The 49,129-nt window shown below is 32.9% G+C and carries 37 protein-coding genes and 1 pseudogene (1 of these 38 running past the window's edge); 15 read left to right on the top strand and 23 right to left on the bottom strand.

Annotated elements, in window-relative coordinates:
• Nucleotides 1-442: 442 nt before the first annotated feature.
• Entirely contained in the window at nucleotides 443-1,108 is a 666-nt protein-coding gene (locus tag H599_RS0112515; RefSeq protein WP_026714447.1) for a DUF4294 domain-containing protein, read from the bottom strand.
• A gap of 83 nt (nucleotides 1,109-1,191) precedes the next feature.
• On the opposite strand from H599_RS0112515, the gene H599_RS0112510 reads away from it, so the two are divergent.
• Nucleotides 1,192-2,280 carry a M42 family metallopeptidase gene (locus H599_RS0112510; RefSeq protein ID WP_026714446.1) on the top strand — a complete coding sequence of 363 codons (1,089 nt, stop codon included), beginning with the start codon at nucleotides 1,192-1,194 and terminating at the stop codon, nucleotides 2,278-2,280.
• An 83-nt stretch (nucleotides 2,281-2,363) separates the two neighbouring features.
• Here the strand turns inward: H599_RS0112510 and H599_RS0112505 are convergent, their stop codons facing one another.
• The 7 genes from H599_RS0112505 to H599_RS0112475 form a co-directional block, all read right to left on the bottom strand.
• Entirely contained in the window at nucleotides 2,364-3,317 is a 954-nt protein-coding gene (locus tag H599_RS0112505; protein ID WP_026714445.1) for a phosphoribosylaminoimidazolesuccinocarboxamide synthase, read from the bottom strand.
• An 82-nt stretch (nucleotides 3,318-3,399) separates the two neighbouring features.
• Nucleotides 3,400-3,843, bottom strand: a complete 444-nt coding sequence (locus H599_RS19695) for an HAD hydrolase family protein (protein ID WP_262493891.1) — start codon at nucleotides 3,841-3,843, stop codon at nucleotides 3,400-3,402.
• Nucleotides 3,844-3,961: 118 nt separating this feature from the next.
• On the bottom strand, nucleotides 3,962-4,408 hold the full coding sequence (locus H599_RS0112495) for a hypothetical protein (RefSeq protein ID WP_026714444.1): 447 nt from the start codon (nucleotides 4,406-4,408) through the stop codon (nucleotides 3,962-3,964).
• Nucleotides 4,409-4,480: 72 nt separating this feature from the next.
• On the bottom strand, nucleotides 4,481-6,874 hold the full coding sequence (locus H599_RS20365) for a S8 family serine peptidase (protein WP_051590737.1): 2,394 nt from the start codon (nucleotides 6,872-6,874) through the stop codon (nucleotides 4,481-4,483).
• A gap of 314 nt (nucleotides 6,875-7,188) precedes the next feature.
• On the bottom strand, nucleotides 7,189-8,019 hold the full coding sequence (locus H599_RS0112485) for a Cof-type HAD-IIB family hydrolase (RefSeq protein WP_026714443.1): 831 nt from the start codon (nucleotides 8,017-8,019) through the stop codon (nucleotides 7,189-7,191).
• Between the two features lie 117 nt (nucleotides 8,020-8,136).
• A complete protein-coding gene (locus H599_RS0112480; RefSeq protein ID WP_026714442.1) occupies nucleotides 8,137-8,952 on the bottom strand; it encodes an SDR family NAD(P)-dependent oxidoreductase in 816 nt (271 codons plus the stop codon).
• Nucleotides 8,953-9,032: 80 nt separating this feature from the next.
• The gene (locus H599_RS0112475; RefSeq protein ID WP_026714441.1) at nucleotides 9,033-9,983 is read right to left on the bottom strand and encodes a PhoH family protein; all 951 of its coding nucleotides are present in this window, start codon (nucleotides 9,981-9,983) and stop codon (nucleotides 9,033-9,035) included.
• A 196-nt stretch (nucleotides 9,984-10,179) separates the two neighbouring features.
• On the opposite strand from H599_RS0112475, the gene H599_RS0112465 reads away from it, so the two are divergent.
• From H599_RS0112465 to dnaN, 4 genes are all read left to right on the top strand, one after another.
• Nucleotides 10,180-11,010 (top strand): SAM hydrolase/SAM-dependent halogenase family protein, encoded by an 831-nt coding sequence (locus tag H599_RS0112465; RefSeq protein ID WP_026714439.1) that lies wholly within the window; start codon nucleotides 10,180-10,182, stop codon nucleotides 11,008-11,010.
• A 43-nt stretch (nucleotides 11,011-11,053) separates the two neighbouring features.
• Nucleotides 11,054-11,779 (top strand): gliding motility-associated ABC transporter permease subunit GldF, encoded by a 726-nt coding sequence (gldF, locus tag H599_RS0112460; RefSeq protein WP_026714438.1) that lies wholly within the window; start codon nucleotides 11,054-11,056, stop codon nucleotides 11,777-11,779.
• Entirely contained in the window at nucleotides 11,779-13,464 is a 1,686-nt protein-coding gene (gldG, locus tag H599_RS0112455; RefSeq protein ID WP_026714437.1) for a gliding motility-associated ABC transporter substrate-binding protein GldG, read from the top strand. Before gldF ends, gldG begins: the two co-directional genes overlap by 1 nt.
• Before the next feature lie 187 nt (nucleotides 13,465-13,651).
• Complete coding sequence (gene dnaN / locus H599_RS0112450; RefSeq protein WP_026714436.1) at nucleotides 13,652-14,770, top strand: DNA polymerase III subunit beta; 1,119 nt, start codon at nucleotides 13,652-13,654, stop codon at nucleotides 14,768-14,770.
• Nucleotides 14,771-15,144: 374 nt separating this feature from the next.
• Here the strand turns inward: dnaN and H599_RS0112445 are convergent, their stop codons facing one another.
• Nucleotides 15,145-16,917, bottom strand: a complete 1,773-nt coding sequence (locus H599_RS0112445) for a MutS-related protein (protein WP_026714435.1) — start codon at nucleotides 16,915-16,917, stop codon at nucleotides 15,145-15,147.
• A gap of 107 nt (nucleotides 16,918-17,024) precedes the next feature.
• Nucleotides 17,025-17,858, bottom strand: a complete 834-nt coding sequence (locus H599_RS0112440) for a universal stress protein (protein WP_026714434.1) — start codon at nucleotides 17,856-17,858, stop codon at nucleotides 17,025-17,027.
• A 146-nt stretch (nucleotides 17,859-18,004) separates the two neighbouring features.
• Between H599_RS0112440 and mnmE the strand changes: the two genes are divergently transcribed.
• The 3 genes from mnmE (at nucleotide 18,005) to H599_RS19685 (ending at nucleotide 20,746) form a co-directional block, all read left to right on the top strand.
• On the top strand, nucleotides 18,005-19,417 hold the full coding sequence (gene mnmE, locus H599_RS0112435; RefSeq protein ID WP_026714433.1) for a tRNA uridine-5-carboxymethylaminomethyl(34) synthesis GTPase MnmE: 1,413 nt from the start codon (nucleotides 18,005-18,007) through the stop codon (nucleotides 19,415-19,417).
• Nucleotides 19,418-19,778: 361 nt separating this feature from the next.
• Nucleotides 19,779-20,543 (top strand): DpnI domain-containing protein, encoded by a 765-nt coding sequence (locus tag H599_RS0112430; RefSeq protein ID WP_026714432.1) that lies wholly within the window; start codon nucleotides 19,779-19,781, stop codon nucleotides 20,541-20,543.
• 2 nt (nucleotides 20,544-20,545) lie between these two features.
• The gene (locus H599_RS19685; RefSeq protein ID WP_035141567.1) at nucleotides 20,546-20,746 is read left to right on the top strand and encodes a hypothetical protein; all 201 of its coding nucleotides are present in this window, start codon (nucleotides 20,546-20,548) and stop codon (nucleotides 20,744-20,746) included.
• Nucleotides 20,747-20,748: 2 nt separating this feature from the next.
• Here the strand turns inward: H599_RS19685 and H599_RS0112420 are convergent, their stop codons facing one another.
• The gene (locus H599_RS0112420) at nucleotides 20,749-21,228 is read right to left on the bottom strand and encodes a DNA N-6-adenine-methyltransferase (RefSeq protein ID WP_026714431.1); all 480 of its coding nucleotides are present in this window, start codon (nucleotides 21,226-21,228) and stop codon (nucleotides 20,749-20,751) included.
• Between the two features lie 83 nt (nucleotides 21,229-21,311).
• Here H599_RS0112420 and H599_RS21225 point away from each other — a divergent pair.
• Nucleotides 21,312-21,917: pseudogene (locus H599_RS21225) on the top strand (DNA-methyltransferase); the annotation flags it as partial.
• Between the two features lie 506 nt (nucleotides 21,918-22,423).
• The gene (locus H599_RS0112410) at nucleotides 22,424-23,329 is read left to right on the top strand and encodes a DUF5655 domain-containing protein (protein WP_026714430.1); all 906 of its coding nucleotides are present in this window, start codon (nucleotides 22,424-22,426) and stop codon (nucleotides 23,327-23,329) included.
• Between the two features lie 73 nt (nucleotides 23,330-23,402).
• Here the strand turns inward: H599_RS0112410 and H599_RS20790 are convergent, their stop codons facing one another.
• Nucleotides 23,403-23,555, bottom strand: coding sequence for a hypothetical protein (locus tag H599_RS20790; RefSeq protein WP_155960781.1), 153 nt, complete (start codon nucleotides 23,553-23,555; stop codon nucleotides 23,403-23,405).
• A gap of 184 nt (nucleotides 23,556-23,739) precedes the next feature.
• Here H599_RS20790 and H599_RS0112400 point away from each other — a divergent pair, with 184 nt between their 5' ends.
• The 3 genes from H599_RS0112400 to H599_RS0112390 are packed head-to-tail and all read left to right on the top strand — an operon-like array spanning nucleotide 23,740 to nucleotide 25,114.
• A complete protein-coding gene (locus tag H599_RS0112400; protein WP_026714429.1) occupies nucleotides 23,740-24,264 on the top strand; it encodes a hypothetical protein in 525 nt (174 codons plus the stop codon).
• The gene (locus H599_RS20360; protein ID WP_051590736.1) at nucleotides 24,264-24,656 is read left to right on the top strand and encodes a helix-turn-helix domain-containing protein; all 393 of its coding nucleotides are present in this window, start codon (nucleotides 24,264-24,266) and stop codon (nucleotides 24,654-24,656) included. Before H599_RS0112400 ends, H599_RS20360 begins: the two co-directional genes overlap by 1 nt.
• Nucleotides 24,657-24,664: 8 nt before the next feature.
• A complete protein-coding gene (locus H599_RS0112390) occupies nucleotides 24,665-25,114 on the top strand; it encodes a hypothetical protein (RefSeq protein WP_026714428.1) in 450 nt (149 codons plus the stop codon).
• Between the two features lie 348 nt (nucleotides 25,115-25,462).
• On the opposite strand, the gene H599_RS0112385 is transcribed toward H599_RS0112390, so the two are convergent.
• Nucleotides 25,463-25,777: a HipA N-terminal domain-containing protein gene (locus H599_RS0112385; RefSeq protein WP_026714427.1), complete on the bottom strand. Its 315-nt coding sequence runs from the start codon at nucleotides 25,775-25,777 to the stop codon at nucleotides 25,463-25,465.
• Nucleotides 25,778-25,830: 53 nt separating this feature from the next.
• Here H599_RS0112385 and H599_RS0112380 point away from each other — a divergent pair, with 53 nt between their 5' ends.
• Together H599_RS0112380 and H599_RS0112375 are read left to right on the top strand one after the other, a co-directional pair.
• The gene (locus H599_RS0112380) at nucleotides 25,831-26,319 is read left to right on the top strand and encodes a helix-turn-helix transcriptional regulator (RefSeq protein WP_026714426.1); all 489 of its coding nucleotides are present in this window, start codon (nucleotides 25,831-25,833) and stop codon (nucleotides 26,317-26,319) included.
• Nucleotides 26,320-26,749: 430 nt separating this feature from the next.
• Nucleotides 26,750-31,153 carry a hybrid sensor histidine kinase/response regulator transcription factor gene (locus tag H599_RS0112375; protein WP_035141564.1) on the top strand — a complete coding sequence of 1,468 codons (4,404 nt, stop codon included), beginning with the start codon at nucleotides 26,750-26,752 and terminating at the stop codon, nucleotides 31,151-31,153.
• 128 nt (nucleotides 31,154-31,281) lie between these two features.
• Here the strand turns inward: H599_RS0112375 and H599_RS0112370 are convergent, their stop codons facing one another.
• The 10 genes from H599_RS0112370 to H599_RS0112315 all read right to left on the bottom strand — a co-directional run.
• Nucleotides 31,282-32,910: a glycoside hydrolase family 43 protein gene (locus H599_RS0112370; RefSeq protein ID WP_026714424.1), complete on the bottom strand. Its 1,629-nt coding sequence runs from the start codon at nucleotides 32,908-32,910 to the stop codon at nucleotides 31,282-31,284.
• 121 nt (nucleotides 32,911-33,031) lie between these two features.
• The gene (locus H599_RS0112365) at nucleotides 33,032-35,500 is read right to left on the bottom strand and encodes a glycoside hydrolase family 95 protein (protein ID WP_026714423.1); all 2,469 of its coding nucleotides are present in this window, start codon (nucleotides 35,498-35,500) and stop codon (nucleotides 33,032-33,034) included.
• Between the two features lie 52 nt (nucleotides 35,501-35,552).
• A complete protein-coding gene (locus tag H599_RS19670; RefSeq protein WP_081810561.1) occupies nucleotides 35,553-36,554 on the bottom strand; it encodes a pectinesterase family protein in 1,002 nt (333 codons plus the stop codon).
• A gap of 242 nt (nucleotides 36,555-36,796) precedes the next feature.
• On the bottom strand, nucleotides 36,797-38,356 hold the full coding sequence (pelA, locus tag H599_RS20590) for a pectate lyase (RefSeq protein WP_155960780.1): 1,560 nt from the start codon (nucleotides 38,354-38,356) through the stop codon (nucleotides 36,797-36,799).
• Nucleotides 38,357-38,487: 131 nt separating this feature from the next.
• Nucleotides 38,488-40,113: a DUF4957 domain-containing protein gene (locus H599_RS0112345; RefSeq protein ID WP_026714422.1), complete on the bottom strand. Its 1,626-nt coding sequence runs from the start codon at nucleotides 40,111-40,113 to the stop codon at nucleotides 38,488-38,490.
• 24 nt (nucleotides 40,114-40,137) lie between these two features.
• On the bottom strand, nucleotides 40,138-41,943 hold the full coding sequence (locus tag H599_RS0112340; protein ID WP_026714421.1) for a RagB/SusD family nutrient uptake outer membrane protein: 1,806 nt from the start codon (nucleotides 41,941-41,943) through the stop codon (nucleotides 40,138-40,140).
• Between the two features lie 39 nt (nucleotides 41,944-41,982).
• Nucleotides 41,983-45,369, bottom strand: a complete 3,387-nt coding sequence (locus H599_RS0112335) for a SusC/RagA family TonB-linked outer membrane protein (RefSeq protein ID WP_081810559.1) — start codon at nucleotides 45,367-45,369, stop codon at nucleotides 41,983-41,985.
• 457 nt (nucleotides 45,370-45,826) lie between these two features.
• A complete protein-coding gene (locus tag H599_RS0112325) occupies nucleotides 45,827-46,756 on the bottom strand; it encodes an alpha/beta hydrolase (protein WP_035141561.1) in 930 nt (309 codons plus the stop codon).
• A 38-nt stretch (nucleotides 46,757-46,794) separates the two neighbouring features.
• On the bottom strand, nucleotides 46,795-47,766 hold the full coding sequence (locus H599_RS0112320) for a pectinesterase family protein (RefSeq protein ID WP_026714418.1): 972 nt from the start codon (nucleotides 47,764-47,766) through the stop codon (nucleotides 46,795-46,797).
• Nucleotides 47,767-48,071: 305 nt separating this feature from the next.
• A protein-coding gene (locus H599_RS0112315) for an exo-beta-1,4-galactosidase (RefSeq protein WP_035141559.1) crosses the window boundary here: on the bottom strand, nucleotides 48,072-49,129 show its 3' portion. It continues 1,843 nt past the right edge of the window; the window shows 1,058 of its 2,901 coding nt (coding positions 1,844-2,901); its start codon lies off the right edge, out of view; its stop codon occupies nucleotides 48,072-48,074.

The raw sequence follows: 49,129 nt of genomic DNA, 5'->3' as shown, positions 1-49,129 counted from the left end.
TTTCGATTGTTTTTCGAAGCTAAACCCCTTTTCTCTTAACCAGTATTCCAAATAACTTTGCGCGTTTTGCGGGGTGCAAATGTAAAACATTTTTTATCCAACTTCCAAACTTTATTTTTAAAAATTTCTTCTTAAATCTTAATTCGTTTCTCAGTATGTTTCTCTGAACGTTTTCGCTGTTGCGGGTGCAAAAATAGCACCTTTATTCAATTACACAACACCTTTTGCAAACTATTTTTAAACTTATTTTTTAATACCCTGATAACAAAGCTTTTCTATTTTAAACCTTTTTTGGTTTGTAGGAATTTGGAAGGGTTTGAGTCGATTAAGCTCAATGGACGCAAAGAAGTCACGAAGCAAACTAAGGCTATTCACTATATAGCTACTAATAAAAAAGCCTATACATATATAGTATAAACTTAAATTTTATTTACAATACTCTTTAAGGTAATTTTTGCTCCCAGTATTCATTGAGCTTTTCGAGATTTACCGGTTTAGCTGCAGGTTGATTTTGAAGTCTTCCGGTATCAAAAGCTTCCTGAAGTATATTTTCAATCAAATAATCTTCATTATTTTCAAATGGAAGGTATTGCGACTTTAAATTAATATCAAACATACTTGCTGCAGTATTTGACCAAAACGCCTTCCAGCCACTCTTTAAAGTTTTTATCAATTCATAAGTAGTAGTACCTGTCTGCCTATCTATTAACCTGACCAAAATACGCCCCTGGCTTCTGGACAGTTTTTTTAATCTGGCTTCAAATTCATTAGTCAAATAATCTTCGACTATTTTAAAATACTTTTTCTTTTCTCTTTCCGAAGAAAGCCGAGCCATTCCTTTATTTAAATTAGTAAGGCGATCGGCAGCCAATTTTGCATAAGGATAAGTTCGGTAAACACGATTTTGCAAAATAAGATATTGCTTTCTTCCTTCTTCATCCAGTTTGTTCTTTGAAATTATAATTTCAGGCAATTTGATAGTATCATTTAAAATACTGTCTTTCTCGGTTAAAATATACCCCATCGCATTAGGATTATTGGGCACAATCTGGCTAAAACCGGAAAAAGAGATTATTAAAAAAAATGCTATTAAATATACTGACTTCATATTAGGATTATTATTTGATGTAAAATTATACATTAAATATACAACTGTAATACCAAATTTATATTTTAGCAAAAAAATATTTTATGAGTACAAAATCGATATTAAACAATGATTCAATGGCTTTTTTAGAAAGCTACCTTAATAATGCTTCTCCAACCGGTTACGAAAGTAGTGGTCAAAAAATATGGATGGAGTATCTAAAACCTTATGTTGACACTTTTATTACTGATACTTACGGAACAGCTGTTGGAGTTATCAATCCGGACGCTACATATAAAGTAGTTATTGAAGGACATGCTGACGAGATTTCCTGGTATGTGAACTATATTACTGAAGACGGTTTGATTTATGTAATCCGTAACGGAGGTTCAGACCACCAAATTGCACCATCCAAACGCGTAAACATACATACTAAAAACGGAATTGTAAAAGGTGTTTTTGGGTGGCCGGCAATTCACACCCGAAACAGAGACAAAGAAGAAAACCCAAAAATCAGTAATATCTTTATTGATTTAGGCTGCGAAACCAAAGAGCAGGTTGAAAAATTAGGAGTTCATATAGGCTGCGTAATTACTTATCCTGATGAATTTGTAGTTTTAAACGAAAACAAATTTGTTTGTCGCGCTATCGATAACCGTATGGGTGGATTTATGATTGCCGAAGTTGCTCGTTTGTTACACGAAAACAAAGTAAAATTACCTTTTGGATTATACATTACCAATGCGGTTCAGGAAGAAGTTGGTTTGCGTGGTGCTGAAATGATTACTCAAACCATTAAACCAAATGTTGCTATCATAACTGATGTTTGTCACGACTCCACTACTCCAATGATTGATAAAAAAATTGAAGGAGAAACTAAAATTGGTAAAGGACCTGTTATTACTTATGCTCCGGCTGTACAGAATAATTTGAGAGATTTAATTGTTTCTACCGCTGAAGAAAAAGAAATTCCATTCCAACGTCTAGCTTCATCGCGTGTAACAGGAACTGACACAGATGCTTTTGCTTACAGTAACGGCGGTGTGGCATCTGCTTTAATTTCTCTTCCATTACGCTATATGCATACTACTGTTGAAATGGTACACAAAGAAGATGTGGAAAACGTTATTCGTTTGATTTATGAAACTATTCTTAAAATAGAAAATAACGAAACGTTTTCTTATTTTAAATAAAAAAAGACACTAATCCAATGAAAAAAATCCGCAATTCTTAATTAAATTGCGGATTTTAATTTTAAAATTATCTATCTAAATTATTACAGACTTGCTAAATAAGCCAAAACATTTTTTTCGATTCTTTCGTTGATGTTCGAAATATCAGCTTTTACAAATTTTTCGCCAATGATATTTTCGTATAATTCAATGTATCTGTCTGAAACCGTTTCGATGTAAGCATCTGTCATATCCGGAATTTGCTGTCCTTCTTTACCTTGGAAACCGTTTTCAATTAACCAGCGACGTACAAATTCTTTAGACAATTGCTTTTGTTCTTCTCCTTTTGCCTGTCTTTCTGCATAACCTTCAGCATAAAAATAGCGGGAAGAATCCGGAGTGTGAATTTCATCAATTAAAACAATAACTCCGTCTTTTGTTTTTCCAAATTCATATTTGGTATCTACTAAAATCAGTCCGCGACTTGCAGCAATTTCAGTTCCTCTTTCAAATAAAGCTCTGGTATATTTTTCTAAAACCAAATAATCTTCTTCGCTCACAATTCCTTTTGCCAAAATATCTTCTCTCGAAATATCAGCATCATGTTCTCCATTATCTGCTTTTGTTGTTGGCGTAATAATTGGTTCCGGGAATTTATCATTTTCTTTTAAACCTTCTGCCATCGTAACACCGCAAATTTGTCTTTTTCCTGCAGCATATTCGCGGGAAGCGTGCCCTGACAAATAACCTCTGATAACCATTTCCACCTTGAATGGTTCACATAAATGACCTACAGCAACACTTGGATCCGGAGTTGCAATCAACCAGTTTGGTACAATATCCTGAGTTAATTCCATGAATTTTGTAGCAATTTGGTTCAAAATTTGTCCTTTATAAGGAATTCCTTTTGGCAAAACCACATCAAAAGCCGAAAGCCTGTCGGTTGCTACCATTACCAATAATTCATCGTTGATATTATAAACCTCTCTTACTTTTCCTCTGTAAACTGATTTTTGATTTGGAAAATTAAAATTAGTGGTCGTGATTGTATTGCTCATCTAAATATATATTGCGTTGATTTTATAAGATTGCAAATTTAGGATTATTTTGAATAGAATTACAAAGAAACTTCTCTCTCTTTTATTCAGATTCCAAACTTACATTTTTCAGAATATTTTCAGCCAAATAATTTGCCACACCGTCTTCGTGATTTTTAGAAATGATTTCTAAATGTGCCAATTTGTCTTTCAAACTATCGGGCGCATTTCCCATCAGTAAACCTTTGGCTGTAGCATTCAGCATACCTTCGTCATTATATCCGTCACCAAAAGAAATTGCCTGATGAAATTCGAATCCTTCTTTTTCTAAAATGTGACCAATAGCCACACTTTTATCTACAGATTTATTCATGAATTCCAGACAATGAGGTAAACTAAAAGCATGACTAAAGGTATCCGGATGTTTTTCTAAAATTCTTTCACGTAATTCCAATAGTTTTCCGTGACTGTCATGTTTAAAAAAGATTTTGATCGCATTAAAGTCAGTCATCTCTTTATAATTGACTAATTCCGGAACATAACTCAGTTCTGTTTGAAATCCTATATTTTTTATCTTTATTATTTAATCATCTACTTTTGAAAAAAAATATTGTAACTCGTTATAAATATTAATGGAATCATTCCATTAGATTTTTCATTAGTATTTATTTAAATATTATTGGTTTTTGCGATTTCTGAATTTTTACAATATGAAAAGGAAAAGCAACATCTTGTGTTAATCCTAATTGTGAATTTTGTATTGTAACAGTAATATTATTAATACTTTCTACAATATTTGTTATATCAACAGTAGTACTTCTATTTTTAACATCAATACTAACAATAATTTGGTAATTATCAAAGTCTATGTTAGTCTCTTTAAAAGTAGCAACTATATTATTATCAATTGTATTAAAATTAGTTAATAATTTTTGCCAATCATTGTCATTGGTTATTATCATATTTTGTTTATTATAAATAGTGTTATTATTCAAATGCCCTTTACCAACTAAGACAGGCATAATAGTTTGTAGTCCAAACTTATTTACATCATCACTATTATTACAACTTGATATAAATACTAAAACTAAACTTAAAATAAATATTTTCATTATATTTTGATTTAAAAGTTAAAAAATTAATCTTTGATTACAGTCATTTCAATAAATTATTTTCATGAAATCTTACTTTACAATTACTTTATGACTTTCTATTTTCCCATCAACATCAATTTTCAAAAAATAAACTCCTTTATTTAATCCAGTAACATCTATTTGTGCATTATTATCTTTAATAAAAAGAATAAGCTTTTCAGTATTATTAAAATCATATAGTTTTCCTGTAATAATTGATTTTTTTGTTGGAGCTTTATTTTGATCCAAAAGTGCTATATTTATAATTGAACTAGATGGATTGGGATAAATTGTATACGTATTATCAATATCTTCGAACATTAAACTGTTGTAGCATTCATTGGCAACAATAGGAATATTTCCTGGCTCAGTTATTAGTTCTCCACATTGGTTTGTATAAGTAATATTGTAGAATATTTGTTCCCCTAATAGTGTTCTAGGTACATTAATTAAATATTTGCGTCCTAATCCGTCAAGAGTTAATCCATTTGGAATGTAATGAATCAAATTATTTTGGCTTGGAATTGAACTGCTAAAATTAGAAAAATGAACACTACTTGATGATCCATAAACCACATAACCTGCATAATTGTAATTCTCAAAACAAATGTCATCGTTTTCGTATGTTACTATATTTATATTTGAAGTATTCACAAGCATTCTTTTGGTTAATGTTTTATAACCACAAGCACTTGATTCGAAGTATAGTGATAATGTAACATAGCCATTGCCTCCTAATGGAGTTAGCGTTACTGTACTTGTATTTCCTCCTACAAGAGTTACTAAATTAGCTCCTTCAGTAATACTCCAATTCCAATTGTTTGATCCTGATGGTGCTGTATAAGTTTGACTATTACAAATACTTTCGTTCCCTGATATTTTAATTGAACATTGAGCCATTTTAACAGCTTCATAGGCATCTACCAAACCATACCCCATTTGATTATTCCATGTTCCGTTTACTCTTCCTAATACAGTACTATAACTATATATATTTCCGCTAACTTTTTGAGACGTTTGTTCAATAATATCACGAACTTCTTGACTTGTTAAAGATGGATTTACAGAAAGAATTAATGCACATATTCCTGCTACATGAGGTGCAGCCATAGAAGTACCATCTAAAGATTGAATACCATTATTAGGAACTGTTGATAAAATACTACTACCTGGGGCAATAACATCTAATTTTGTTCCATAACCTGAAAAACTTGAACGAGTCCCCGTAGATGTAATTGAGCCAACAGTTATTATATCATCATTAAAATTAGCTGGATAATCCATAATTGGACTTGAACTGCCAAAATTCCCAGCAGCGAAAACTATTAAAGTACCCTTGTTATTTCTACCTAAAGTCATTGCATTTGTAATTGCACTTTCTAGAATTGAACTATGTAGTTGATTATATTGACCTCCTTGATCACCCCAAGAATTATTAATAACATCTGCTCCATTCTGATAAGCCCAGCTAATTCCACTGGCAAGCTCAGCTGAGATATTAGGAGTTAATGATAATGAATGACTTATACTCATTATTTTTGATAATGGAGCAACACCCACAACTTGCAAATTATTATCTTTAATTGCTCCAATTGTTCCTGCCACATGCGTGCCATGAATATTACCATTAATGAAAAGACTGGGTGAAGTAAAGGTTTGAGCATTATAACTCAAATTAGAAATATTTCCTGATAAATCATTATGACTTTTATCAATTCCTTGATCAACAACCGCTATTTTCACATTACTCCCTTGTGAAATATTCCATGCCTGACACGCATTAATATCTATTGATGGATTAGCTGAATTATATAATCCCCATAAATTTCCAAAATTTGTGTCATTTGTACAGCTCTTTTTAAAATTAAACATAAATGCTGGATCAACATCAGCGAACAGACCTGTTTCGTAAAAATAATTCACAAGGTCTAATGAAGTTCCCTCAGTTGTTGTCTTTAATGATAAAATATACCAAAGGGGCATATTAGGAACTTGTTTAACAATTTGCACATCTTTTTGATCTGCAATTTTTTGCAATGTTATAAAATCATCAATATTATTAAGTTTGATATAAAAATAATTAGATGTACCAATTGATGAAGAATTGTTTCTTTTGTAATAAAAGGATACATTTTTTATATTCTGATTTTCTTTTAAAGAATTAATTTTTTGTAAAAACTCGAAATCACTAGGGATATTTTTAAATTCTAATTTTGCTATCTTTTGTCTTTTACTATTTGAACTGTCAATTTCAAAATTAAAATCTTTGACATTTAAAGTTGCAAAACTGGATTTTTGGGTGTTTTCATCAGCAGTAATATTAAGAAATGCTTTATCTAAAGTTAAATATACTTTTTGACCTTTGTAATAGTAATAATGTTTATCCTGTGCAAATATTCCGGATATGATAAATAAATAAATAATAACCAAATAAGTTTTTTTCATAATATATATTTTATATGGTGAACATTAGATTTATTTGGTTATGTATAATGCTTTAACAAATATATACAAAAAATTAATTATTTAATAATTTTCTTATATTAGTTATTTTAAAAAAACATAGTATATTATTATTTACTTTTTCTATAATTTATTGCTTTAATATTTCTCGGTTTATAGAATTTGAAGATTATTTTATAGTGGATAATATGCCGTTGGAGATTTGCAAATTTGCACAATATTAGGAGAACACAAAGACTCAAAAAAATCTGTGATAATCTGTGGCTAAAAAATGATTTGATTATTATAACAACGGTTTATTTAGATACCAAACCTACATTATTCAAAATTTTATCAGCCAAATAATTTGCCACACCGTCTTCATGGTTTTTCAAAATCACATCCAAATGGGCCAATTTATTTTTCAAACTATCCGGAGCATTTCCCATCAACAGCCCTTTAGCAGTAGTATTCAGCATACCTTCATCATTATAACCATCTCCAAAAGAAATTGCCTGATGAAATTCGAATCCTTCTTTTTCTAAAATGTGACCAATAGCCACACTTTTATCTACAGATTTATTCATAAATTCCAGACAATGAGGTAAACTAAAAGCATGACTAAAGGTATCCGGATGTTTTTCTAAAATTCTTTCACGTAATTCCAATAGTTTTCCGTGACTGTCATGTTTAAAAAAGATTTTGATCGCATTAAAGTCAGTCATCTCTTTATAATTGACTAATTCCGGAACATAACTCAGTTCTGCCTGAAATTCCATCAACTTACTGTCGTGTTTATTCGTTTGCCAAACATGTTCTTTAAAAAGTACCGTAGTATATTCATCAGGAATATCCATTTGTATTACTGATTTTACTGCTTCACTATCCATATTAGAGGTAAAAATCAATTCTTTATTAGGGGCATGAATTCTGGCTCCGTTTGAAGTAACCAAATAAAGTGGAAAATCTAAAGCAGCAACAATAGACATAGCATCAAGATGATGACGTCCAGTGGCTACAATAATTAAATATTCCTGTTGGTATAATTCTTTAAAAACTTGCTTGGTATAATCTGAAATGCGGTGATCGCTATTTAATAAAGTTCCGTCTAAATCACTTACAATGACTTTTATATTTTCTTTTATCATAAATTCATTCGCTCTAATTCTTTGCAAAAATACCTAAAACAGACCGAAAACTTTGCATTTAGTTATCAAAATAACAGCAATTTAACGCAAGGACAAACTTTTTTTCAACATAAAATTTCATCTAAAAACCGAATAATGTATAATTCTGCCAAAAATTCGATAACCTAGAAAATTACGTAAAATATTAAGCGCATTGGCATCAAAACCGATGGTATTTCGTTTAAATTTTCGCGGAGGATTTTCGGCAATTTTTAAAACTTTTTCTTTTATAGATTCCTTCAAATCTGTATTCTTTTTGGTTTTTCCTTCAACAATTGAACTTATTTTATGCATTAATTCATTGTAACATTTCAGAGGTGTTGTTTTACATTTACTCACATTTTTCTGAAAATTAGAAGGTGTATTTCCAAATTGCACAGTAGAAACGCTGATATTAAAATTCATCAACTCATATGCCATACATTCGGAAAAACTTTCCACGGCGTGCTTGGTGGAATGATAAAAACTCCCCAAAGGCAAATTGACCAATCCCGCGATAGAAGAAATATTGATAAAATGTCCTTTTTGTTGTTTTCTAAAAACCGGAGTAAAGGCACGACAAACTTTAACTACTCCCAACCAATTCACATCAACAATATTATTGATTTCTTCATCTTCAGAAAATTCGACAAAACTACGGTACCCAATTCCGGCATTATTAATCACCACATCGATGCTTTCAAAATCTTCCAGAATTTGTTGCTTAGCCCTTTCTATACTCTCAGTAGAAGTGACATCCAACAAATAGCAATGTATATTTTTCTCTTTATTAAGTTCTTTTCCTTGTTCTAAACAAAGCATCGTAGCGATAACATTCCAATTATTTTTTGCAAAATGTAAGGCTAATTCTTTTCCAATTCCTGTTGCTGCTCCGGTTATAAGTACCTTCTTCAATAGTTTGTGATTTTTATTAAAAAACTACGACCCCGAATGGGGTCGCAGTTGGTGTTATTTTACTGATTTTCAAAACATTTTTAATCTACATTTTCAGTATATTTATAAGCATCAATAATCTTTTTAACCAATCGATGTCTTACAATATCTTTGTCATCCAGATAAATAATTCCGATTCCTTCGATATCTTTCAATACTAATAACGCTTCTTTTAGTCCCGAAATTGTCCTGCGTGGTAAATCTACCTGTCCCGGATCACCGGTAACCATAAATTTGGCATTTTTTCCCATACGGGTCAGGAACATTTTCATTTGCGAATGTGTCGTATTTTGAGCTTCATCCAAAATCACAAAAGCATTATCTAAAGTTCGTCCGCGCATGAAAGCTAAAGGTGCAATTTGAATAATTCCTTTCGAAATATAATCTTCCAGTTTTTCATTAGGAATCATATCACGCAAAGCATCATATAAAGGTTGCATGTATGGATCCAGTTTTTCTTTCATATCTCCCGGAAGAAACCCCAAATTTTCACCTGCTTCTACCGCAGGACGTGTTAAAATAATACGTTTTACCTGTTTTTCCTTTAAGGCTTTTACTGCCATAGCCACTCCGGTATAAGTTTTACCAGTACCTGCAGGCCCAACAGCAAAAACCATGTCATTTTTGTTAATCGTATCGACTAATAATTGTTGGTTAGGAGTCATGGCTTTTACAATTTTACCTCCTACTCCATGCACTAAAATCTTGTCATTTGGACTCATTTTTTTGTCGTCCTGAGCGTCTCCTAAAATAACACGTTCTATTACATTATCATCAATATTGTTGTAACGTGTAAAATGAAGCATCAATCTTTGAAAACGCCTTTCGAACTCGTCCAATATGTCTTTTTCTCCAAATGCTTTTAAAGTTGTCCCTCTGGCAACTATTTTTAATTTTGGATAATATTTCTTAATAGTTTCAAGATGAGAATCCTGAGCACCCCAAAACTCTTTTGGAGCGATGTCTATAAGTTCGATGATTCTTTCGTTCAAAGGATATAATTTTTTAGTATTACTAAATCAATTTAAAATCTCGTCCAAAATGGAAGTACATCTTGGTTTTATTTGGTTACTAATTTATAATTTGTTTTTGCTTTTTTGCGTTTTTGAGATTACTATTATTAGCTTTGCATATCTCAAATTTAATGAAAATTAATTTTAGATTTCACCAATAGTTATAAACAAAAATATGTCAATAATTACCCTTACTACCGATTACGGCTTGAAAGATCACTTTGTTGGTGCACTAAAAGGGAAAATTTTATCCGAGTATCCGGAAGCCCAAATTATTGATATTTCGCACGATATAGACCCGTTTAACATTGTGGAAGCCAGTTACATCATTGGCGCTGCCTATTCGAGTTTTCCTAAGGGAACCATTCACATTATTGGAGTCGATATGGAGCTGAATAAAGAGAATCTTCACATTGTGATGCAATGGAACGATTCTTATTTTATTGCTGCTGACAACGGCATTTTAAGTATGCTTTCGCAAAAAATAGTTCCGCAAAAAATTGTCGCCATCAATATCCACGACCGGTTGCCAATTGACGCTTCGGGATTAGATGTTTTTGTAACGGTGGCCTGTCATATTGCCAGAGGTGGTTTGCTGAATGTAATTGGAAGAGAAATTAGCACCGTAAAAGAAGTTACTGAAATGAAAACGGTCGTTTCCAACGACGGTAGTACCTTGAAAGGACATGTTATTTACATTGATCATTTTGGGAATGTGGTTACTAATATTACCCGAAAACAATTTCTCGAAGTCGCCAAAGGAAGACCGTATGAAATCCAGATGAAGACCAAAAATATCAAAACCATATTGCCTAATTATTCCGCGATTGCTATTTCCGACAAATATCTTATCAAAAATTATGAAGGGGAAAAGCTGGCTCTTTTTAACGAAGCCGGTTATCTGGAGATTGCTATTTTCAGAAGCAATCCTTCTAAAATTGGTTCAGCAAGCAGTTTGTTAGGATTAAATTATCGCGATGCTGTAACTATTGAATTTAAAAATTAAATTTTTCGATTAACCAAACTAACAAATACACGAATAAACATATATGAAAGCCCTATTATTACGTGAAATTAAATCCTTTTTTGGTTCGCCCATAGGTTATTTAGTTATCGCCATTTTTTTAATCATCAACGGATTATTCCTTTGGGTTTTTAATGGCGAATACAACATCCCAAATTCCGGATTTGCCGATATGACTCCGTTTTTTACTCTGGCTCCCTGGATATTTGTTTTCTTAATTCCGGCAGTAACCATGCGCTCATTCTCTGACGAAAGAAAACAAGGAACACTTGAATTATTACTCACTAAACCCTTGTGTGTTTGGCAAATAGTCAATGGAAAATTTATCGGAGCCATGTTGCTTATTTGGATAGCAATTTTGCCAACTTTTATTTACGTTCAGGTAATTTCTGGTTTAGGAATGCCCGAAGGGAATATCGATATGGGAAGCACTGTTGGTTCTTATTTTGGATTATTATTTTTAATTGCCGCTTATTCCGCCATCGGAATTTTTACTTCTACCCTATCCGATAACCAAATTGTAGCTTTCATTCTGGCGGTGTTTTTATGCTTCTTTTTCTATTTTGGATTTGAAGGTTTTGCCATAATTATTCCTTCTTTTTCTTCGGCGATTTCGGCTTTAGGAATGCAAAATCACTTTAAAAGTATGAGCCGCGGCGTGATTGACACCAGAGATATGATCTATTTTATCAGTCTTACGATAGCGTTTCTTTCGTTTACTGTTTACCAACTTAAATCCTTCAAATTGTAATGACAACTGCTAAAAAAAGAAATCTTAAATCGGTATTTGTTACAATTGCAATTCTGGTTATTATAAATGTAATTGGAAACTCGTTTTTTCATCGGTTTGACTTAACTAAAGACCACCGATACACTCTTTCGCAAACTTCTTTAAACATTATAAAAGAGGTAAAAGAACCGCTGTCAATCAAAATTTACATGGAAGGCGAATTGCCGGCCGAGTTCAGAAGATTACAACAGGAAACCCGTGAATTACTGGAAGAATTTCAAGCCTATAATTCGAATATTATTTTCGAATTTGTCAATCCTTTGGAAAATGAAGACGAAAGCATGGACAACATCAAAACTTTGTACATGAAAGGCATGACTCCGGTAAACATCACCGTGGACGACAAAGGAAAGCAATCTCAGGAAATGGTTTTCCCCTGGGCAATTGCAGTCTATCACAATAAAGAAGTCAATATTCCTTTATTGAAAAATATCATGGGGGCTTCCACAACCGAAAAAGTGATTGGTTCCGTTCAGCATTTAGAATATTCGATAGCCGAAGCTTTGAATAAGATTACCAAAGAAAAGCAGAAAAAAATAGCGGTTATCAAAGGGAACGGCGAAATTCAGGACATCCTAATTGCTAAATTTTTACTGCAAATACGCGAAAGTTACCACATAGGTCCTTTCACCTTAGATTCGGTTGCTAAAAACCCAACAGGAACTTTGGAAGCGCTAAAAAAATACGATTTAGCTATTATTGCTAAACCAACAGAAGTGTTTACAGATGCCGAAAAACAAGTATTAGATCAATTTGTAATGAATGGCGGAAAAAGTATGTGGCTCATGGAACAAACTACCGCCGAAATGGATAGTTTGTACAACGATGCCGGCGCTTCGATGGTTTTCCCTAAAAACCTGAATATGAACGATATGTTCTTTAAATACGGAATTCGTATCAATCCGGATATTGTAAAAGACGAACAGGGAAGTCCAATTAAACTGGCTACAGGCGAACAGGGAAGCGCTACCCAATACCAATCTTTCAATTGGAAATTTGCCCCTTTAGTTTATCCGGAAAGTCAACATCCGATTGTGAAAAATCTGGGAGGAATTAAGTTTGATTTTACCAGTCCAATAGACACTTTGAAAAACGGAATTAAGAAAACCGTTTTATTACAATCGTCACCATATTCAAAAAAAGTAGGAACTCCTATCGAAATCAATTTGAATATTGTAGCCGAAGAAACCAGCCCGAATCATTATATCAATACCGGAAATCTTCCTTTGGCGGTTTTACTCGAAGGTAATTTTCATTCGGCATTTCAAAACCGTGTTTTAGCTTTTAAACAAAACAACTTTAAAGCTCAGGGCAAAAACAATAAAATGATTGTCATTTCGGACGGAGATGTTATCAAAAACCAATTGGATAAAAATTATGCACCGGTTGAACTGGGTTACGACCAACGTTCGGGAAATCTATATGACAACAAAGATTTCCTGCTGAATTGCGTGAATTACCTCCTGGACGACAACGGACTTATTAACATTCGATCAAAGGATTTGGATTTACCATTATTGGACAAAGAAAAAGTATATGAAAATTATACCCGCACTCAGCTCCTAACTATCGGGCTTCCAATTCTAATTTTAGCTGTTTTTGGCGTTGTTTTTAGCTTTTTGCGAAAACGCAAATACCGCAAATAGATGTTAATAAAAATTTTTCAATACTAGCTTTGTTTACGATATATTTGTAAAAATGTATTATTTTCAAATTCGAGGACAGAATAACATAAAAAACAAAATAAAATTAATGAAATGGTACGGTTTACCAAAGTAAATTAGTTTAACCCCGCTATTTCATTTTGCAATAAAAAATAAATATAATCTTCATATGAAATTTATAGTATCGAGTTCGTACTTATTAAAACAATTACAAGTTTTAGGAAGCGTTATCAACAGTAGCAACACTTTGCCTATTTTGGATAACTTCTTATTTGAATTAGACAATAACGAATTAACCGTTTCTGCTTCTGATTTAGAAACAACCATGTCGGCTACTTTGTCTATCGATTCTACAAGTCAGGGAAGTGTTGCCGTTCCTGCCAAATTACTTTTGGAAATCTTAAAAACCTTTCCGGAACAGCCACTTACTTTCACCGTTGAAGAAAACAACACTATCGAAATCAGCTCTAATTCCGGAAAATATGCCTTAGCTTATGCTCCAGGAGAAGAATTCCCTAAAGCGGTAAACTTAGACGAACCATCGGTAACTTTAGTTCCTGCTGACGTTTTAGCGACTGCGGTAAGCAAAACTATTTTTGCTGCCGGAAACGACGATTTACGTCCGGTAATGTCTGGAGTGTTTTTCCAATTCTCTCCGCAGGGGTTGACTTTTGTAGCAACTGATGCTCACAAATTAGTAAAATATGCCCGTACCGATGTAACGGCTTCTCACGTGGCTGATTTTATCATGCCCAAAAAACCATTGAATATTTTGAAAAATATTCTGGCAACTTCAGATGCGGAAGTAAAAATTGAATACAACGATTCGAATGCTACTTTTTCTTTTGATAATTACGTACTAATGTGTCGTTTAATTGATGGAAAATACCCAAATTACGAAGCCGTAATTCCGAAAGAAAACCCAAATAAATTAATGATCGACCGTTCTCAGTTTTTGAGTTCTGTACGTCGTGTGGCTATCTTTTCGAACAAAACCACACACCAAATCCGTTTGAAAATTGCAGGTGCTGAATTAAATGTTTCTGCTGAAGACATTGACTACTCTAACAAAGCTGAAGAAAGATTAACTTGTGATTATCAAGGGGATGATATGCAAATAGGTTACAACTCCCGTTTCCTGACTGAGATGCTAACTAACTTACAATCTGACATGATTATGCTGGAAATGTCTTTGCCTAACCGTGCCGGAATTTTAACTCCCGTTGATGGTCTGGAAGACGGTGAAACGGTTACTATGCTGGTAATGCCGGTAATGCTGAATAGTTAAGATTAATTTAATAAAAAAATAACGTTTTATTTTTGATATTAAAATATAATACTTATCATTGTAACATAATTCGTAATTAACCAACCATTTTTTATATTTAAAAAAAACCGCGATTCCTCCTTGAAAAGCGGTTTTTTTTTCATTTATAACAGCCCCCAATACACGAATTAATACTAACTCTTTTTCTTTTAATTCCACTAATTCGTTAAATGCGAATAGCTTTTATCTTCAATAATTACAAATAATAATTAATAATTCAAAACTCTGAAATCCTTTTAATCATTCTACAATCTGTATGTTAACAAAGCAATTTATGTAATGCAATGAATATGTACTATTCTAAAAAAAACATTCGTGAATTAGCGGCTAAAAAATCAAATAATCTCCATTTTCTTCATCAGGAAACTGGCACTTTTATTTTGACAAATACCTTTACGAAGTTTATAATCAAAATGTAGCTCATCATTCAGGATTTCGACTTCAAAACAATTATTAGTTAAAATCTCCGAAAATTCATTTGTTGTCAAACACACTTCGATATCGTGAGTCGCAATGGCTCCGATGGCTTTTTTAGTAATCAGCTTTTTCACCACTTCAATAGTTCCGTTTCTCTTATCATCAGAATTCGTTCCACGTAAAATTTCGTCCAATAAAACAAAGGAAACTTCCGCTGTGAGACTTTCCATAATTTGCTTTAAACGTTTGATTTCGGCAAAGAAATACGATTCACTATCCGACAAAGAATCCGAAAGTCGCATAGAAACTAAAACTGCTAACGGATGAACCTGTGCCTGCGTCGCACAAACTACTGAACCACTACCTGCCAAAACCATATTAATTCCCAAACTTCTCAAAAAAGTACTTTTACCGGACATATTCGAACCCGTTAAAATCATAAAGGATTGCGGATAAAAAACGACGTCATTCCCTACTCTTGTTTTTGGATTCAATAAAGGATGACTCAGATTAGTAAAATCAATTTTAAAATCAGTATTTAAAACAGGAAAGCAATAATCCGGATTATTATGAGCTAAATTAGCAAAGCTGTTTAATTTTTCAATTTCTCCAATAACCGTCAGCCAATCTTCAAGAGCGGCTGCATGTTCTTTTTTCCAAGTCAATAAAGCCTTTAAAACATGAAAATTAAACAAAAAAGTTCCGTTGAAAACAACCGCCGTAATCAAATTGGCAATAGTATCATTTCTCGAAAATAATTCGGATAATTGTTTTAAATGCAAGCTTGCATTTTCTTTTTTCAGCTTCAACTGCTGCTGTAATTCCACCAATCTTGGTGCCGAAAAATGTTCTTTTTCTATTTTCTCCAGCAAAAGTGCATACTGTCTAATTATTTTATCAATATCATCCGATTTAGCTATTTCTAACTGAATTCGTTTTAAAAACTTACCTAAAATGATCAGATTGAGGATAAACAAATAACTTAAACTCTTCAAAATAATCAAATCAGAAGTGAATAAGTAAGCCATAAAAGTTATCAAAAAAACAACCGGACTTATATAAGAGAAAAATAAAGTCCATTTAGGTAAAGGCCTGCTGTTAGACCGGCTCCAGGCCAACAAAGATTTGTAACTCGGTTCATTATCTTCGGCAACTTTGGCTAAAGCCAAAAATTCCTGACGAAATTCTACTTTTGAAGTCAACTCTTTTGTTGCTTGTTGATTTTCCTGAATTTGTTTGTTAGAAGATTTTTGCAACAAACTATCTGCTAAAGTCTTTTTTCCAATGTAAGTTGCCGTTCTGTTCAAATATTGGAACAGGGAATTATTTCCAAAAATATCCAAATCATACGCATAAGGATGATGAAAATCTGTAAACTCAGCTCCATTTTCAAAGGGGATTTTTTTTCGTTCCAAAAAACCCAACTCGTCCTGATTGATATTCAAAAGTGCCTGATTCAATTTTTTTTGAAACTGAAGTTGGGAATGTCTTCGCATTAACCCAATAAAAATGACCAAAAACAATCCGGAAAACAACAAATAAAGAAAGCTGTTTTGCTGGAAATAATAATATAATGACAATAAAAAAAGCGCAATACTTCCTAATCGCAACAAACTAATTAAATTATACTTTCGATTGATTTTACTTAATTCAGCGGTAAAAAAAGAAATTTTGGACGGATATATATTCATAATTCAAAAATGAAATACAAATATAAAGGAGCTTGTATTATAATTGCCCTTTTTTAGCTTAATCTTAAAAAAGTTAAAGCGTAAATTTTCTCAAAATTCACAAAAACTTATTGAATAGGAATCGCTAAAATAGGAATATCCCAATGAGCTGCAATATCTTTAGTTAAACTGTGATGAAACAAACTTTTAAAAAAGTTATGCTTATAAGCCAACATTATCAACATATCGATATCTTTAAACAGAATAAAATCAAGAATACTTTCTTTCACTTCTTCGCTTAAAACCACATTAAATCCCACCGGATCATTGGCAAATTCTTCTTCCCATTGTTTAATCGTTTCTTTGGAAACATCCGAAGCATCCGTTTTAACATAGAGACATTTAACTTTGGCATTCATTTTTTTGGCAATTTCAACCACATTTTTCAAAGCCGGCTTGTCTTTGGGTCTAAATCGGGTTGTAAAACCAATGTTTTTTATCGTTTTAAATTTGGCCTCAGCCGGAATACTCAACACCGGTATATCTACATCCGAAATTACCGCAGTTGTTCGGGTTCCTAGGAACAATTCGGTCCAGCTTTTTTCACCTTCTGTTCCCATAACGATAAAATCGATTTTATCTTCCTGAATCGACCTTTCGATGGTTCCCAACAAATTTCCGTCCATCAACCGATGAGACATTTTTATATGACTCAAATTACGTTCCTGAGCAATAGCATGCAATTTAGGTAATTCATCTTTAAAAAATTCAAATTGGGTCAACTCCACCGATTCGTAAATCAGCATATAATTTTCCGGAAAATACTGGCTGTCGAAAACAGGCAAATCAAAAGCGTGTAACAATATCAACTCACCCTCAATGCAATTGGCAAATTCTAAAGCATGAATAAAAGCATTGGTGGCAGTTTCAGAAAAATCGGTAGGAAATAAGATGCGTTTCATTTTAAATCAGTTGTAAAATTAAACCTTAGCTAACCCAATAAAGATACAATTTTAACGCTTTAATTCCCAATAAATTATGCTTTTATGTTATAAGTTTTAACAATACTTAACCAGATTTAGTACCTTTGCAGCCAATTCAGAAAAAAATGCTTAACAACGATTCAATAGTCGCGCTGGCCACAGCTTCAGGAACCGGAGCCATTGCCATCATACGTGTTTCCGGACAGGATGCCATCAGCATCGTGAACACTGTTTTTAAATCAATAAAAAACAAAGATTTAACGAAACAAAAATCACACACTTTGCATTTAGGGCATATTGTGGACGAGGCAAAAACTTTGGATCAGGTATTGGTTTCTGTTTTCAAAGGACCTAATTCCTATACCGGCGAAAATACTGTTGAGATTTCCTGCCACGGATCGACTTATATTCAACAACAAATTATTCAATTATTATTAAGAAAAGGCTGTCGCATGGCCGATGCCGGAGAGTTTACACTAAGAGCTTTCTTAAACGGAAAACTGGACTTATCTCAAGCCGAAGCTGTTGCTGACTTAATTTCGTCTGACAACGAGGCTTCTCACCAAATTGCAATGCAGCAAATGCGTGGTGGATTTTCGAATGAAATTGCCAAACTGCGTGAAGAACTATTAAATTTTGCTTCTCTTATCGAATTAGAATTAGACTTTGCCGAAGAAGATGTAGAATTTGCCGACAGAAGTCAGTTTAACGAATTGATTAACCGCATCGAATTTGTCTTAAAAAGACTAATTGACTCTTTTGCTGTAGGAAACGTAATCAAAAACGGAATTCCGGTTGCTATTATAGGTGAACCGAATGTAGGAAAATCGACACTGTTAAATGCTCTTTTAAACGAAGAACGCGCCATCGTTTCGGACATTGCCGGGACTACCCGAGACACTATTGAAGACGAATTAGTCATTGGCGGCATTGGTTTCCGTTTTATTGACACTGCCGGAATTCGTGATACGCAGGATGTGGTGGAAAGTATCGGGATTAAGAAAACTTTTGAGAAAATAGAACAGGCTCAAGTTATTTTGTATTTAGTTGATGGTTGTCAGTTGTCCGTTGATGGAAAACTAGATAATTTACTTGTTGAAATCAACAGAACACAAAATCAATACCCTCAAAAACCGATTTTAATTCTTATCAATAAAAAAGACTTGCTCCCTGATAAGCTATTAAATACAATTGAGACAAAACTATCAACTAACAACCAACAACTAACAACTCTATTTATTTCCGCCAAACAAAACATTGGGGTTGAAGAATTAAAAAACCAACTGCTCTCTTTTGTCAACACCGGAGCTTTGCGAAACAACGAAACTATTGTAACTAACACCCGTCACTATGATTCGCTTTTAAAAGCCTTGGAAGAAATACAAAAAGTAAAATTTGGATTAGAAACAGGTCTTTCAAGTGACCTGATGGCACTGGATATCAAAGAAGCCTTGTATCAATTCGGAATGATTACCGGACAGGTGACTAACGATGAATTACTTGGGAATATTTTTGCTAATTTTTGTATCGGGAAATAATGTAGTGATCAGTCAGGAGTTACAGTTGGTAGTTTACATTCAAAAAAATAATTAGGCTACTTTTTCTGGCTATACAATACAAATCCGCAGGAATCAGTCCATAAAAACACCCCCAAAAGAGCTCCTCCGAAAAGTCAGGATTCGCTATTTTGGGGTTTATTTTATAAAAGGCTTTTTTTGTTTGCGGGCTTTTTGTTGCTATCCAGGTCAGAAACAAAAAAATTGAATATAAAATTTGTAAAAATCAAACTATAAAAAGAAAACAACCCAAATAAAAAATGCTATTTTTGAAAAATAACAAGAAACAAATAAATGCAAAACAATCTGCAAAAGATTTACAAATTCTAAAAAAAACATTAAAATGAATTTAAATTTTAATATGAAATTTGCGGAAGGTTATTCTAGTAATTCTCAAATAGCAAGGGTTCTAACTGAAAATTGGGTTAAAGAAAATTCATATTGCCCATGTTGTGGTGAAAATCCTATTTTTGAATACGAAAACAATAGACCTGTTGCAGATTTTTATTGCATTAAATGTACAGAAGAATTTGAATTAAAAAGTAAAAATGGAAAATTAGGTGGAATTATTAACGATGGTGCATACACCACTATGATTCAAAGAATAACTTCTAATACGAACCCTAATTTTTTCTTTCTTACATATAATAAACAAAATACAGTAGATAACTTTTTAATAATTCCAAAACAGTTTTTTACACCAGAAATTATTATAAAAAGGCCTCCTTTATCTGATAATGCAAAAAGAGCAGGTTGGATTGGGTGTAACATCAATATTTCCACAATTTCCAATTTAGGAAAAATATTTATAGTAAATAATTCAAATATCGTTAAACCTGAATTAGTTCAAGAAGCTTTTAATAAGACACAATTTTTAAGAGAAAAGAGCATAGAATCAAAAGGCTGGATATTAGATATTTTAAATTGTATAGAAAAAATTCCAAAAAAAGATTTTACTTTGAAAGAAGTTTATCACTTTGAAAAAGAACTTACTATTAAATACCCAAACAACAACCACATCAAAGATAAAATTCGTCAACAATTACAGTTTTTAAGAGACAAAGGTTTAATTGAATTTAACGGAAGAGGTACTTACAAAAAAACATAAAAATGAAGAAATATATTTTTATTACAACTGAAGGAAGTACATTTTCTCCAAATGGAGAAGAAGTTGAAAATATGCAAGTTATTGGAATTGTTGAAGATATTAACAATGAAGATGAAGCATTAAAAAAACTATTAATTGAAAACACATGGATAATTGATAGTGAATTTAATGTTGCAGAATTTATTTGCTATGAAATAGCATGATTTTACTTTAATGCTAGAAATCTTCCTTCTATACCGCAATTTTTAAGGGCAAAAGCATTTTCTTTACCATAAGCAATAAATACACTTGGAGCACCTGGTGTACCTGCTTGAATTCCTGAAATGTGATAAAATCTAATTCTCCCTTTAACAAATAAAACAGCGTCTGCATCATTCCAAATATGCTCAAAAAAACATTTTGTTTCAGTTCTTGCAAAAATTAGTGCTATGCCATTTCCATGAAATTTTAATTTTTCTAACCATAATTCCATTCCTCTTCCATAAGGTGGATTTAGGTAAACTCTACCAAACCATTTTTGACTTAAACCGTTATCTAAAACAGTAAAATTATTTTTAGCGTGTAAAAAAGGTGCATTAATTGGACTGCAAGGGTCTAGGTCAAATTCCCCTAATTTTTTCACTAATTCTGGCGGCGTAAGCCATTCTACTTTTGTGTTTTCACAACGCTCAAATGATGTATTCATATCTATATGATTTGATGCAAATATTAGATCATTTTTTTAGAAAAACAAGTTATAACAAGATCATTTTCAATTAATTAAATCACAAATCAAAACTAATTGATATGCAGAATAATAACAATATAGAATGGTTAAAATTAATTGGAGAAAAACTAAAAGACGATGGTACAATTTGGATAAGTGGAACCTATCATAATATTTTTTCTATTGGTCAATTGTTGCAAGAGTTAGATTTTAAAATTCTAAATGTAATCACTTGGGAAAAGAACAATCCACCCCCTAATTTTTCCTGTCGTTTTTTTACACATTCAGCCGAGTTAATCATCTGGGCACGTAAAAAAGAAAAAGTGCCTCATTATTACAATTATGAATTAATGAAGCAATTGAACGGTGATAAACAAATGAAAGATGTTTGGAAATTACCGGCTATTGCCCGTTGAGAAAAATCCTGTGGCAAACACCCAACTCAAAAACCACTTGCTGTTTTAACCCGCATCATATTAGCTTCCACAAAACCAAATGCTTGGATTCTGGATCCATTTACAGGGAGTTCCACAACTGGTATTGCTGCCAATTTATTAGGCAGAAGATATTTAGGTATTGATATGGAAACCGAATTTCTTGAAATTAGTAAAAACAGAAAACTAGAAATCGAAAACGAACAAATTGCATCCGAATACAAACAAAAAATAAATGGATTTGAGACCAAAAAACAATTGCAATTATATTTAAAAGAGGAGCCTCAGCCTAAAGAACGTCTGGCTTTGGGATATATCAGAAGTAAAGACTTAAATAAATTAAGACAGTTAAACACTTTTTATTTTCATTCAACAGACAAACAAAATAATTTCTTGGAATTTCCTTATGATTTACACAATGCAAAAAAATTAGTTATCTATTCAGGAGGCAGGACAAAACCATTTCATTTAACTTCTTATTTTGGTGAAATAGAATCCATCAAACACAAACACAAGTCAAAAATAAAAGGTAAAGAAAATTCAAAAACAGAATATTATTTTGAAGTGAAATTAAAAGACTATTTCTTAGAAGATATTTCAATAGAAAACAATAAGAATATTAAAAAGTGGATGGCAGCATATTGTGAGGAATATGAGCTAAAATCAGCCAACTATCTTCCTGTTTTAACTTTATCTGAAAATATATTCTAACTTTACTTAAAATAAAAATCAATAATCTAATGAATTTATACAAACTCAACCATAATCAAGTTTCGCAATTAAACGAAAAACCTTTCCAACTTGAAAGGGAAATACAAACGTTGTTTGAGCAAAACCTATTTCAAATTACTGGCTTGGAAATAGTGAAAAGCGAGTTTAGTATTAAAGGAAAACGTATTGATACCTTGGCTTATGATACACAATCAAACGCATTTATCATTATTGAATACAAAAGAGATAAAAATGCAAGTGTAGTTGACCAGGGTTTTACCTACCTAAGCTTAATGTTGGAAAACAAAGCTGATTTTGTATTGTGTTATAACGAAACACTAAACAAAACCTTACACAGCAACACAATAGACTGGTCACAAACACGAGTGATTTTTGTTTCTCCTAGCTTTACAGAAAACCAGCGTTTAGCAACTAACTTCAAAGACATAGCCATAGAACTTTGGGAAATAAAACGCTATGAAAATGATTTGATAAGTATCAATCCTATTAAGAAAACCAAATCAGCAGAGAGTATTAAACCTCTTACACAACAAAATACAGTTATAAAATCGGTAACCGATGAAATAAAGGTCTATACCGAAGAAGACCATTTAAATAAGGCTACTGAAGAAATCGTAGAATTATACGAAACCTTTAAAAACGCCATTCTCAACCTAACAGATGATGTAGAAATTGTTCCTAAAAAACTATACGTTGCCTTCAAAAAGAACAAAAATATCGCTGATATTGTTCTACTTAAGAAAGGACTTAAAATCTTCATCAACCTCAAAAAAGGAGAGCTAGACGACCCTAAAAACTTGATGAAAGATGTTTCAGAAACTGGTCATTGGGGAAATGGTGACTATGAAACAATTGTTACTAATACTGCGAATCTTGAATACATAATGAGCTTGATAAAGCAGGCAATTGTATAATTACAAAAATGTGCAAATTATGCATGTCAAGTAGCCTAATTTTTTGCGGTGAAAAATCATTATATCTACCTCCTTAAAACCTCCCTACTCTGTTTTCCAACAATTCCAAATATTTTTCTTTCATATCCTCTGATAGAAAAGAAATTTCAAGCACCATTTTAGAAACGCGGTGAATACCCCACTTAATCACCGCATGTTTTACGGAGAATAAAATAGCGAGAGTCATAAAATAAAGTTAACTGATTGTTTACCTTTTTAAATTTAAAAATAAAATCTATTTTCTATAAAATGGAGTCTAAAAAATAAAACTTTGTTTACATTTGGTAATTCTTGTTAATTTATAGAATTAGATTATCTAGTTTATTAAAGTTAATTTAAAAGTGAATAATAATTTGGATAATAACTTATAAGTGAATACTTTTGCACATATAAAACCGATAGCGCGTTACAAAAAAGTAGCGTATTATTCTGTATGTATCAATCACGATGATAAAAGTGTTTTCGAACATTTTATTATTTGTCATGAAAATACAGAAAGAGAGAAATTGAATCATGTGTTAGCATGGATTAAACAAATTGGTGATAAATATGGCGCACAATCACACTTTTTTAGACCCGAAGCAGAAACTGCCGATACAGCAGCATTACCACCAAAAGGTAAAGATCGTAAGCCTCAATATACCGAATGTGGCAAAGCTAAAGCCAATAATCTACGGCTGTATTGTCTAAGAGCCAATGAAAACGTAGTGTTCCTCTTTGGCGGAGCAACGAAAACAAAACAAAAAGCACAAGAATGTCCTAACGTTAAATCACACTTTAAACTGGCTAATCAACTTACTAAAGCTATTGATCAGGCATTTAGAGAAAAAGAAATCAGATGGATCGGTGATGCATCTTTGATTGAAGTTAATGATGATTTTAAATTAAACTTGTAATGATGGAATTTCCAAAAAAGAATATTATAAACGACTGGTTGGATGAAAATGGCAGTCCCGAAATTGAAAAATTAGTAGAAAAAAACACGGCAATTGCCCATAAAATCTACGAAATGCTTCAAAAACGAGGACTAAAAGCTGCTGATTTAGCACGCTTATTAAATAAAAAACCTTCTGAAATCAGTAAGTGGTTAACTGGTACACATACTTTTACAACCAAAACCATTACTAAAATTGAAACGGTACTGGGAGAAGATATTATTTATATAGAGCCTCAAAAAGAGTATGTATATTTTAAAGTAGCCGTAAATAAGGAGATAGAAGAAGATACTTTGTTTGAAAAATCAGAGGTGTTTACTAATGGTTTTGAAATCGATAAAAAAGCTTCCTAATTCATGTTATGGAAAATAACCCAAATCAAATAATCCCGGAAAAAATTCATTTAACGAACATTAAGTGGATTAAAGAGAACACAGTTGTGCTAGACGATAAGTTACCTCAAAATCCAATTTACAATTTTACAATTGCACATAACGTGATGCACAATCTGGAAAAGCAACTGGTAAAAATAAGATTGTTCGTTGATATGGATGGTAGAATCAATGAAAAATCAATTAATCAAGGAGGTGATTATGAAATTGATTTCTTTTTTCAAATTGAAGACTTAAAAAACCACTATCAGCTGATTGAAGATAAAGCGGTTTTCAACGGTGTCTTTGTAGGCACACTCTTAGGAATTTCATTTTCAACACTTCGAGGAATTCTTTTTGCTAAATGGAAAGATACGGTTTTAGAATCCGTTTTACTTCCTGTAATTTCAATACCTTCTTTGTTAAATAGTAAAAGATAAAATGTTTTATTAAATAATTTTTAGTTTAACAACTTTATGTTTTGTGAGGAGAATAATTTTTATGAAGTTGTTACAGATGTGAACCTTATCTATTTTTTAGGATAAGATTAATGATTGTTTTTAGTTGAAATATTGTTTTTGTGTTCGTTTATATAAAATACAACCCCAATACCAGTAAAAACAATACAATAAATAGTCCTAACATTAATCTTTTTAGATTTTTGGATGCGTTTTCAAAATCCTCTTTAGTCGCTAAATTTGCTGTCTCATGTTTCATTTGTTAATCTGTTACTACAAGTAATTCTTCCTTTTTGGTGGAGTAACTTCAATAATACAAGTAATGAGACTCTATTCTTTTTCTAACAATTTAACTGTTACAGCCCCTACTAAATTATTTCCTTTGATAACTAATTGAGAAAAATAATCATTTTTATCAATTTTTGAAAGACGTAATAATCCTTCTAACATAATACCTTCAGGTAATAAGCCTTCAAAAAAAGGAGGAAAAGATGTATAACAATATTTTTTATGGCTTACAGGCATGGTTAACGAAACTGCTTCCCCTCCATAATTTTCATCATATTCAAAATAGTATTCTTTTGAAGAAGCTTCAGTTAAAACACCTGCTCTTTTTCCGTGTACTAATATGATTGCTTTTCTCATGATTATTTAGTTATAGCTTACAAAATATAAGCGAAATTGTTTATACTTGTATTATGAATAAACTAATAGAAAAATACAAAGGTATCCATCCTGGAATACTATTGGAGCGTTTACTTAAGAAAAAAGCGATTTCACAGCGTCCTTTTGCAATTTCTATTGGTGAACATCCACAAACATTAAATGCAATAACTAAAGGCAGAAGAAAACTCAATATAGCACTGGCTTTGAAAATTGAAGAAAAATTAAATTTAGAGGAAGGCTCTCTTGCTCTTTTGCAAACCTATTTTGATATCAAAGAAGAAAAAAATAAAACAAAGCAAAATACTCCAAATCTAACTCTTTTAAGAAAATCTTTATTTTGGGATACAGACATTTCTAAAATTGACTGGAAAAAACAAAATATAGCCGTTATTAAACGGGTATTTGAACGTGGTAATGATATTGAAATGGAAGAAATTAAACGTTTCTATAACAGTGATCAAATAAAAAATGCACTTGATCAAAATACTCGTAAATACTATACTGTTTATAAAAATAAATAAGAATTTTGAAGAAGTTATTCTAAAATTTAAAAAGTTATAATTTCTTTTACTATCCATAATAATAGTTAATCTATTAAATACAGTACCACGTATGTACACCTATACCCTCTTAAACCCTTAGTCACAATAGGACACTTAAAGTCGCTTTTCTATGAGTAGTAACATGAAAATTACCCGCATCTGTGAATTCTGCAAAAATGAATTTACAGCTCAATAATGAGGTAAAATTGTAAAACCCCCTACCTTTTTATGCAAAACAACACCGTTATAAAAAGGCATCCGGGACTATTTTTACTTGTTTATAACTTTAACAATTTATGCACATTTTTAGAAAAGTAAATAGTTAAACTGTATCTTTCCACCTACTATAAAATCAACTTAAAATTTTATTATTCTATTTTTTGTTAAACCCCAAAAGGACAATTACAAAATGAAAATAACATTGCTTAAGAACTATTTAATCCTTTTATTTCTGTTATCTCTGACTAAAATAGTTTATAGTCAGGAAAACTGTTCTTTCGAAAATTATCTCGTTGAAGACGGACTCCCGCACAATATTATCAATCAAGTTATACAGGATAAAAAAGGCTTTATTTGGCTGGCAACCACAAATGGTTTAAGCAAATACAACGGCTATACTTTTCAAAATTTTAAAACAACTGCCAAGGACAAAGTATTAATGAAAAACAATCGTATCAATTGGATTGTGGAAGATTATTACGGACGAATTTGGATGAAAGCTTTTGCTAATGAAACAAAAGCTTATTGTTTTGATCCAAAAACAGAAACGTTTTGGGGAACCGAATTAATCCAAAACATCCCGGATAACAATTTCGAAATCAAAAAAATAACCCCTAATAAATCTGGCTTCGTATGGTTACTTTCAAAAAATAATGGTGCCATTTTGATAAGCGACAAAAACTATTCTAACAAAATTTACCATACTCAAAAGCATACTTTAAACACCAATATTATCAACGATGTTTTTGAAGACCGTCAAAAAAATTCCTGGCTCTTAACCGACAAAGGAATTGCGGCGATTGGATTCCGTAAAACAAACGAAAAACCTTTCTATTTAATTCCCAAAAACAACACTTCAAATGCTTTTTACTCGGCAGTAGAACTCGATGATGAAATTTGGTTTGGAGGAAGCAACGGAATTATCATCAAATATGATAAAGGAACCAAAAATTACCGCACACAAAAATTAGAACTCAATGCCAATGTTATCAAAATTGAAAAGTTAGATAAGCAACGAATTTTAGCCATTACCGACCAAAAAGGTTTTTGTACCATAAATATTTTTACAGGTCAAATAGAGAACTACAATTCGACAAATTTCCCACAATTAAACACAAAAAACCTCAGCTATGTTTATCTTACAAAAGGACAACTATTATGGTTTATAAACAAAGATAATCTGGGAATATCGTTGTTTAATTTTAAAACAAAACAATTAAAATATTTCTCTGCAAAAACCGATATTTTTTCGGCTACATTTGGCCCAACTCTTCCTATGGTTTTAACCGACTCTAAAGGTGATATTTGGGTTCAGCCACGAGGCGGTAATTTTTCTAAATACGATCCGGTAAAAAATGAATTAATACCATTTGCAGCATCTTCGCCTTATTTTCCTAATGGTAATTTCAATAATAATTTCCACATTGCTTTTTTTGACAAACAGGGGAATCTTTGGTACAATACCCAAACTAATGGTGTTGTAAAAGTAGTTTTTAGTCAGGCTAATTTCAAAGCATTACACACTCATAATCCGACAATTCCAACCATCCGAAATGATGTCAGAGCTTTATTTCAGGATAAAAACAAAAACATTTGGGTCGCTACTAAACAAAATCAGATTATTATTTATGACAAAAAACTAAATCGAATTGGTCACTTGTCACCAAACGGTCACCTACAAAATAATGTTACCTGGCAAAAAGCTGTTTATAATATTATGCAGGATTCTCAATCAAATATATGGATTGGTACCCGTGGAAATGGAATTTATAAACTTACTCCAAAAGACCAAAATTATAATTTCACTGTAAATCATTATACTCATAACAGTACTAATCCTTATAGTTTGAGCGACGACAATATCTACTCCATTTTTGAAGATAAAACCCAAAAAATTTGGGTAGGAACATGGGGAGGTCTGAATCAAATTTCTTCCGTAAACCAATCCGTACGTTTTATCAACACCAATAATCAATGGAAATCCGATTTATTAAAAAAACATATTAATATTCGTTGTATTACGCAGGATGCAAAAGGCTTAATGTATATTGGAAGCACCACGGGGCTTTTAGTTCTAAATCCTTCTAAAAATCTAAATTCGACAGAGAACATAACTATTTACGAAGTCACCAAAAGCGACAAAAAATCCTTAAATAGTAACGACGTTATTGATCTTTGTATTGCTAAAAACGGAAAAACTTTTATTGCAACTGCCGATGGCGGAATTAGTCGGGTTTTAACAAAAAATTCATTGGGTTATCCACTTACTTTTAAAAATTATACTTTAAAAGACGGGCTCCCTTCCAATAACATTCTTTCGATGATAGAAGATAATGATGGAAAATTATGGATTACAACAGATTATATTTTAATGCGTTTCAATCCGGCTGACGAACGCTTTGAAGTTTTTACCGATGTAAAACCGATTATGTCTTATAAAAATTTTACCGAAGCAACACGAGTAAAACTAGACAGCGGAGAATTGCTGTTTGGCTATTCTGAAGGCTTTCTTCATTTTTTTCCTGACCAAATAAAACCAAACAACTTCAAACCTTATCTGGCGTTAACCGCATTGCAACTATTCAACCAGCCAGTGGCTATCAACGAGACTTCTCCACTAAAATTTGCATTAGATAACAGCAAAAATATAACACTGAAACACAATCAAAATTTCTTTAACATTCAATTTGCTGCTCTGGATTACATCAATCCAAAAAACATCAAATATGCCTATAAACTCGAAGGTTTTGACGAAAACTGGAACTATGTACACAAACAGAGAACCGCTTTTTATACCAATGTTCCAAAAGGGACTTATACTTTTAAAGTAAAGTCAACCAATAGTCAGGGCTATTGGGTAAACAATCAAAGAAGTATTACTATTGAAGTCAAACCGGCTTTATGGAATACAACGGTGGCTTATATCCTTTATGTTTTATTGTTTGTTGGTATCATTTATCTCATCAATCGCACGGTACTTACTATTTACAGCTTAAAAACTGCTGCAAAAAATGAAAAAGAAATATTTGATTTAAAACAAAAATTCTTCGTCGATATTTCCCATGAATTACGTACTCCCCTGACCCTGATTTCTGGCCCAATTGAGTATTTAATAAACGACAACCGAACTCCGGAAATTATAAAAAAACAATTGTCTTTTGTGGCTCAAAGCACCAATAGATTACAAAGATTGGTAAATCAAATTTTGGATTTCAGAAAAATTCAATATCAAAAGTTGAAAATTTCAGAGATTAATCTCATCGAATTTGTTAGCGATATTTTTAATAATTTTTTCGAAATCGCTCAGGAAAGAAACATTAAGTATCAATTAGAAATTGAAGGCGAAGACATCAAATTATGGGCTGATCATAGCGCTTTGGAAAAAATCATCATGAACCTTTTGTCCAATGCTTTCAAATATACTCCGGATAACAAATCCATCACTGTTTATATTAAAAAAACGGAAAAAAATATAACACTGACCGTTGTTGACGAAGGAATTGGAATTTCCCAAGAACACCAACAAAGTATTTTTAATCGTTTTGCTTCTTTCAACAAAAATGAAAATAATCCAAGCACCGGAATCGGATTAGCATTAGTTAAAGAATTAGTCGAAAAACATCAGGGTGAACTCTATTTTGAAAGTCAAACCAACAAAGGAAGTACGTTTTCAATATTATTTAAAACCGGTAACAGCCATTTCACCGATGATGTAGAATTTATTAGTAAAGAAGCTATTCAGGATACAGAGGAACGAAATTTAATCAAAACCCAACCTGTCGCACTGTACAAAAATCAGGAAAATTCAAGCGAAAAAATTAAAGTTTTAATTGTTGAAGATGATTTAAAACTATTAATGTTCATCAAAAATATTCTTGAAGAAGATTATGAAATACTGGAAGCCGAAAACGGAGCTATTGGTTATCAAAAAACACTGGATCATTCGCCGGACTTCATTATTAGTGATATTATGATGCCGATAATGGACGGAGTTGAATTTCTGAAAAAAATCAGAACCAATATTGAAACCAGTCATATTCCGGTTATTCTTTTAACTGCCAAAACGACTATCGAAAGTAAATTAGAAGGACTTTCCTATGGTGCCGACGATTATATAACCAAACCTTTTAGCGTTGCTTACCTCAAAGCCCGAATTATTAATTTGCTGGAACAACGCAAAAGATTGCAAAGCATTTTTGATGCCTATGACAAACCTGAAAACGAAACCAAAAAATACGATCCGAAACCTTATTTAATTACCGATCAGGATGAACAAATTATGCAAAAAGTAATGCAGGTTATCGAAGAAAATATGGATAATAATGACTTTTCAGTTGAAGATTTGGGAACAATAATCGGGCTTAACCGAACTTCTTTTAACAACAAAATTAAAAGTCTCACCGGCTTTACTCCGGTAGAATTCATCCGGGATATTCGTATCAAAAGAGCCGCACAATTGCTTACAAACAGTCAATTACTTATCAAAGAAATTGCTTACATGACGGGATTTTCAGATATTAAATATTTCAGTAAAACTTTTAAAAATAAATACGGTCAAACTCCAAGTGAATATCGTAATTCTAAGAACGATTAACTAGCAAAACAGCTTAAATTAAAACATTAAATAATCTAAATAACTATTTTATTATCAATAATAAATAAAAAAAGTATTGACTAAATATCTAATGTCAATACTTTTTTTACACTTATAAATCAGGATAATTAGTTTTTAGTAAACCGAATCCAATCTATATTGCTATAACCCGCATTATTGATAATACCTTCTCTTAAAGCCACAAAACCTAGTTTTGCACCAATCCAGGTTCCTTCTGATGCTTTAAATTCCGAACCCGCTTTCATGAATTTTTTATTGTCATAACTATAATAAAATTGACACAAAGCCCCTTTTTCCACTTTAACTCTGAAATAAAGCGAACCGGAATTCAAATCGGCAATTTCGATTATTTTTTCCGCTTTTCCTTTATCAGCCTGATTGCCTGTTGCCTGAATCAATTTTAATTTTCCTGCAATTTGTTTTACAGCAAGATAACTATAGCTTCTTCCCATTACCAAAAATCCAAATTCTTCATTATCGAAATTTGCCGTAAAATCAAATTTGGTTGTAGCCGTAAACTCCTCAGCCGGAAATTTTTGAGCCAAAATATTTGACACCTGCCATAAACTCACATAATTTTCCGGTTTTGGAATACAATTAAGTCTAAAAAAGCCCATTCCCGCCGATGGATAACCCCAAACCAAATTTTTATTAGCGTGCCATTGCCATTGCAAACCCTGACTTGGCAAATTAAATTCATCCGAATCCGGTGGTGTTGCCAACGGATAAGTTGCTCCAACATTTGGCTTTTTATAAGTCGATACAGGCTCTCCTATTCCATTTTTATCATAATCTACTCCCATAACCGGCCAGTTATCTTTCCAGCTCATCGGATTCAAATGAACCACACGACCGTAAGCTCCCTGATCCTGAAAATGAATAAACCAGTCTTCTCCCGTTACCGTATCTACCCAAGCTCCCTGATGTGGGCCATTTATATTTGTTTTTCCTTGTTCTAAAACAATTTTCTCTTCATAAGGACCATAGATATTCTTAGAACGTAAAATCAACTGCCATCCTGTTGCTACTCCGCCCGCAGGTGCGAAAACATAATAATAACCGTTTCTCTTATAAAATTTTGGTCCTTCTACCGTAGTATGATTTGTGTGACCATCAAACAAAATAATATCATCATCATTGGCCTGAGTACCCTCAATATTCATAGAACACATCATTAAAACACTCTTCGTTCCGGCGCGACTGCCAGCCAGGGCATAACCTAAATAGGCTTTCCCGTCTTCATCCCAAAATGGAGCCGGATCGATAATTCCTTTTCCGGGTTTCACTAAAATAGGTTCACTCCATTTCTCCTTAGGATTTTTGGTTTTGGTCATATAAATTCCATAATCCGGATCCGGATAAAAAATGTAAAACTCCCCGTTTTGATAACGAATACAAGGTGCCCAAACGCCATTTCCATGTTGTACTTTATCAAAAATATCAAACGGAGGCTGTTTAGGTAAGGCATAATTGACCAATTCCCAATTGACCAAATCATTAGAATGCAAGATTGGTAATCCGGGAATACAATTGAAAGACGAAGCAGTCATATAGTAATCTTTCCCTACTCTGCATACATCCGGATCGGAATAATCGGCATAAAGAACCGGGTTATTATATTTTCCATTTCCTAAATCGGAAACCCAAACTTCTGAAACATTTTTTTTATCATTTTGAGCATAAATACTTCCCATTAAGGATAACATTACTAACGATGTAAATTTTAACTTTCTCACTAAAAAATTATTTATTTGAATTAATAATAAAGGGCGAAACGACTTCAGCAAATGTAACTAAAGTTGTTTCCCCACAACAACCATTTTATATTTTGCTTGTAAAAAGCCCTATTTTAAAACTTTAATCCACTTCAAAACTATACGTTTTTCCAGCTTCGGTTTCAAAATCATACAACTTAGTTTCAGGAGATTGATAACCTTTTAAAGCTGCTTTTTCTGAAATCAAAGGTGTTTTAATTTGTTCAACTTTGTAAAAAACATTTGAGTTTTCTCCTTTGGCTTCCTCTAATTTTATATCGCCCACTAAAATAACATCAGACGCCAGACGCAATCTGCAATTCCCTCCTAAAGCCGATTTTACAATCAGTTTTTTTAGCTTTCCATTTTCCCATTCGATCGCTACTTCAAAACCGCCTCTGGCTTTTAAACCTGTTGCTTTTCCGTTTTTAAAATCGTCCGGCAACGCAGGAAGCAGATAAATAGCCCCATCGTAACTTTGCAATAACATTTCGGTAATTCCGGCTGTACAACCAAAATTTCCATCTATTTGAAACGGCGGATGCGCATCTAAAAGATTTGGATAAGTTCCTCCCTGCTGTCCTTTACTTTCAGTAGGAGCCGGACTTAATTGATCCTTGATTAATTTGAAAGCTCTGTTTCCGTCTAATAATCGTGCCCACCAATTTACCTTCCAGCCCATAGACCATCCAGTGGAAACATCGCCTCTGGAAATCAAGGTATTTTTGGCTGCTTCAACTAATTGTGGTGTCTTAAATGGTGAAATTTGTCCTGAAGGAAACAAACCATACAAATGTGAAATATGACGATGATGATCGTTGGGTTTGTCCCAATCATGCAACCATTCCTGTAATTGTGACATTTTTCCAATTTGCATTGGAGGCAATCTTTTAATAGCTACAGCAACCGAATCGGCAAAAGGTTTATCAGTTTCTAAAATTTTAGATGCATTAACGATATTATTGAAAATATCAAAAACCAATTGATTATCCATTGTAGTCCCTGCAGAAACGCCTACACTTTTCTCATAGGTATTTTCGGGAGACATTGATGGTGCCATCACTAACCATTTGTGTTCAGGCTCTTCCTGAAGTACATCCAGATAAAATTGCGCCGCGCCTTTTAGAACCGGATAATATTCCTTTAAAAATGCTTTATCTCCTGTATATAGATAATGTTGCCACAAATGCTGGGTAAGCCAGGCACCACCCATTGGCCAAAGACCATAAAAACCACCGTCAACCACTCCGGTCATGCGCCATAAATCGGTATTATGATGCAAATTCCAACCTCGGGCATGATACATTTCTGAGGCACTTTCTTTACCCGTTACAGCTAAATCCTTCAGCATACTGAATAAAGGCTGGTGCATTTCGCTCAGATTGGTTATTTCGGCAGGCCAATAATTCATTTCGGTATTAATGTTTACCGTGTATTTACTATCCCATGGAGGCGATAATTTATGATTCCAAATCCCCTGAAGATTCGCCGGCTGATTACCCGGCTGTGAACTTGAAATCAATAAATACCTTCCAAACTGAAAATAAAGCGCTACTAGTTGCGGATCATAAGAAGTAGCAAATTCCTTGATTCTCACATCGGTTGTTTTATTGGATTGAGGTGAATCGCCTAAATACAAAGATACTCTGTTGAAATATTTTTGATAGGCAATAACATGATCTTGAAAAGATTTGGCATAAGTTTTCTTAGAAGCTTTAACTAAAGTTGCAGCGTTTTTTTCAGAAGGATTTGCCGATAAATCTTTGTAATTTTTAAAATTAGTAGCGATAGCAATACGAATGATAACCTCATCGGCATCCTTAACGGTTAACTTATCAGCAGTAGCAGTTAGTTTTCCTCCTTGTAAAGTACAAGCCGCTTCTCCAATGAATTTCACTTTACCTATTTTATTGTCAACACTTGCCGTTGTTCCTTCAAAAAATAGTTTGTTATCTTTTGCTTTAAAATTATGAATTGCCTGCGGAGTTGTTGCCGACAACGAAAAGCTAATGCTTTTTTTCTTATCCGCTGTTAATTTTACCAAAATAACATCGTCTGCAAAAGAAGCGAAAACTTCCCTTTTATAAGTAATCCCGTTTGCTTTATAACTTACTGACGAAACCGCTTTTTCTATATCTAAATCTCGTTTATAATCTGTAAAACTTTCATGACCCGGAAATTCAATCCATAAACTTCCTACGGTTTGATACGGCATTCCATAATTAAGATCAGCAGGTGCCTGTCTCGGGAAAGTTGTATTGGCTAAATCCTGAGCTTCTTTATTCTTACCTGCAAAAAGTAATTTTCGGATTTCCTCAATATTTGAATAAACATTTTTAGGCACATTATTCCCCGGTTCTCCGGCCCAAACGGTTTCCTCATTTAATTGCAATTCTTCCTTTTGTGGATTTCCAAAAACCATAGCGCCTAAACGACCATTTCCTATTGGCAAAGCTTCGTTCCAATTCGTTGATGGCTTATCATACTGAAGTTTTAATTTCTGCTGGGCATTTCCCTGAAAAACACTTATAGACAGTACTAAACAGCCCGTAATAATCTTAATTCGATTCATTTTTTATTCTTTATGTTTGATGAAAGTTTCTGACTCTCCTAATTTCTAAAACCTACAAAACAGGAACCCAATCTTTAAAAATAGCAGCAAGAGTATATTCTTTAGTAAATTGTTCTGATGTTAACAAATGGGACCAACTCACACGTGAAGCTGTGTTTCCTCCTGCTCCTGTAGATTGATATTCGCCATAAAAAGTAGTAGTTTCTGCTTCCGGTTTACTCCAGTTATGCCAGCCTTCCGATTTAATATGTGCAGCCATTTCGCATTGAATAAAAACTGTTTTAGCATAAGGTCGCCAGGGTCTTCCTAAGTAATAGCTGCTATTTCCTGAATTCGTAGTCAATTTGCAATTTAAAAATACCAAACCATAGCAAGAGTTTTCCAAAGTGCTGGCGGCGGTTAAATAACCAGCTCTTGCTTTTGCAAAAATTTCACACTGATCAAAAACTGCCGTTGAAGCTCCAAAAATAAAATCGACAGTTCCTTCTATATAACAATTTTTATAATACTGTCTGCTTGTGGCACTACGAGGATACAGCGTATCCTGAAAACCCAGAAATTTACAATTATCAAAAATAATTTTATCCCCATCAACCCTCACGGCGACTGCCTGACCTACAGGTCCTGATGAATTTTCGAAGGTGATATTCTGAGCTTTAAAATTATCAGCTGTAACAATAAAACTGGCTGATCCTGATGTTCCTATACCTTCTCCTGAAGCATTTTTCTTCGAAGCATAATCATCATAAGTAAGGATAACATTTTCTTTACTTTCTCCAATTAAAGTAATATTGTTTTTATCCCTGATTACTTCCAATTTCTCTTTATAAACGCCATTTTTTATTAAAATTTTAGTCTCCTTTGTCTTAAGAGGCGCAACTGAATTCAATGCTTCCTGTACCGTTTTATAATCAGCTGTACCATCAGCAGCAACAATTATATCATAGGCCTTTACTTTTTCTATTTGGATTTTACCTTTTCTGGAATAACTAGCTGCCTCAACAAAAAAACTATTCGTTAAAAAAACAGAAACCATCAAAAATTTTGCAATCATTATTTTTTATATTTTTATTAATGTTGGTTAATACAAAATTTTCTCTTTACAAAATTATTTTTTTTGATAAGCTATATTTGCTAGTTTAACAAATATAAAAACTACTTTATCGAAATAGTGGGGATAAAAAACAATTTGAATGGGGGCATATTGCTCTATTTAGAATAATTAGAAAAAGACAAGTAAATTTTATAACTTTTTTTACTATCTTTTTCTAATTAAAAAGAACGCTTATACCTTGCTTATAACCCGTTTTTTGACTTCCAATTTGGATAATCCGTACTGATTAAAGTCGCCGGCCAGTTACCATACCAGGCATAACCCACTCTTCTTTCATTATCAATTTCTGCCAATGTTGTTTTTGGAATTCCGTCACGTCCGCAAAACATAGGCAAATTGTTTGTTAAATCATAAAATCTTGCCCAGATAACATTTCCGGGAGAAGAAACCACAATGACATCCTGACCCGTAGGTTGAGAAGCATCGGTAATTTTTTGAGTTGTAATATCAAATAACTTAGCGCCGTTAAACCAATCCATAGCATCCTTTATGGCTTGTTTTACTGCTGCTGAAGGTTGTTCAACCAACATTAAAACCTTTACAACTCCCACCGATTCCGAACCACTAAAAGAAGGTAATTCGTAAGCTCTGGCCAAAGCAGGTTGTAAAGTAACCTCATCATGCTGCGCGCACCAAACTGTTTTTTTGCCTTTATAAGAAATCTGTGTTTGTAAAATAATATCGATTCCTTTATTAAAAGCGGTAACTGCTTTATTCTTATAGTTAGGATTAACTAAATCCATGTTGTTTTTTCCTTTACTAATGTCCCACATCAAATTCATCACATTAGCCATCGCATTATCATTATAGGTTATCTGATGTCGGTAACCACTTTTATCCGGATAATACTGTGGCCAGCCACCATTAGCATATTGTGCTAAAAACAAATAATCAATGGCTTTTTCGGCTGCTAATAAATAATTAGGATTCTGAGTTGTTTTATAGTCGGCTAATAACCATCTTAACTCCGTTACCACATGACCATTATCTATCGTGGTATCAGTATTATTTTTTGAGGCCAAAGCAGTAGCTTTTTGTTGATCTGTTTGCACCAAATTGTAATCATTTAAATCCGGAACTGCTTTTCCCCATCCGCCGTTACTTCTTTGCCACAATAAAATACTTTCTCCTCTTACTGTGGTGGCATACGTTGCTGTCACTCCTGAAATAGTAATCTGAATTTGCGCACTTTTTCCGCTTCCGTCTGTGGTTGTGGCTGTAACTGTAACCGTTCCGTTTAATCTTGGTGTTAATAATCCGTCAGCATTTACAGTAGCAATAGCCTGACTGGAAGTTGTCCAAGTAAGTGTTTTGTTACTGGCATTTTCGGGGCTAATTTGAGTAGTCAACTGCAAAGGTTGTCCATTAGTAATCGATGCATTGGTTATGGAAATACTTTGTATCAATACCGCAGCTGTTGTTATTCCGGAAACGGTATAGGTTTTATCTCCTTTACTTCCTGAGCCGTCTTTGGCAGTGGCTGTAACTTTTACGGTTCCGTTTTTAAGTCCGGTCAAAAGTCCGGTTTCTGAAATTACTGCCACACTTGGGTCAGAAACACTCCAAGTAAGTTCCTTGTTTGTGGCATCTGTTGGCAACACTGTTGCTGTTAATTGTTTTGGTGTACTTGTTAGAGAATTATCACCATTAATGACAATTGTTTTTACCTGTACTTCTCCTAAAGCATCTTTAGAACAGGAAACAAACAAAGTCAGACAAATTAAAACTATGATTTTTTTCATTTCGTAGATTTTTTTCAATCAAAAAAGCAGATCGATTATTTAAAATAATATCTTTTAAATTCAGGAAGTATTAAAAGAGGCATGCATATAAATAAGCACGCCTCAAAAAAAACTAAAAACTAACTATTTTATTACAATCTCCAACGCGGATCTCCACAATCTCTTAAACCTCCAAAACCAGAGTCAATGAATGCAAAATTTCCATTAGCATAATCTTCCCATAAGGAAGTAGAAGTTCCTGAATACCTAAAATTAATTGGTGATGGAGGACCAACTGTATAAGCCGTATCAGAGGTATCATAAGTATTAGTAAATATAAATGAAGTTTCTGCCATAGTTCCTGACTTAACAAAGTTAAAAGCATAGACTTGGGTATTTGATAAATCCCATCCTCTTGAAATAATTGTATTAGTAAAAAATACACCATCAGTACTATTAGAAGCAAATTCAAATAAATTGGCACCAGCAGCAACTACTTCACTAAAAGTACAATCCTCAATTTTTATACTTGTCACAGGAGTTGTAGCTTTATTTACAAGGAATTTTTGACACTTATAAAGTGTTGAGTTTTTGAATAGAATATTTCCAAAATTAAATCCTGATGTTGACTCATTCATTAAAACAGAATAATCCCTTATATTGGTAACAATCGAATTATTAATTATAAAATTATTTAACAATCCTGTAGTTCCCGATCTACTTCTCATAAGACCTCTAAAATCATAAATTCTACAATTGTCAAATTTCAATTCGTTAATAGTATATGATTTATCAGGGCTAAATAAATAACCCGAAGGATTTGTTCCCGGAGATAATGGTTGATACAAAGAAACTCCATCAAAAACAACAGAAGTAATATTCGAATTTTCTACAAATTTAAACTGACTAGAGACCGCTATTTTAGCTCCTCCCGGTACAAAACTATATCCGCTCTTAATAGTTACAGATTTACTGAAGCTAAATCCTGTAGCGTTATAAGTATAATTTCCATCCAAAATAATGGTACTAGCTTCGGGTGCAGAAGCCAATGCACTCATTAACAAACCAGGATCATTAGTTCCTCTTAAATCAATAACGTCCGGTCCAGTAGGTAAAGGCTCTTTGGTAGTATAAACTTCCCAACCTCTTACTGTTGAACCACTATAAATGGCAATTTGATATTTGGTTCCCGGTGTTAATCCATAAATGATTTTTTCTCCATTTAGTTTTTCATCGTCCGTAGTAGGATAACTGGCTAAAGGAGTTTGCAATAACTCGTCTTCAAAAGCAAAAACTTTAATATCTGTCACTTCTGCTCCGGCATCTACTGTAGCCCAATGTACTTTAGCTCCGGTATCAATTACATCTGATCTTACAGGTATTGCCATTATAGAAGGAAAACGTTGCGTTTTTATATCTCCTAATTCGGACATTTTACTATTATATTGTTCGTCAGAAGCGTAGGCAATAGCTCTTACCTGATATGAAGCATTCCACACTAAATTGTCAAAGACAACCTCATTACTACTCCCTTCATAAGTTTTAATCACCGTTTTAAAAGTATCTCTACTAATTTCTACTTTATATGCAATTGCCGATTTCATTTTGGCCATACTGACAATAATAGTATTATCAATAGAATTTAAGGGCTTATTCAAAACGGGTCTAAAAAGCCTGGTTTGCTTAACCATATCTTCATTCTCGCTACAAGAATAAAGGAATAATACTCCAAAAAAGAAAAGTATTATTCTGTATATATTTTTGTTTAAATTTTTCATTTTTTTTGAAAGCTTTAAATTAATTTAAAAATTAAATCCGTAACCATCATTTTGCAATAATCCCTGGCTATTAGTTACTGCAACACTTGGAATAGGCATAATATATCTTACCGGAGCTGTTGTATAATTAGCCCAGTTAGTAGTTATCCATGATTGGTAAGGTGATGGATCTGTTGCATTTGGTGTTCGGTGTAAACTAATTAACCAGTTTGCTCTTTTCCAAGTGTCATCAGGAGCTGCAGCAACTTTAGTATCTGAATTTAATATTACTAAATTACCACTCTCATCATATTTCCAGTAAAGATAATCCGGTAAATCACCAAATCCTAAATAAGCATCATCTGCCAGTTTTTTGAGTCCTTCAACAGTTTCATTAATTTTAGTATCATATAAATTCCAACGAATTAATTCATACTTACGAATCATTTCTCCTCCAAACTCCCAGGCTCTTTCATCTACAATGGCATCAAAAAAAGCTGCTTTTCCTGCTGAAACGGAAGCTATATATTGATCTACTTTTTCTGGCCAGTCAACTTGATTAAATGCTCTTTGTCTTACTCGGGCAAATGCTGCTCTTGCTGCAGGTGTAGGACCATTCAATTCATTCTCAGCCTCAGCATACATCAATAAAACATCGGCATAACGTAACATTGGCCAGTTGATTCCAGTGCCTTTATTAGTTGACGGTCCTGGTGGAGGATTAAGATATTCTCTGCTCCATTTTCCTTGAGAAATAGAACCAATAGCCACTACTTGTTGTTTAAAATCTTTATCTCTGTAATACAGTCCGCAGGTAACATCTCTTCTAATATCCTTTTTATCAAATGAATAATAATAAGTTGGCGGTACATTCATATAATTACTTCCGGAACCATATAGATGTGTTCCGGCATCTACACGAATACCGATATTCCAGGCTACATCCCCTTCTCCAATTGCAAACGGAACTTCAAAAAGAACATCGCTATCATCTTTTGGAATTACAAATGTTGATTCATTCATAAATACTTGTCTAAAATCTGTAGGTAATTCTCTGTCTTTTAAATCCATCAACTTTTTAGAATAATCACGTGCAATTGCATAATAATCTAAATAATCTGCCATTCTGTCCATAGTCATATCCGGTTTCAAAAAATAACCTCCGCGTTGCAAAGCCAGTCTGGCAATCATCCCTAAAGTATACTCTCTATTTACCTGTTCTATCTTAAAAGGAAGTTCATCAGCCCATTTCATATCTGCTTCAATATTAATTAAATCCTGTATTACAGAAGAAAGAATCACATTTCTGTCTTCCTTAGGTAAATTAAATTCAAGTCCAGCCTTAGGAGCCTGATTTGAAAAAGGCACATCTCCAAAATGATAAATTAACATACTATACCAGTAGGCTCTTAAAGTATATGCTTCTCCTAAAAAATGTTTCATGTCTTTTTGGATAGCAATATCTGTTGAATTCAAAGCCGCGCTTTTTGTAATTCCATCGATCACAATATTGGCATCCCTAATGGCTTTATAAGCAACTTCCCAAACCACTTTTAAGTCTCCGTTGTTAGCTTGGGCTTCTAAACGCCAAATTTCATAACGGGCTGTACTTCCGGTTCCTGAATTTTGTTCTATATCGGTATTTCCTGTCATATTATTAGACAATCTGGATCTAAATGCATCTTCACTAAAGTGCTGATAAATAGCATTTGTTGCTTTTCTGGCATCATCTACATTAGAAAAAACGTATTGAGTATCAAATGTGGACAATGAATCCGGATCTAAAAAATCAGAACAGGCATTCAAAGACAATGTCAGTGCCAAGATTGATATATATTTTATAATCTTCATAATAGTTTTTTTATTATAATTATTAATTAGCTTCAACTTTTAAAAAGTAACATTTACACCGAAAGTAAATATTCTACTTTTCGGATATGAAGAATAATCTAATCCCGGTGTTAAAGCAGCATAACCATCACTTCTGGTTGAATTTACATCAGGATCAAAACCTGAATATTTGGTCCATAATGCTAAATTGGTTCCTGTAACATAAAATCTTAAACTTGAAACAAGAAATTTTTTCATGGCTTCCATTGGAACGGTATAACCAATAGTCACGTTGTTTAATCTTAAATAAGAACCGTCTTCAATTGCCCAATCGCTAACCACGGGAGTAGAACCACCAAAAGAGTTGTTCCCGCTCCAAATTGTCTTCCCTTGATTCATTTCTGCTAATTGCGCTAAATCTGTAACTACACTTCCCGCTGTTCCTGTATAAGAACCATCCATGTCGATATAAGTAAATCGTTTTGAAGAATTCATAGAATTTAACATATTCCCATAGGAAGAACGATACAATTGGTTATAATCAATTTTACCTGTATTATATACATCGTTACCTATAGACCAATTGAAAAAAGCAGAGATATCAAAACCTTTCAGATTACTTGTAAATCCAAATCCTCCTTGTGCTTTTGGTAAAGCATCACCAATAACTTTTCTATCATTGGTATCTATTTTCCCATCACCATTTAAATCTTTTAATTTCATATATCCTGGTTTCACACTCGAAACACCAAGAATCCCTTTATTATCCGGAACTCCTTCTTTTAAAACATAACTTTTAGAATTTTCATTATAGCTATCAAAATCATCTACCGTGTACATTCCGTCATTAACATAACCATAGATTAAACCAACCGACTTACCTACTCTTAAATAATAATCATCTCGGTCTTTTAAGTCTGTACTACCCCAGTTCGATTGGATAAAACGTTCTGTTGTACCATCTAAAGCAACTATTTTAGCTTTATTGGTTCCTATATTGAAATTAAAATTCAGGGAAAAATCTTTTTTATTAATCAAATTTGTATTTACGGCTAACTCAACTCCTTCATTAGACGTACTACCAATATTTGCCCATTGTGAACTAAATCCTGATGTTTGAGAAACAGCAGATTGTAATAATAAATCTTTAGTTGTGTTTCTGTAAACATCCAAACTACCATTAATCATTGAATTAAATAATCTGAAATCTAATCCTGCATTTCTGTTGATAGTTGTCTCCCAAATCAAATCCGGATTAAATAATACATTCCCGTTTATTCCATAATATACATTGTAATTATTAGTTCCAAAACCAGGTCCATTATTAGTATCTGATTTAAATAAGAATTTTGTTGAGTTTGCAGAAATTCTGTCATTTCCTGTTTCCCCATAAGTCAATCTTAATTTTAATTCATCAACAATTTTAGAATTTTTAAAAAATGGTTCATTAGATATTTTCCATCCTATTGCAAATGCCGGAAATATACCAACATTATTTTCCTTGCTAAATTTACTTGAGGCATCGCGACGGGCGGTTGCTGTAAATAAATATTTGTCTTTAAAAGAATAATTTAGTCTTCCAAAGAAAGAATAATAATTTTCATCCGTATTTTCATAAGTACTATATTCTATTAAAGTCCCTAAATTCATGGAGGCAAACATTTCTTTAGGAGTAATAGATTCTCTAAAATCCTCCACTCTGGCATGTTGCGATTTTCCACCACTGGAACGTACTTCCTGCCCTAATAAAATTCCTAATTGATGCTCCCCTATATTTTTAAAATCATAATTTACAGTATTTGATACTCTATATGAAAAACCTTCCGAGTTATCTTTTGTTCCTAATGGTCTACTATTTCCCTCCTGTTGCGCTACACCTGTCAAAGGACCATAAAAACGTAAATTTTCTCCAAAAGATCTACTGGTTGTTACTGTAGATTGTGCCTTTAAATTATCTAAAATATCCCATGATAATCCGGCATTAAACACATAAGTTCTTGTAGTTCTTTTTCTCCAATCCTGCTTTACTAAATCTACCGGATTTATCAAATTCAAAATAAATGACTGATAATCGTCTTCATTATCTACATTAGCAATATCAAATTCTAATTCATCAGCAATACCATTTGTAGGTCTTGATGTCACTAGATTTTTAATTCTAATTTGAGAACTACCAGAAGTTCCGGCTCCATCCACTTCTAAATTTGTAATTCTGGAAGATAAATCCAATCTTAATTTTTTAGAGATTTCATGATTTAATTTAAAATTAAGTACATCACGATTTAACCCGGATCCAATCATTAATCCCTGATCTCTATTGGAAGTATAGCTCAAAGACATTTTTGTTTTTTCGCTTCCTCCGGAAATACTTAAATTATTATATCTGGAAATAGTAGAATTACCTAAAACTTCATCTTGCCAGTCGTTAGCTTTTTTATATTTATAAAGTTCTAAATCATCGAATTTTCCAAAATATTTTTCAAAATTTCGAACGTCAGCATCCGATTTCATTCTTGCCGTTTCATATTGCATTTGAACATATTCGTATGGTGACAATACATCTAATTTTCTGTCTTTTGGTAATTTTAACAACTGCATGTAAGAGTTGTAACTTATAGTTGTTTTTCCAACTTTAGGTTTTTTGGTTGTAATAACTACAACACCATTAGCTCCCTGAGCACCATAAATAGCTGTAGTAGCAGCATCTTTCAAAATATCAATACTCTGAATATCACTTGGTGGTATATCATTTATATTACTCACTATAAAACCATCTACAACATATAAAGGTGAGTTGTCCTGAGTAATAGATCCTCCTCCCCTCACGCGAATTACAATATCGGCACCAGGAGCACCATCGACTGATTGTACACTTACACCTGCCAATCGTCCTGCCATCGCTTCTGCTACATTCGTTACAGGAATTTTAGATAATTCTTTTGCTCCTATGGAAGCTACAGAACCTAACAGGTTTTCTTTCTTTATCGTTCCGTATCCAAAAGAAACTACCTTTACTTCGTCAAGATCAGTTGCTGAATCTTTCATTGTTATGGACAAAGTTGTTTTTCCTGCTATTGCTACATCACGGGTTTCCATTCCTATAAATGAAAAAACCAGATGACCATTAGCAGGAACATTTGCAATTACAAATTTTCCATCAATATCAGTTACAACACTATTTTTAGTTCCCTTTAAAAGTACTGTAACACCAGGTACCCCCATGCCATTGCTATCAACCACCGTACCTTTTACTGTTATTTCATTTTGAATAACATCAGTTAATGTATTGACTTCTGTATATCTGCCATTTAAATAATTTATGGTTTTAGATTTGACATTAGCACTAATTGTAAATTCAATTAAAGAAAATGCAATTGAAAACAATAGCGTTTTTCTCTTCAAAAATTGAAACAAGTCAAAGTTGTCCTTCGACAAATAATTCTTCATAATTTTTTGGTTTAGTTAGTTAATAATTGTTGGCGTCCCGGAGAGTTGAATTTTTTTTGATGGTAAACTCTATTCAACTAAAAATCTCCAGAAAAAAAGTGGAAGTCTTTTTTTACATAAAAAATATTTTATAAGGTTTAACAATAAAAATTAAACAATTGCATTTTTATAATAATTAAAATTCATTTATATAAATTTTAACCTGAATAAAATGCATTTTGTTTATTTCAAAAGTAAGTTTTAGTAAACTGAAGAACAGGGATAAAATACAAATTGAAGGGGGTCAAATTACCAAAACCCTTGTTTTTAAAGGAAGTTTAAAACAAATTGCAATACTAGGCCTAAACCAATTTAAAGTATTATTCACTTTTTCTCAAAAAAAAAATCCGCACTAAAAAATGATTTTAATGTGGATTTTTTCGATCGAAAATTTCTCTTCCGTTTATAAAAATATAATTTAATACATCTTAGTTTTTAAAAATCCCAACTCTTTTAACCAAAGTTCACATAGACTAGTCCAAAGTTCCGTAGAACCAGGGTTGTTTCTTAAAGCGATTGAATGCCCTCCCTGTGGAAAGATATGTAATGCTGATTGTATCACTTTTGACTGTAAAAGAGCATTATAATATTGTAAACTGTTTAATGGATTAACAACCGGATCATTTGCTGCACACACCACAAAAGCCGGAGAAGTAGCTGAATCAACATTTAATTCTCCCGAAAAAAGAGTCTCTAATTCGTCTGAAGTTTTTTTTCCTAATAAGGCATCGTGACTCCCTTTATGGGTCTTTTGTTTCATACTAATAGCACCGGAAACAATAATCTGAAAATCAGGATTTATCGACACAGAATCTAAAGAGTCATTTATTTTCGAATAATCGGTTTTAATGGTTGCCAAATTCGCAGCCAAACCTCCACCCGCTGAACATCCCATGACACCTATTTTATTCTTATCAATTCCCCATTTTGTAGCATTATCTCGAACTATTTTCATAGCTCTTTGCCCATCCATTAAAGGGCCGAAAGCTGGATTTTTTAAATCAGGAGAAGTTGGCATTCTATACATCACTACAAAGGCATTTACCCCAATAGTGTTAAACCATTTAGCTAATTGTAATCCGGCAATGTTATAAGTTAGTTTTTGATAACCTCCCGGCGGAAATATTAAAACGGCCGTTCCGGAATTTTCTTCTTTCGATGTAAAAAAAGCATACATTCCCGGCACATCTACCTGAGTAACACGTTCGCGTTCTTCAATACGCTCTAATTGCATTCCCTTTGAATTAAGCATTTTTCCTTTAGGCCAAAGCGGTATATAATCCTGTCCCAATGCGGAAAAAGACAAAACAAGAGCGAATATTAGATTTAATTTTTTTATGCTTTTCATAATAAAATAATTTTGTAGGGTCGTCAAAAAAACGCGAACTACATGTCCCCTTTTTCTAAATCCCAATTACTTTCTTTTTGAAAAATATTTTTAAACTGATATTTTTCAGCCTGACTTTTAGTCAACTGATGCGACCAACTCACCCGTTTCGAAACATTCGCGCCTTCTCCATTATTATTATACTCGGCAAAAAAAGCGGTCTTTTCTTTTTCAGGATTGTCCCAATTATGCCAGCCAACAGCCAAAATATGTTTCCCTAAATCACAATCCATAAAAACTACTTTAGCATAATCCCGCCAGGGTCTGCCCAAATAAACTTTATCAACTCCGTCATCGGCAGTTAAATGGCATTTTATAAATACATATCCAAAAACATTCTCTTTCGGAGTATTGGCAGCCGTAATAAAAGAATTAGTTTTGCTGTGTATTTCACAGCACCAAAAAATAGCCGTAGCAGCACCAAAAATAAAATCTGTCGTACCGGAAATATAGCAGTTTTTAAAATACTGCCTACTGTTCTTTCCCGCTGTATATAAAGTATCCTGATTCCCTAAAATACTGCAATTTGAGGCAATAAAAAAATCACCTTCCACATGTAAAGCCACAGCCTGACCAACTCTCCCAGCCGAATTTTCGACAGTAAGATTTTCTATTTTGATATAATCGCCTAAAATTTTCAGAGTATAACTCGTAAAAGTTCCTATTCCCTGCTGTCCGGAATAATTATTATAATCGATAATGGTTTCTTTCTTACTTTCACCAACAAGCGTAATATTGCTGTGAAAAGAGTCAATTAAAACTTTCTCTTTATAATGTCCCTTTTTTATAAATATTATCTTTTCCTCCATCGAAAAAGCACCACAGGCAGTCACCGCTTCCTGTATCGATTGATAATCTCCGGAACCATCCAGAGCAACGATGTAAGTATATCGGGGATTTGTGGCAAATAATGTATTCGTTGAAATTAACAACAAATAACTTAGTAGCCACCCAAAAAAATATTTCTTCATTCTTCATTAATATTAAAAAAAGAAAGAATAACAAACTGTGATTTATTATCCTTTCTTTCAAAACTAACCATTAAATTTTCAAAATCATAGTACTCACTTTAAGCATAATATTTTTTAAAAATTTTATTACTAACCTTCTGCAAACTTAGTTTTTCTAATGCTTAACAAGTAGGCTATTTTACAATTTAAACAGGGTAATATTACAACAAACCTCTTTTATCCAATTATTTTAATCTCAAAATAGCGCAAACAACAAAGGAGTTAAAACTTAATTTAACTCCTTTGTTGTTTGCGCTATTCTATTTCTATTTTACTTTATTCTGATTCGAATTGGGTTTCAATTCGTCCGGACTGTCTTTAGTATAAGTATTAAAAACTTCTTTTGACGGACTTACCATAATATCCTGAATTACTTCAAAAGAAACTTTGTTTTTCGGATTAAAATTATCCGAATTCATATAATTTTGAAGCGAATAAAACAATTGTTTCGAAGCCAATTTGTTTTGTACTTCCGGACCTAAATTAGCGCTACTCACTATAATTTTTCCCTTTCCTACCTGAGCTTCAAAAACCAAAGCCAATCGGCGGTTCATAAACCAAGTATCAATTGGTTGGATTAGCGGACGGAAATTTGCCGGAAAATCTTCCAGAGTCATTACCTGAGCTTTGTTTTGAATATCCCACCATTGCAAATCACTGTAATAATCGGTTGGGAAGTTTTTAAAGGCTGCACTCTTGTCCTGAATTAACATTCCGGTTACGTGTGGCGGACGCATTTTGAACCAGGAAGTATTCCAAAATACCGGCAAAAAATTCATTGCTACTTCTTTTCCTTTTACCACTTTTCCGGCTACATTCAAAAATACTTTTTCTCCTTTGTCTAAAACCGCTTTGGCTTTTTCGTCCAAAATAGTGGTGTAGTATATGGATGGTACCATTTCTGTTTTTACCTCAGGATACACCCAAAAATCCCAGTCGTTCACAAAGTCAGTTCCATCCACTTTTACTTCCAGATTATATTTACCAGCTTCTTTCATTTGATTCAAAGAATAACTCAAATTCCCAACCGGCAAACCATTTCCGTTTTCATAGGTTTTAGCATCAAAATTTCCGGAAGCAACCATATTTCCCTTTTCATCTTTTATTGTCCAACTAACAATCGTATTTTTCAATGGCACATCAGCAGAATGAAAAAGTGCAATATCTGCTTTGAAAGTTTCATTGTTCGAATAAACAAACTTCTCGATTTTTGCCAAAGGCACAGTCGAATTACAAAAACGCGAAAATTCTTTAGCTGTAACATAACCTTTCTCCTGAAAAAAAGCATCTAAAACACCTACTAAAGCCGTTCCCTGACCTGGAA

The sequence above is a fragment of the Flavobacterium daejeonense DSM 17708 genome (assembly GCF_000425425.1).
In the GTDB taxonomy this organism is placed as follows: domain Bacteria; phylum Bacteroidota; class Bacteroidia; order Flavobacteriales; family Flavobacteriaceae; genus Flavobacterium; species Flavobacterium daejeonense.
The sequence above is the reverse complement of the archived record's forward strand: the minus strand, read 5'-3'. Positions and strand labels throughout refer to the sequence as shown.

Bases quoted from the DNA above. Each gene is read 5' to 3' on its own strand.
- gldF (WP_026714438.1), top strand. From the start codon at position 11,054: ATGAAAGCCCTATTATTACGTGAAATTAAATCCTTTTTTGGTTCGCCC.
- H599_RS0112515 (WP_026714447.1), bottom strand. From the start codon at position 1,108: ATGAAGTCAGTATATTTAATAGCATTTTTTTTAATAATCTCTTTTTCC.
- H599_RS0112385 (WP_026714427.1), bottom strand. From the start codon at position 25,777: ATGAGAAAAGCAATCATATTAGTACACGGAAAAAGAGCAGGTGTTTTA.
- H599_RS0112410 (WP_026714430.1), top strand. From the start codon at position 22,424: ATGAATTTATACAAACTCAACCATAATCAAGTTTCGCAATTAAACGAA.
- H599_RS19685 (WP_035141567.1), top strand. From the start codon at position 20,546: ATGAAGAAATATATTTTTATTACAACTGAAGGAAGTACATTTTCTCCA.
- H599_RS0112505 (WP_026714445.1), bottom strand. From the start codon at position 3,317: ATGAGCAATACAATCACGACCACTAATTTTAATTTTCCAAATCAAAAA.
- H599_RS0112390 (WP_026714428.1), top strand. From the start codon at position 24,665: ATGGAAAATAACCCAAATCAAATAATCCCGGAAAAAATTCATTTAACG.
- H599_RS0112325 (WP_035141561.1), bottom strand. From the start codon at position 46,756: ATGAAAAGCATAAAAAAATTAAATCTAATATTCGCTCTTGTTTTGTCT.
- H599_RS0112380 (WP_026714426.1), top strand. From the start codon at position 25,831: ATGAATAAACTAATAGAAAAATACAAAGGTATCCATCCTGGAATACTA.
- H599_RS20365 (WP_051590737.1), bottom strand. From the start codon at position 6,874: ATGAAAAAAACTTATTTGGTTATTATTTATTTATTTATCATATCCGGA.
- H599_RS0112420 (WP_026714431.1), bottom strand. From the start codon at position 21,228: ATGAATACATCATTTGAGCGTTGTGAAAACACAAAAGTAGAATGGCTT.
- H599_RS0112375 (WP_035141564.1), top strand. From the start codon at position 26,750: ATGAAAATAACATTGCTTAAGAACTATTTAATCCTTTTATTTCTGTTA.
- H599_RS0112320 (WP_026714418.1), bottom strand. From the start codon at position 47,766: ATGAAGAAATATTTTTTTGGGTGGCTACTAAGTTATTTGTTGTTAATT.
- H599_RS0112345 (WP_026714422.1), bottom strand. From the start codon at position 40,113: ATGAAAAATTTAAACAAAAATATATACAGAATAATACTTTTCTTTTTT.
- H599_RS0112465 (WP_026714439.1), top strand. From the start codon at position 10,180: ATGTCAATAATTACCCTTACTACCGATTACGGCTTGAAAGATCACTTT.
- pelA (WP_155960780.1), bottom strand. From the start codon at position 38,356: ATGAAAAAAATCATAGTTTTAATTTGTCTGACTTTGTTTGTTTCCTGT.
- H599_RS20790 (WP_155960781.1), bottom strand. From the start codon at position 23,555: ATGACTCTCGCTATTTTATTCTCCGTAAAACATGCGGTGATTAAGTGG.
- H599_RS0112430 (WP_026714432.1), top strand. From the start codon at position 19,779: ATGAATTTAAATTTTAATATGAAATTTGCGGAAGGTTATTCTAGTAAT.
- H599_RS0112510 (WP_026714446.1), top strand. From the start codon at position 1,192: ATGAGTACAAAATCGATATTAAACAATGATTCAATGGCTTTTTTAGAA.
- gldG (WP_026714437.1), top strand. From the start codon at position 11,779: ATGACAACTGCTAAAAAAAGAAATCTTAAATCGGTATTTGTTACAATT.
- H599_RS0112335 (WP_081810559.1), bottom strand. From the start codon at position 45,369: ATGAAGAATTATTTGTCGAAGGACAACTTTGACTTGTTTCAATTTTTG.
- H599_RS0112495 (WP_026714444.1), bottom strand. From the start codon at position 4,408: ATGAAAATATTTATTTTAAGTTTAGTTTTAGTATTTATATCAAGTTGT.
- H599_RS0112340 (WP_026714421.1), bottom strand. From the start codon at position 41,943: ATGAAGATTATAAAATATATATCAATCTTGGCACTGACATTGTCTTTG.
- H599_RS19670 (WP_081810561.1), bottom strand. From the start codon at position 36,554: ATGATTGCAAAATTTTTGATGGTTTCTGTTTTTTTAACGAATAGTTTT.
- H599_RS0112445 (WP_026714435.1), bottom strand. From the start codon at position 16,917: ATGAATATATATCCGTCCAAAATTTCTTTTTTTACCGCTGAATTAAGT.
- H599_RS0112485 (WP_026714443.1), bottom strand. From the start codon at position 8,019: ATGATAAAAGAAAATATAAAAGTCATTGTAAGTGATTTAGACGGAACT.
- mnmE (WP_026714433.1), top strand. From the start codon at position 18,005: ATGCTTAACAACGATTCAATAGTCGCGCTGGCCACAGCTTCAGGAACC.
- H599_RS0112440 (WP_026714434.1), bottom strand. From the start codon at position 17,858: ATGAAACGCATCTTATTTCCTACCGATTTTTCTGAAACTGCCACCAAT.
- H599_RS0112365 (WP_026714423.1), bottom strand. From the start codon at position 35,500: ATGAATCGAATTAAGATTATTACGGGCTGTTTAGTACTGTCTATAAGT.
- H599_RS20360 (WP_051590736.1), top strand. From the start codon at position 24,264: ATGATGGAATTTCCAAAAAAGAATATTATAAACGACTGGTTGGATGAA.
- dnaN (WP_026714436.1), top strand. From the start codon at position 13,652: ATGAAATTTATAGTATCGAGTTCGTACTTATTAAAACAATTACAAGTT.